This window comes from Kitasatospora aureofaciens (assembly GCF_019192735.1).
In the GTDB taxonomy this organism is placed as follows: domain Bacteria; phylum Actinomycetota; class Actinomycetes; order Streptomycetales; family Streptomycetaceae; genus Kitasatospora; species Kitasatospora aureofaciens_A.
Genome location: NZ_JAHTKP010000010.1, coordinates 1 through 56,365 on the forward strand (window position 1 = coordinate 1; position 56,365 = coordinate 56,365).

Below are 56,365 nucleotides of genomic sequence, written 5' to 3' on the forward strand. Positions count from 1 at the left end.
CGGACAGCAGCGGGTCCGAGGCACCGAAGCGGGGAACGTGCCGACGCTGGGTGAACCCCGTCTCGTCCGCGATCCGGAAGCTCACCACCCCGAGGCGCGGGTTCTGCTCGAAGGCCTCACGGATCAGGCGGAAGGTGTCGTTCCTGGGCAGAAGGCCGTCGTCGTCCAGGACCACCAGGACATCGACACCGCCGAGTTCGCGCAGTCGCTGCACACCGGCGTTCCGTCCGCCCGGGATGCCGAGGTTCTCCGGCAGCTCCATGGCATCCACCCACGCCGGAAGCTCCGGGAGCTTCACGCCCTGCCCGAGCACCACGGCTTTGACGCTGTCGCCTTCCTGGGCCGCCACCGACTCCAGGAGCGCATGCAGCTCCTTTTGCCGGTCGCCCATCGTCAGCACCACGACGCCCAGCGTGACGCCCATCGCACCCGACCCCATCGAGGAACCCTTCATGATCTCGCCGACACCGGAACCTACGGATGCGCCGTTGCACGTACTCGCCCGGACCGGGCGGCTCCCGGACCATCACTACCTGGACCAGCACACCCTGACCTGGATCGTCGGCAACCGGCCCACCCGTCCCTGTGTCCGGGCCACGATGCCACACCGCCCGGTCCTGCTGATGCCCACTGCGCTCGGCGACGAGCGCAGTGGGCCGGGCCGCCTGGTCTCGTGAGCGCCGAAAAGGCGTAGCGGCGCACGGGCGACCGGATCAGGATGTGGGCGTGACCACCATTCGCACCGCCACCCCCGACGACGCCGCCCTCCTCGCGCGCCTCAACGACCTCGTGCACGGGCTGCATGTCGAGCATCGCCCCGACCTCTTCGTCTGGTCCCCGAACCAGGATTCCCACTTCAGGGAGCGGATCGGGGATCCGGCGGTCACCGTCTTCATAGCCGAAGGGCCCGACGGCACACCCGTCGGCTACGCCATCGCCCGCATCGTCCACTGGCCGGGCAACACCTTCACCACCCCCGACGTCGTCGTCTCCCTCGACCAACTCGCCGTATCCCCCGAAGCCGCCCGGACGGGCGTCGGCTCGGCGCTGCTGGACGCCGTTCGGGAGGCGGGCCGGACCGCCGGCTGCCGCCGCCTGGTCACCACCGTCTGGGACTTCAACGAGCCCGCCCGCGCCCTCTACCAGGCCACCGGCTTCCGCCCGATGAACCACCAGTTGGACCAGTTGCTCTGAGGCCGGGCGTCCGGCCCGTCGAGCATCGCAGCTCGACGGGCCGACGGTCAGTGCCGGTGATGGTCTTCCGGCCGAGTGGGTTCCCCCGGGGACACTGTGCTGGGGTGGTCGGTGCGGGGGCCTCCCTATTAATTGCCTAGCTCTATGCCTTCGGTGGCTCTATCTCAAGCCGCATTCCCTCATACACATCCCGTAGATCTTTAGCATCCGAAATCCTACGGGTTTCTACTGCCTTGACGACTTCCAGTGCACGCCAGTGATTCGACGGCGCAACTCGACCGGAAAGCATGGCGCGTTGTGCAGCGTCACACGCTTCGTCCAGCCTGTCAGTAGCAACAAGCGAGAGAGCCAAGTCGATATTTGCTGACGCGACCCGGCGCGGCCATTTTGAGAGGTCATCTGGCTGGGCGAGTCGTGCGATAACCTCCCGTGCGTAGGTCTCCGCTGCGGGATCTCCGAGCCACGCGAGGGTTGTAGCCGTGTAGGCAACGGATTTCGCAGGGTCGTATCGAAAATGATGCTCGGGCTGATCGGGGAGACCGGCTGAGGAGCTGAGGGACTGAACCTGGCTTATCGCAGCGTAAGTCTCGGGAGAATTCCCAAGTCGGGCGAATGCTCGGCCTTGTTGGGCTGTAGCCTGGATCTCCACCGAGCTTCCTTTGGGCGCAAGGTACTGAGCCGCCTTGCTCAGTTCGACGGCTTTGGAATAATTGCCGTCTGTGAGCACTCGCCAGGCGTCGGTTTCGTAGCACCACGCTTGAATTTCTCGATGGTCAGCGTGCTGCGCCAATGTCATTGCCGTTCGCAGTCGCGCTGTCGCCGCGTCCTGCTGGTTGAGGTCGATATGAAGAGTCGCACCCAGCAGGGAGAACCATCCGCCTATAACTAGTAGTTGCCGGTGCTCGGCAAGTGTCTTCTTTGCGCCCATGAGATGGGCGACATAGCCCGAGTATTTCCGCACCTGCCCCAACAATTCGCGTGGAGGAACGGTCGGATATTTGATGGCCAGTTCATCAAATGCCAGCTCCAGGCGCGAAAGTGTCGCATCGCCAACGTCACTGGCCGAAATTCGGCGAACAAGCTCCAGGGCCTCAAGTTCGTCATCGTAGCCGGAATCAGCCAGCGTGGCCGGCACTGCTGGTGCAGCCGCCGAAGTGCTCGAAACATTGATGAGTGAATCGAGCTCATCAGCGGTAATGCGAAGAGTCCGCATAAGGGCAGGGCGGTGCCACGCCTGGGGATCGACCTCCCCATTTTCCCACCGGCCCACCGTGGAACGATCGACACCGACAGCTTGGGCCAATGATTCCTGAGTGAATCCAAGAGCCTTGCGTCGTTTGATGAAATTCTCGCGCCGCGCTGCCATCCCGCCTCCCAGTCCTCTGACTTGCCGTTCTACCAGGTCAGGGCCCCCGATGCGGCGACTCTGCGGCATCAATGCCACAAAGATGCGGCATGCGTGCGCTGTCCAAGGTCGAGAAACCTCCCTGTACTGGTGATTCATACAACGGCTGGCTCTGATCGGGAGGGACACATCATGGCTTCGACCACCGACGGTCGTCCGGAGTCCAGGAGGCCCCCCAGCAAGCGCGCCAGTGCGGCCCTGTTGGCTGCCTGCCGCGCCGACTACCAGCAGGGCCGGGGCGAAGAGGCCAGTAGGCCCCCGGACCCGTTCAAGTACACGCCCCTCCTGTGGGAGTGGCACCAGCGCAACGACACCGGGGGGTCCCGTGGCAGACGCTAAAACGCCCCCGGCGGTCCCCACGACGAAGTGCGCCGTGTGTTGGGCGTTCGACCGCATCACGAGCGTGCCCCGGTGGGCCCCCGCAAAGCAGTACGCAGCCCAGCTGCGGGACATTCAGGCGCTGCGCGAGAAGCACAACCTCACCTGTCGGGAGGTGGCCCGTGTCTCTGCGTGAGATCACGTTACAGACGCCGGACGCCCCTGCACCGGACGCCGATGAGTGCCCCGCGTGCGCCTACTTCGTGGCGGCTGCGGAGCGCTATCCGGCGGACGACTACCCCACGATCCGGCGGCACCTCGACAAGGCTCGACGGCAGCACGTTGCCGACGGGGAGTGCCTGGCGGTGCCGGATGGCGAGTGAGCCGGTGTACCTGTCGCCGGGCTGGACGCACTTCCTTGGCGGTCCCGTGCCGTACGACCATGACAGCGAACACGCAGAGCCGGTGGACCCGTTCACGTGGCTCAACGAACACGGATGGCCCCGTAAACGGCCCACCGGGCCCCGGCCGGCCCTCACCCCCGAGGAACACGCCGAAGCGCCCTTCCCGCCCGCGGAACGCCAGCGACGGGCGGTTCTGCTGGCCCGGCTGCGCGAAGTCAACCGCCCGTACCGCTGACGGAGAACTGGCCCTCTTGGGCCTCTCAAGACTCCCGCCTCGACCGTCCCCAAACCCCTGGCAGGTCGAGCCGGTCGGGGCGGGTCCCAATCATGCCGAAGACAAGGAGGGGTATAGCTGTGGAAGCCTCAGAGCGCGCACGGCTGGACACGTACTTCGGAAAGATCGCGCGGCAGTTCGTCCCGCCGGAGTTCCCGTCGGCGCTGCTGGTGACGCACCTGCTGCCGGAGCGCCCGGCGTTCGTGCGCGCCGTCGGCACCGTGACGAACCTCCGCGCGGTATTGCCCAAGCCCAAGTCGGTTGATCCGGCGGCACGTCGCGAGATCGAACAGACCGTCCCCTGCGACGAGTTGACGCGAGAGCTGTTCGCCAACCCCGACACCGCCGTGACCTACCTGGAGACTCGGGCGGCCGGTGAAGACGTGGTTCTGTTGGACGTAGGCGGCTACTTCGCCCCGGTCCTGGAGACCATGTGTGACCGATTCTCCGGTCGCGTCCTGGGCGTGGTCGAGGACACCGAGAACGGGCACAAGCGGTACGCCGACCGGGACAAACTGCCGTGCCCCGTCGTCTCGGTGGCCCGCTCGCCGCTCAAGGACCCCGAAGACTTCCTGGTCGGTCAGTCCGTCGTCTTCTCCACCGAAGCCCTGTTGCGCGGGCGAGGGGATATCCTGCACGGCCGTCCGGCGCTGGTGATCGGCTTCGGCAAGCTCGGTTCGAGCATCGCAAGGTTGTTGCACGCCAAGGGAGTTCACGTCACCGTGTACGACATCGACCCTGTGCGGCGCGCGCAAGCGCTGAGCCAGGGGTTCGGAGTCGCGCGGGACCGGGAACAGGCCATCGCTCGTGCCGGACTCGTCCTCTGCGCTACGGGCGCGCTCTCCCTGCGGGGTGAGGACTTCCCCAACCTGCGGAACGGCTCGTACGTCGCCACGGTCACCAGCAGCGAGGATGAGCTAGAGCTGGAGGGGTTGCCGGACGGCTACACCCGCAACAGCTCGGGTGAGAACGTCACCCGCTACAGCACGACCGGCCACTACTTCTACCTGCTCAACAACGGAAACGCCGTCAACTTCCTGCACGGGGCGTCCGTCGGGCCGTTCATCTTCCTCGTACAGGCTGAGATCCTGGCAGGGGTGCGCATGCTCGCGCGACGGGACCTCAACGCCACCATCCACGAGGTGCCCGCCGAGGATCGCGCCACCATCGCGGCTACCTGGCTCAACTACTACAACAGGTGATCCCATGACCATCACGGCCGACCACATCCGCGCCACCCTGGCGACCTACCTCGACGAGCACCCGGAGGACAAGGCGGACCTGTCGTTGCCGCTGTCGCTGCTGGACTCCGGGGCCGAGCTGGCCAACCGTAAGGAGTTCCGGGGCCACGTCACGGCCGGGGCCGTCCTGGTCAACGAGCACCGGCACGTGCTGTTCATCCATCACGTGGCGCTCGACAAGTGGCTGACGCCGGGCGGCCACCTGGAGGCCGAAGACGACACGCTCAGCGGTGCCGCACTGCGTGAGCTGACCGAAGAGGCAGGCATCCCCGCCGAAGCTGCCACGCTGGCCGGGAGCGGCCCGGTGCACATCGACGTGCACCCCATCCCGGAGAATCCCGCGAAGGGCGAACCAGACCACTTCCACGTGGACTTCCGGTTCGTCTTCCGAACGACCGGAAGCGAGCTGGTGACGCTCCAAGAGGAGGAGGTCAGCGGCTACACGTGGCGGCCGATCGGGAGCATCGCCGACGATCGGCTGAGGGCTCGTGTAGAAGCTCTCACTGCCTGACCCACAGACCTCCCGGCCGGACTCGTTCCCACCACAGCACGGCCGGGCAGCCAAACAGCCCGGTCGTTCGCGCTGACACCACGCGGACGGCCGGGCTTCGCGCTGTTCAGCTGAACGCCACTTCCCGCGTATCCCGGGGTGTATTGTCCGCGCCAATCCGCCCAGGTTCCGTACACCCTGGTCTCGTCCGCCAGGCACTCGCCGACATCGAACACCACCGCACGAATCATGTCCGCAGCCTAGGGAGGCGGTGGCGTCGATCGTGAGCTTGCCCGCCGCGCTCGGGGGCGAGCGCGGCGGGGGCGGTCAGTGGCGGTGGTGGTTGTCCGGTTGGGCGGGGTCGCCGGGGTGTTCCAGGCCCTCAACCAGGGTGAGGCGGTGGGCGCGTTCGCGGTCGAGCCAGCGGACGAAGGTGGCCCGGCGGGTGGCGTCCCTGATGTCGGGAGTGATGTCGTGGTCGGCGGTGATCGTGCGTTCGGAGAGGAGCGCCGCCGTCCATGCGCCAGCCGTGACCCACTCGCCCGGTCCAGCCTGGCGCAGGGCTCCGGCCAGGGCCTGCGGGAGGGTGTCCGGAGTTGCCTCGCACTCGCCATCGGGGAGAGCAAGCTGCCAGACCACGGCCGGCGGTCTGGTGGTCATGGTGCGGTAGTGGGCGACCTCCTCCGGTGACGCTTCGATTTCGGCTGTGACGGACTCGTAGACGGCGCGGACGGCCGGGCTGCCCTCGTACGCCGCCGCCGTGATGGAGCCGAGTTCGACAGCCGCCTGTTGGTCGAGGCGGGCGGGAGCCTCTGCTCCTACGGGGAGGTTGCGCTCAGCTGCCACGGCTTCGCACAGGGCCTCGGTCAGGAGCACCTGGGCGACCCACCTCGAAAGCTGCCGGTCCTCCGAACTGCCCGGCTGCGGCAAGGCGGTGGAGCGCGGGCCGGTGCGGAGGGCGGCGAGGCGGTGGTCGAGGGGAGTGCGCGGGAGGGGGCGGCCGTCGAGGAGGCCCAGTGTGGCCGTCATGCCTGCACCTCCAGGGCAACCGTCGGGGCGTACTGGCAGCGGCCGAACCACATGACCTTGACCAGCGCCCAGTAGGCGCCGGGGTCGGTGTCCTCGGGGGCGGTGATCTCGAAGTCGACCGTCGACGAGGATCCGGCCGGGGCCGTGAAGCCGCGCACGGGGGCGCCGATCGCGTCCCACGTGCCCCAGGGGGAGACGAGTTGCAGCTCGCCGCGGATTTCGCCTCGGGTGTGGTTGGTGAGGGTCAGGCCGAGCGTAGTCCGCCCACCGGGGGTGACGTGGAGGGCTGAGTGGGACACGATGACGTCCAGGCCGGTGTCCCGGCCGGCCGACGCCTTGGTGCCCTGCGCGGCCGTCCAGCCTTCGGGCGCCTCCCCGGGGACGGGCAGCAGGCCGGGCAGGTCACCGACGGCGATCGTCACCACGTCCTCGATCTCCTGGCCGTCGTACGCGAGGCGGACGGCGGCGAAGTAGAGACCGGGTTCGACTTCGGCGGGCGGCGTGAGCGTGACCGGGAAGCGCACGTGGCCGCCGGCCTCCAGCCGGTACGGGCGGCTGCCGAGGCTCGTCCGCCAGCCCTCGGGCGGCAGGACGACGGCCGTGCCCTCGACGGCCGTATCACGGAGGTGTGAGGAGAGTGCGACGGATAATTCGACCGGCTCGCCCACCGTCCGAAGCAGGCCCGGCGAAACGCCGACGGACACCGGCAGGTAGCCGAGCGGTGCCGGGCCGCGGTTGTGCAGCCAGTAGCGGGCGTGGACGGGCTGCGCGGGTTCGGCGACCGGGCCGAGGACCGGGCCGTCAGTTGCGCGCGAGAGCCCGGGGGCGGCCAGCAGCGTGGCGATCTGCGAGCCGGCGAGATCGAGCGGCCCTGCGATTGGGCCGAGCGGTCGTTCCAGCAGGTCGGCGCGCCGCAGCTCGCCCAGCCCCAGTGCCCCGCCGAGCACCGCCGTCCGTCCCAACCCCGTGGACTCGACCAGCCGAAGAGCGAGATCGGGGCCCGCCTCCCCCGCCGAGCCGTGCGCGATCGGGTTGCCGGCCGGCTTTAGAGCGCCCAACAGCACCTCGCGCTGCGGTTCAACGCGCAGCCAGGACAGCGTGGCTGGCAGCGGGCCGTCCTGGGGCGGCAGAACCCGAGCGTACAGCGGGTGGTTGAACTCCTGCCCCTGGGCGGGCAGGGTCTGGGCCCGCCAGTCGCCAGCTCCCCCGACCAGCGCGTAGCTGAACTCATGGGTCCAGTGCTGGAGTTGGAAGGAGGCGCTATCGGGCAGCGTGCGCCGGGGCGGGTCGATCCAGACGCCGGATGGCCAGCCGGTGCACGAGCGCATCAGGGACAGGTGCAGGGCGCCGGTGGCGTCGACGGCGAAGCCGGGCAGGCCGAAGCTGAGCAACGCCACGGTGTGGTCGACGAGTTGGTCGCTCACGGAGGAAGGGCAGACGGCGGCCACCCGGGCGTCCGCCAGGTCCGCCGCCAGCGCCGCAGGATCCGTGACCACCAGCGCCGGCAGCGCTCGCAGGTCCCGCAGGTCGGCGCCGGGCTGCCAGACCTGCGCGAGCGAGGCAGCCGCCGGCACCCACACCGCGCCGTACGCCTTGAGCACGCTCGCGTACTCCTCGCCCGCCCGCTCGATCAACTCCCGTGCAGCGTCATTCACTTCCGGCCCACCGAGGACGATCCGGAAGTCGGGCAGGTTGGAGTCGACGTCCAGCCAGCCGTACCTGGCCCAGTCGGCGCCGGAGGTCGTGGCGGTAACGCCCACCCGGGCGAGGGCGACGACCAGGTCGCGCGCGTCCGCGGCGGCGTCCAGCGTCGGCACGACCACCTCGGCCACGCCCAACGCCCGTGCCCCGAGCGGCGATCCGGCCGGATCGCGAAGCTCCACCCGCGCCGTGGCGCCGAGGCCGAACCAGGTGTTGGCCGGGTTGTCGAGGGTCCACGGCGCCTCGGCGGAGTCGACGTCCGGTAGCGCAAAGCCCCGCCCGACGACAGCTCCCGCGACCTCGCTGACGGGCAGCGCGCCGGGCAGGTCGACCGGGAAGCGCAGCCGCAGCAGCCGGTCGGCGCCGGAGTAATCGACCACCCGCGTCCGGCAGTCGACCCGGTCGAGCCCGCGCCACAACGTCACCGTCTGCTCGTAGCGGATCTCGTCGACCGTCCCGGTGATCACCAGCCGCTCCCCGAGCGGGCCGATCTCCCGCCGCACGACAGCAGCCCCCGCGCTGGAGCCGACCACCGGCCCCTTGGGCACGAGGTGCCACGGCCCCTCGCCGAAGTCGGGGTGCTGCGGGTACTCCTCGTAGACGCGCAGCTCGTTGCCGATCGCGCCGTCCCGGATCAACTCCCGGTCGTGCAGCAGGTCGTGGACGGAGGTGAGGCCCCCACCCCGAGCGGGGTCGGCGCTCACCCGGTACCGCCCGTTGAAGATCGTGCACCCCTCCGCCACCGTCCAGGCAGCACCCGGCGAGCCCTCCACCAGCCGCCAGGTGCGCCACCCGAGCGCCGGCACGTCGGCGGCGAGGAAGCGCAGCGTCCCCCGGTCGACGACGCTCGGCACCTCCGCGCCGCCGTCGTCCAGCACACGCACCGCCCGCGCACCCGCGGGCAGCCGGACGGCGACCAGGTCGGTCCGGTCGAAGGACAGCGTGTTGGTGACGACCACCGCCTCGCCCGCTGCGGAGATCCGCGCCGTGAGCGCGTCCAGCGACGAGTCCCGGACGGCGGCGGCCAGGTCGTACGCCTCCCGCCAGCCGCCGAGCAGGTCGAGGTACACCTGGTCGGACTCGGAGCCGGTGATCGCGTCGTGGTGGGCACCATAGGCGAGTTGGCGCCACACCTTGTCCAGCGCGGCGGACGGGTAGCGGCCGAACCCGTGCACACTCGCCAGCGTGGCGAGCTTCTCGGCGTCGACGGCGGCGACCTCGGCGGCGCGCTGGGCCTGCTTGGTGTCGATGTAGGAGACGTCCTTGCCGGTGTAGACCGGGTTCATGTCGCGGGTCTGCGGGCTGGGCCGGCGGCCCGTGGCGGCGAGTTCGGCCCGGACGGCGTCGAGGAAGTCGCGCGGGGTGGCGCAGACGAAGCGCGGCCACAGGTACTTGGTGGCCCAGGAGCGGTGGATCTCGGTGACCCACTTGTTCGGCGGGGTGTAGTCCGTCCCGACGGGCAGCAGCAGGTTCTTCGTCGCGCCGACCGGCTTGAGCTTGCGGTACAGCTCGTAGACGGCCTGTTCGGCGGTGGCGAGGTCCGGGGAGGAGTCCATCCACCAGCCGGCCGAGTAGTGGTGCGGCATGTAGTGGGTGAGCACACCATCCCCGGAAGGCGCGATCCACTCGAACTCGCTCGGGAACTGCATGACCCGGGCGTCGTCCTTGGCCTCGCGGAAGTTCTTCTGGATCGGGCCCCACTGGTGGAACGGGCCGCGCGCCCAGGCGCTGCCGGTGAGACCGGCGGCGGCGAGGTGGCCGGGGAACTGCGGGTCGTGCCCGAACACGTCGAGCTGCCAAGCGGTTTGGGGGTCTCCCCCGAGGATGTCGCGCTGGTAGCCGATGCCGTGGACGATGTTGCGGATGGTGGTCTCGGCGCCGGTGAGGTTGGTGTTGGGCTCGTTGTAGGTACCGCCGACGAGTTCGACCTGGCCGCGCTCCAGCAGCAGCCGCAAGGTCTCGCGACGCTCGGGGTGCTGGTCGAAGTACGGCTTCAGATAGTCGACTTCGGCGAGGACGAACTTGTAGACCGGATCGCGCAGCGCGAGGTCCATGTGCGCGTCCACGAGCGCGAACCCGTTGCGCTCCCACAGCGGCCGGGTGGTGGCGTCGGCGGAGAGCAGCTCCCAGGGGGAGGTGTAGGCGGCCTGGGTGTTCCACCAGACCGGGTCGTAGTGGAAGTGCGAGACGAGGAACATCGTCCAGCCGGGTTCGGCGACCTCGACAACGGCCTCCGCCTCAAAGCCGTCTGCCCGTACAGTGACCGGGAGTTGGGCACCGGGCGACGCACCGGTGATCTCCAGCGGGACTTCGACCAGCCCCGTGCCGGCCGCCTCGCCGCGCACGCCCGGGCCGCTGACGGTGATCCGGGCGGCCGGGCCGTCGAGGGTGACCCGCAGCAGCTGGCGCGGGGCGTCCTCGGGGCCGGTGAAGAGGTCCGTGCTCTCGACGGCGGTGATGGTGACCGGCACGGGGAGGGTCCTTTCGATAGCAGGGGAGGCTACTTGCCCCAGGCCTCGAACTCGTAGATGCGGGCGGCCGGATCGGTGGTCTGGGTGGGCTTGGTGATGACCAGCCGGACGTAGCGGGCCGTGGTGGTCACGGGGTGGGTCGTGGTGCCGGCGGTGTTGCCGGTGACGTTCGCGACCGTCGTCCACGGGTCGGTGGCCTTCGAGCGGACCTGGATCGAGAAGTCGCGGGTGTTGTACGACGCGCTCTCGCCGCCGGCGGAAGCGTGCTTGACCACGAAAGTCGACAGCTGCTTCGCCGAACCAAGGTCCACCTGGAGCCACTTGGCGGTGGTCAGGGTGCACCACTTGTCGCTCGTGCCGCCGCTCACGCTGCCGTTGACGGCCTTGGCCGGGCCCTCGTTGGCGTTGCACTGGCCGGACGCGGTGGCGGGGCGGTTCAGCGCGAGGTTGCTGCCCGAGGGCGCCGCGGTCCACGGGACAGTGGTGGACGCGGCAGCCGAGCGGCCGTACGTCGTGGAGACGGCCTCGACATCGAGCGTCGTGCTGTCCTCGATGCCCGCCCGGTCCAACCGGCCCACGAAGTAGGCGTCGTTCGGGGTCGCGCCGAGGAGGGTGCGGGTCCCGTCGGCGTTGCGCCGGTACACCTCGTAGTGGTGGACGTTGCCGCCGGGCGCGGCCGTCCAGGAGAGCCGCAGGGACTGACTGGAGCCGGCCACGACATCGCTCGCACCGAGGACGGTGAGCCCGCCGGGCGCGGACGGGGTCTCCACTGCGCCGTCGTACACGGCCAGTTGGCCGATCCGCACGTCGTAGGCGGGGTCGGAACCGTCGGCCTGGAGGGCGATCTGGGCGATCGTCCGGCCCGCGTAGGTCGACAGGTCGAGGGTGTGCTGTTCCCACCCGGTACCGGAGTTGTCCCCCAGGTCCATCGTCGTGAAGCTGCTCGGCGCGTCGGTGAAGGAGACGGCGGCCTTGAGCTTGGTCGGCCCGGCGGCCGGGGTCTTCACCACCATGGAGAGCTGGGTGTCGGCCGCGACCGGCAGGCTGGTCTGGTACAGCCGCACGGTGTTGGGCGCGTCCAGCGTGCCGGTGAGGCGCAGCGAGGAGCCGCCCTGGTAGGCGTCGGTGAAGTCGACGGACGGGGTGAGCTTGCTGCCGCTGGAGCTGACGATCCACCGATAGGTGGGCGGGACGTCCTGGAGGGAGAGGTTGTTCCAGCCGCCGGTGGCCACCCGGGTGCCGCCGGAGTTGTAGAAGTCCCCTTGCCCGGTACCGAAGTTGGTGACGAACGGCTTGGCCGTGACGGGCGAGGACTCGGCGACGTAGCTCGCCAGGCCGGGCCAGCTGTCGGAGGTGTTCGTGTTCGACGGGTCGCTGTTGGCGCCGACCCAGTAACGGGCGTCCTTGGCGTAGAAGTCGGCCCGGTCGGTGGCGGACTTCCAGGTCCACTCGGGCCGGTAGAGGCCGAGCGAGGTGGTGTGCGGCTGCCCGGCCGGGAACAGCGTGTTCCAGTCCACGCTGGTGTTGTAGCCGTTGGCCTCGGTGTCGATGCCGGAGTACAGCTCGTACTCGCTGCGGCCGAGCTGCCGGGCCAGCGTGCGGGACGAATCCAGGCCGGACGGGCTCCAGTTGAAGTTCAGGAACATCGAGTCCGAGGTGCGCTTCGAACCGTCCTGCAGGAACGGCGAGTTGGCCGAGGTGAGGGCGTTCTGCCAGTTCACCGCACCGTCGGTGGTCATGGCGTCGTACCACATGAACTCGGTGCCGCTCTGCGCCTTGGTGTACTGCATGAGGTTGCGCAGCTCGGTGGCGAGGGACGAATCGCCGCCGCCCGTCTCTTGGTTGATGAACCAGCCGTCGAAGCCGTAGTACTGGGCGGCCTGGACGAGCTTGTCGGCGACGGGGTAGCTGGTGCCGGACTTCTGGACGAAGTCGCGCACCCACTGGATCTGGCCGCCGTAGGCGGCGGGCGGGAAGAAGACGGTGCCGTAGACCTTGACGCCGTTGCGGTGGGCGGCGTCGATGACGGTCGGGTTGGGGGCGAGGATCAGGCCCTCGCCGGCCGAACCGCCCCAGAACACGAGCTTGTCGACGTACTGCCAGTAGCCGAAGGCGTAGTAGTTGGGGTCGGCGGAGCCCTGGGAGGGGTTGTTGGAGGTGGGGCCGAAGGAGACCAGCGAGGCGATCTTCCCTTCACCGGCACGGGCGTTGGGGTTGGCCGTGAGCGACGGGTCGCTGGTGCGCGGCTGGAGCGGGACGCGCGAGCGGTTGAAGCGGGCGTCGGGGTCGGTGCCCGGGTTCCAGTTGAGGATGGTGTTCGGGTACCAGTACGAGGCGTAGGGCTGGTTTCCGGCGGCCGTGACGGCGGGGGCGGCAGCGGGAGCGGCAGGCACCTGCGGCGAGGCATGGGCGGCGGGCACGACACCCAGCGCGGCGGTCGCGAGCGCGGCACTGAGCAGCAGGGGGAGACGTCGTGACATGCGGTGGCTCCGATCGAACGGAGGAGGGTGGGGGCGGGCCCGCCGAGTACGGGCGGGCCCGGATGCATGCGGGCGCGGCGGAGCTCGTCGAGGGGCGTTCGTGGCGCTGCTCATCGAAGGGCGTTCATCGACGGTATTCGTGGCGGTGCTCATCGAGGGCCGTTCATCGAGGGGCCACATCAGGTGCGCAGCGCGGGTCCCCCTCGGCGCAGCGAGGCTAAACCGGTTCAGGACGAGTGTCAACGACTCGCGCAGCAACCACCCCGGCGGGTGAGCCGAGCCCGGGCGGCGCCGTCGACTCCCGTACGGTCAGCCGCGGCGTCGGCATCTGCAGGTCCCGCCCCGGCCCGGCCTCGTCCACCACCTCCAGCAGGCTGCGCGCCACCTGCTCGCCGAGCGCGAAGGTGTCCCGGCTGAGCGCCGTCAGCGGCGGGTGGACGATCCGGGCGAGCACCGAGTCGTCGAAGGAGACGATCGACAGCTCGCCGGGCACCGCGACGCCCATCTCCCCCGCCACGCCCAGCCCGGCGACCGCCATCACGTCGCTGTCGTAGACGATCGCGGTGGGCCGTCTGGCGCGCGAGAGCAGGGTGCGGGTAGCGGCGGCCCCCTCGGCGTCGCTGAAGTCGGTGGGCACCGAGACGGCCTCCTCCAGCCCGAGCCGGCGCGAGGCGTCGCGCAGCGCGCGGATCCGCCGCTGGGTGTGCTGGAAGTGCGGCAGCCCGGCCAGGTGGGCGATCCGACGGTGCCCGATGGCGGCCAGGTAGTCGACGATCGAGAGCATCGCCTCCCGGTCGTCGGCCCAGATCCGCAGCGGTCCGCCGCCCTTGCCCGGTCCGCCCAGGACGACCGCGGGCAGCCCGAGTTCGTCCAGCACCGGCAGCCTCGGGTCGCGGGTCTGCAGGTCGACCACGATGAAGCCGTCGACCCGGTGCTCGGAGGCCCAGCGCCGGTAGACCTCGATCTCGGCGGCGGTGTCCTCGACGACCATCAGGTGCAGCGCGACGGAGCTGGCCGAGAGCACCGCCTGGAGGCCGGAGAGCAGCTGGCTGAAGAACGGCTCGACCCCGATGGTGCGCGCCGGGCGGGCGATCACCAGGCCGACGGCGTCCGCCCGGGCGCCGCCGAGGGCGCGGGCGGCGCTGTGCGGGCGCCAGTTCATCTCCTCGGCGACCCGCAGGATCCGGGCCCTGGTCGCCTCGCTCACCCCGGGGCGGCCGTTGAGCGCGAAGGACACCGCGCCCTTGGAGACACCGGCCCGGCGGGCGATGTCGGCGATCGTCGGTCTGCCCACAGAACCCGACTCCTCTCTTGACATCCAAGTTTAGGCGGGAGCATAGTCCCTGGCATAGCTAGACCGGTTTAGTAGGTCAGGTTCTGAAACTCGCCACAATCCCCGCGTCGGCGCAACTCCCTGACGCGATCCGCGACACGATCCACGACGCGACCCACCCGACTGAGCACCGACTGAGCACTCATCCCCCACCCACCCCAGGACCGGGAGACCTCATGCGAAGAATCTGGGCGGCACTGACGACGACGGCGGTCACGGCCGCCGCACTCACCGGCTGCGGACTCGGCTCCGGCGACAGCAAGAACGGCGACAGCGTGGCGAGCGCGGCCGCCACCGGCGAGGTCAAGGGCAAGGTCTCGCTCCAGACCTGGGCGCTCAAGCCGAAGTTCACCGACTACGTGCAGGGCGTGATCGACGGCTTCAAGAAGAAGTACCCCGGCGTCGAGGTCGAGTGGCTCGACCAGCCCGGCGAGGGCTACTCCAACAAGGTCCTCAGCCAGGCCGCCGCCGGCAGCCTCCCCGACGTGGTCAACCTCCCGCCGGACTTCGCCCTCCCGCTGGCGAAGAAGGACCTCCTGCTCGACGTCGCCAAGGCGGATCCGAAGCTCGCCGACGAGTACGTCGCGGGCGGCGTCGACGCCTACCGCTTCGCCGGCCAGGACGGCACCTACGGCTACCCCTGGTACCTCAACACCGATGTGAACTATTGGAGTTCGGAACTCCTCGGCACCAACGGCCTGGATCCGAAGAAGCTCCCCACCACCCTGGACGAACTCATCGCCCAGGCCCGGGTGATGAAGGAGAAGTCCGGCGGCAGGACCTACCTGATGAGCCGCAAGCCGGGCATCGGCGACCTCTACAACGCCGGCGTGAAGATCATGGCCGACGACGGCAAGTCCTTCACCTTCAACACCCCCGAGGCCGCCGCACTGCTCGACAAGTACCGCGACGCCTTCAAGGAGGGCCTGCTGCCGAACGACGTCCTGACCAACACCTACGCCGGCAACACCAAGCTCTTCAACTCCGGCACCGCGGCCTGGACCACCGCCGGCGCCAACTACATCACCGCCCTCGCCACCGACAACCCCACGCTCGCCCCGAAGGTCGTCCCCTCCCCCGCGATGAACACCCCGCCGCTGTATGTCCAGGGCCTGTCCATCCCGAAGAGCACCAAGAACCCGGCCGCCGCCGTCGCCCTCGCCCGCTGGGTCACCGACGCCGAGAACCAGGCCTCGCTGGCCCACCTGACCAGCGTCTTCCCGTCCACCAAGGCCTCCGCGAACGACCCGTTCTTCAGCCGGAGCGACGGCACCAACGCGGGCGACGCCAAGGTGATCGCGTTCACCTCGCTGGCCAAGGCGAAGATCATCCAGCCCGTCCAGATCGACGACGCGATGAGCACCGTCATCAACCAGCAGATCGCCCTGGCCATCAGCGGCGACGCGACCTCCAAGCAGGCGCTGGACTCCGCAGTCGAGCAGTGCAACAAGCTGCTCAAGGGCTGATCCCCGAGCACCACACACCGAGCACCGAGCACCGAGCACCGAGCACCGTACCGGCCCGGCGGCGGGCGCCCCCGCCCCGCCGCCCCGGGAATGACCCGCACCACCCCCAGGCCCCAGGAAGGCAACGGCATGACCCACCGGCGATGGTTCACCCCCTGGCTGCTCGCCGGGCCCGCGATCATCTGGCTGGCCGTCTTCAACCTCTGGCCGGCCGTCAACACGGTGATCCTGTCCTTCACCAACGCCAAGCCCCTGGGCGGCGGGCAGTTCACCGGCCTGGAGAACTACGGGCGCATCCTCGACGACGCACAGCTCGCCGACGCCCTGCTCAACAGCATCGTCTTCATGCTGGTCTGCCTGCCCCTGCTGACCGTCCTGCCGCTGCTGCTCGCCCTGCTCGTCCAGCGGAAGATCCCCGGCATCACCTTCTTCCGGACCGCCTTCTACACCCCGGTCATCGCCTCCGCCGTCGTGGTGGCGCTGATCTGGGGCTGGGTGCTGGACGACCGCGGCCTGGTCAACGGCCTGCTCCAGCAGAGCGGTCTGGCCGACTCCCCGGTCTCGTTCCTCACCGACCGCTGGCTCCTCCTCTTCAGCGCGATCGCCCTGACCGCCTGGAAGGGCCTCGGCTATTACATGGTCATCTACCTGTCCGCCCTCGCCAACGTGCCGGGCGAGCTGCACGAGGCCGCCGCCGTCGACGGCGCAAGCCCGTTCCGCCGCTTCTGGCACGTCACCCTCCCGGGGGTGCGGCCGACCATGATGCTGATCTCCGTCCTCATCTCGGTCAACGCCCTGCGCGTCTTCTCCGAGCTGTACGTGCTCTCCAACGGCCAGGGCGGCCCCGGCGGCCGGGACATGTCGGTGGTGATGCTGATCCAGATGTACAGCCGCGGCTTCACCGGCCACCTCGGCTACGCCTCCGCGCTCAGCCTGATGCTGTTCGTGATCACCCTCGGCCCGATGCTGCTCCTGATGCGCCTGAACCGGAAGGCGGCCTGAACCCGTGACCTCCCGCCGTTCACGCCGTCCCGGGGGTTTCAACACCCCCTCCCCTGCTCAGACCGCGGCCCGCTACCTGCTCCTGTTGGTCGTCCTCCTGCTGGTCATCGGCCCGTTCCTGTGGCAGCTCTCGACCTCCCTCAAGGGCCCCACCGAGGACATCTACACCCGCACCCCGAGCTTCCTCCCAGAGGACCTCACCTTCTCCAACTACGCGAAGGTCGCCGACACCATCCCGGTGTGGACCTACGCCCTCAACTCCCTGATCGTCGCGGCCATTTGCATCGCTGGCAACGTGATCGGCTGCACCCTGGCCGGCTACGCCCTCGCCCGGCTGCGCTTCCGCGGCGCCAGGCTGGTGTTCGGCCTCTTCCTCGCCACCCTCGTGCTCCCCGGCGAGGTCACCATCGTCTCCCAGTACGTGCTCGTGCGCAGCCTCGGCCTCGCCGACACCCTGGCCGGCGTCGCCCTGCCCGGCGCGCTCGCGATGCTCAACGTCCTTCTGATGCGCACCGCTTTCGCCGCCGTCCCCGTCGAACTCGACCAGGCCGCCCTGGTGGACGGCGCCAACGTCTGGCAGCGGCTGTGGCACGTCGGCCTGCCGAACGTGCGCGGCATGCTCAGCGTGATCGTCATCTTCACCTTCATCGGCGCCTGGGACGACTTCCTCTGGCCGCTGATCGTGCTCAACGACCCGCAGAAGTACACGCTCACCGTCGGACTCCAGTACCTCAACGGCACGTTCTCCGCGAACCCCCGGCTGATCGCGGCCGGCACCATGATCGCCTTCCTGCCGATCGTCGTGGTGTTCGCCGTCTGCCAGCGCTTCTTCTTCAAGGGCGTCGAGGAGGGAGCCGTCAAGGGCTAGTCCCGGGCCCACCATCCGTTCGCCCCAACCCTGTTGAGGAAGCCAGCAGTCATGACCACCGCCGCACCGAAGGCCCCCCGCTTCGGCGTCAACTACACGCCCACCGCCGGCTGGTTCCACCACTGGCTCGACTTCGACCTCGACGCCGTCCGCGCCGACCTCGACTCCATCGCCGCGCTCGGCCTGGACCACGTCCGGGTCTTCCCGCTCTGGCCGCTGTTCCAGCCCAACCGCACCCTGATCCGCCCGCGCGCCGTCGACCAGCTCGCCGCGCTCGTGGACGCGGCCGGCGAGCGCGGGCTCGACGTCGCTGTGGACGGCCTCCAGGGCCACCTGTCGAGCTTCGACTTCCAGCCCTCGTGGACCCAGACCTGGCACCGGCGCAACCTCTTCACCGACCCCGACGTCATCGACGGCCAGGCCGCCTACCTGCGCACCCTCGCCGAGGCGCTGCGCGAGCGGCCCAACTTCCTCGGCATGACGGTGGGCAACGAGATCGACCAGTTCTCCGGCGACCCGCACCCCGACCCCGACCGGATCACCTCCGACCAGGCCGACGCCTGGCTGCGCCGGATGCTCGCCGCCTGCACGGAGGGCGCGCCCGACCGGCTCCACCTGCACGCCTCCTACGACGCCGCCTGGTACGTCGACGATCACCCGTTCACCCCCTGGCACTCGGCCCGGATCGGCGCCGTCACGGCCGTGCACTCCTGGGTCTTCAACGGCACCGCCCAGCGGTACGGCGCCGCATCCACCGCGACCGCGCAGCACGCCGCCTATCTGGTCGAGCTCTCCAAGGCCTGGGCGGACGACCCGGCCCGCCCGGTCTGGCTCCAGGAGGTCGGCGCCCCCGCGCCGCACATCACCGCCGAGGACGCCGCCCGCTTCACCGGCGCCACCGTCGCGGCCGTCCTGGACTGCCCCGACCTGTGGGGTGTCACCTGGTGGTGCTCGCACGACGTCGACCGCTCGCTCGCCGACTTCCCCGAACTCGAGTACAGCCTGGGCCTGTTGAGCACCGACCGGACGGTCAAGCCGGCCGGCGCCCGGCTCGCCGAGGCCGCCGCCGAGGCGCGTCGCGGCTGGCAGCTGCCCGAGCCGCGCACGACGGCGGTGGTCGTGGCCACCGGCGACGAGGTGACAGCCCCGAAGCGGTCGGCCTGCGGCCCGGGCGGCGCCGTCTTCGAGGCGTTCATGCGACTCGCCGAGGCCGGCGCGCGCCCGACCACCGTCCTCGCCGAACGCGCCGAGGACCGGGCGCACCTCGCCGCGCGCGGAATCACCGAGGTGGTCCACCCGGACGACGTACGTTCTCTCTGACCCTGCTGTTCCGCCCTCAGCCACGCACCCCTCAGCCACGCACCCCTCAGCCACGCAACGGAGCCTGCTGACATGCACGATGACCGCACCCTGGTCGAGTCCCGCCTCAAGCGCGTCCTCGACGAGCGCATCCGCCCTGCCGTCTACCCCCAGTCCGTCCCACTGGGGGTCGGCATCTGGACGGCGCCCGGCGAACCCGTCCCGGTCGCCGAGGGCCTGGCCGCGCCGCGCACCCCGATCGCGGTCGGCGACGCGTGGGGCGCGCCCTGGGGCACCAGCTGGATCACCGTCACCGGCACCGTTCCCGAGGCGTGGGCCGGGCGGACGGTCGAGGCGCTGATCGACCTCGGCTTCGACGCCAACATGCCCGGCTTCCAGTGCGAGGGCCTGGTCTACCGCCCCGACGGCACCCCGGTAAAGGGCCTCAACCCGCAGAACCAGTGGGTGCGGATCGCCGCCCCCGCGGCCGGCGGCGAGCAGGTGCTGCTGCACGTCGAGGCCGCGTCCAACCCGGTCATCCTGGACTACCACCCGTTCCTGCCAACCGAGTTGGGTGACAAGGAGACGGCCGGGGACCAGCCCCAGTACAAGCTCGCCCGGATGGACCTCGCCGTCTTCGACGAGACCGTCTGGCAGCTCGTGATCGACCTGGAGGTGCTCGGCGAGCTGATGGCCGAGCTGCCGGTCGAGAGCGCCCGCCGCTGGGAGATCCTCCGCGCCGTCGAGCGGGCGCTCGACTCCGTCGACCTCCAGGACGTCAACGGGACGGCGACGCAGGCACGTTCGGAGCTCGCCGGGGCCCTGGCCGCGCCCGCCGTGCCGTCCGCACACCGGATCAGCGCGATCGGCCACGCGCACATCGACTCCGCCTGGCTCTGGCCGCTGCGCGAGACCGTCCGCAAGGTGGCCCGCACCACCGCCAACATGACCGCGCTGCTGGAGGACGAACCGGAGTTCCTCTACACCATGTCCCAGGCGCAGCAGTTCGCCTGGATCAAGGAGCACCGCCCCGAGGTGTACGCGCGGGTGCGGAAGGCGGTGGCCGACGGGCGGTTCGTGCCGGCCGGCGGCATGTGGGTCGAGTCGGACACCAACATGCCGAGCTCGGAGGCAATGGCCCGTCAGTTCGTCCACGGCAAGCGGTTCTTCCTCGACGAGTTCGGGATCGAGAACCACGAGGCCTGGCTCCCGGACACCTTCGGCTTCACCGGCGGCCTGCCGCAGATCATCCGCAACGCCGGCTCCAAGTGGCTGCTCACGCAGAAGATCTCGTGGAGCCAGGTCAACAAGTTCCCGCACCACACCTTCCTCTGGGAGGGCATCGACGGGACCCGCATCTTCACCCACTTCCCGCCCGTCGACACCTACAACTGCTCGATGAAGGGCAGCGAAATCGCCCACGCCGCACGGAACTTCAAGGACAAGGGAGTCGCCAGGCACTCGCTCGCCCCGACCGGCTGGGGCGACGGCGGCGGCGGCACCACCCGCGAGATGGTCGCCAAGGCCGCCCGGCTGAAGAACCTGGAGGGCTCGGCGACGGTCCGGTGGGAGCGCCCGGCCGAGTTCTTCGCGAAGGCCGAGGCCGAGTACCCGAACCCGCCGGTCTGGGTCGGCGAGCTGTACCTGGAGCTGCACCGGGCCACCCTCACCAGCCAGGCCAGGACCAAGCAGGGCAACCGGCGCAGCGAGAACCTGCTGCGTGAAGCCGAACTCTGGTGTGCCACCGCGGCGTTGTGCGCCGGCCTGGCGTACCCGTACGAGGAGCTGGACCGGATCTGGAAGACGGTGCTGCTGCACCAGTTCCACGACATCCTGCCCGGCTCGTCCATCGCCTGGGTGCACCGCGAGGCCGAGGCGACGTACGCGGCGCTGGCGGAGGAGCTGGAGACGCTCATCGGGCGCGCCCAGCAGGCCCTCGCGGGCGACGCGGACGGCGGACGCGAGCTGGTGTTCAACGCGGCGCCGCACGCGCGGTCGGCCGTTGCGGCGGGTGGGGCTTCGGCTCCCACCTCCATGGCCGGTGACTGCTCGGTGACGGCGCGGGCGAAGGGCGGGTTCGTCCTGCGCAACGGGCTGCTGGACGTGGTGGTGGACGGCGACGGGCTGGTCGCCTCGGTGGTCGACGTGGCGAGCGGGCGGGAGACCGTCGCTCCGGGCACGCGCGCCAACCTTCTGCAGCTGCACCCCGACTTCCCCAACATGTGGGACGCGTGGGACGTCGACCAGTTCTACCGGAACACGGTGACGGACCTGACAGCTCTCGACTCGCTCACCGTCGTCGCCTCCGACACCGACCGGGTCGAGGTGCGGGTGGCGCGCTCGTTCGGCTCGTCCGCCGTCGTCCAGACGCTCACACTGCGCGCGGGCGAGCAGCGGCTCGACATCGACACCGAGGTCGACTGGCACGAGACCGAGAAGTTCCTCAAGGCCGCTTTCCCGCTCGACATCCACACCGAACGCTACGCCGCCGAGACCCAGTTCGGCCACCTCCACCGCCCCACCCACACCAACACCAGCTGGGAGGCCGCCAAGTTCGAGGCCTGCAACCACCGCTTCGTCCACCTCGACGAACCCGGCTGGGGCGTCGCGCTCGTCACCGCTTCCACGTACGGCCACGACGTCACCCGCACCGTGCGCGACACCGACGGCGGCACGACCACCACCGTCCGCTTCTCCCTGCTGCGCGCACCCCGCTTCCCCGACCCGCAGACCGACCAGGGCCTGCACCGCTTCCACCACGCCCTCGTCCCCGGCGCGGGCATCGGCGACGCCGTCCGCGAGGGCTACCGCATCGGCCTGCCCGAGCGCCGGGTCACCGGGAGCGTGGGAAAGGTGGCACCGCTGGTGGCGCTGGACAACGACGCGCTGGTGGTGAGTGCGGTCAAGCTCGCCGACGACCGGAGCGGCGACCTCATCGTCCGCGTCTACGAGGCGAACGGCGGGCGGGCGCGGGGCCGGCTGTCAACGTTCTTCCCGCTGGACGGGGCGGTGCCGTGCGACCTGCTGGAGCGGCCGTGGGACGGCACGCGCGGGGAGGTGACCGTGGTCGACGGCGGGGTGCGGCTGGCGCTCCGGCCGTTCGAGCTGGTCACGCTGCGGCTCACCGCGGCGGGCTGACCGGGCCCGTGGCGCCTTGCTCTCTCCGCAAGGCGCCACGGCCACTCGCAGCCCCCTACTACGCTGATCGGCGCCCCGCCACCCCGGCCGGGGCCGTCACCGTCCGTCCCCCGCCCCGCCTGGAGCCGTCCGCGATGTCCCTCACCTCCGCGTCCGCCGCCGCACCGCTGTTCGCCGCCGTCGACATCGGCGGGACGAAGATCGCCGGGGCACTCGTCGACAAGCGCGGCAGCCTCCGGGACCGGATCCAACTCCCCACTCCCGCCCGGGAGTCGGGCGAGGCCGTGTTCGCCGTCGTGCGCAAGGTCCTCGACGGGCTGGCCGGCTCCCCCGATTGGGCCGCCGTGTCCGCCGTCGGCATCGGCAGCGCCGGCCCGGTGGACCTCGCCCACGGCACCGTGAGCCCGGTCAACATCCCCGGCTGGCGCGGCTTCCCGCTCGTCGCCGAGGTCGCCGCGCACCCGGCGGTGGCTGCCCGCCACCTGCCCGTGCACCTCGCCGGGGACGGTGTCGCGATGGCCGCCGCCGAGCACTGGCGGGGAGCCGCGCGGGGAGCCGCGAACGCGCTGTGCCTGGTGGTGTCGACGGGCGTCGGCGCCGGGCTCGTCCTGGACGGCGCCGTCCGCCCCGGCCTGAGCGGCAACGCCGGACACCTCGGCCACATCACCGTCGACCTGGACGGCGAACCCTGCCCCTGCGGTTCGCGCGGCTGCCTGGAGGGCATCGCAAGCGGCACCGCGATCGCGCGCCGCGCCCTGGCCGACGGCTGGCGCCCGGCCGGGGACGACCGTTCGGCCCGCGCGGTCGCCGCCGACGCCGAGGCGGGCGACCCGATCGCCCTCGCCTCCTTCGACCGCGCCGCGCAGGCCCTGGCGGCCGGCATCGCCGCCACCGCCGCGCTGGTCGACCTCGACCGCGTGGTGATCGGCGGCGGCGTCGCCACCGCCGGCGACCTGCTGTTCGCCCCGCTCGCCCGCCACCTCGACCGGTACGCCGCACTGCCGTACATCCGCGGCCTCGACGTCCGCCGCGCCGAACTCGGCACCGACGCGGGCCTGATCGGCGCCGCCGCCCTCTGCCGCTGACCCCGGCGCCGACCCCGCAACTCGCCCCGCAACTCGCCCCGCCGCAGAACGCACCGGACGGAAGAGCCGCCATGCCCCCTCCACTACGTCCGCCCAGGCGCCGGGCCGGTCGAACTGACCGGCCCGGTCGCCGAGTTGTTCCGCGCAACCACCTGCAGGCCTGCTCAGGTCGGCAGCGGGTGACCGAACAGCAGGTCGTAGCCGTCCGGAAGCTGGTCGAGCACACGGTCGATCAGCCCGTCCGGGGCCAGGTCGGCCACGGTGCTGAGGACCGCCCCGATGTCCCACTGCGCGGTGGCCGGGGTGGCCCCGTCGATCCAGCCGACGACGGCCTCGACGAAGCGCTCGGCGGTCAGCGGTTCGCCGGTGGGGCGGGCGTCGCGCAGCAGCGAGGCGTAGGTGTCGGGGAGGGCGTCGGCCAGTTCGGCCGGTTCGCCGCCGACCAGGTGCTCGCCGAGCAGCCCGAGCACCACGCGGGCGGCGTGGCCGGCCTCCGCCTCATCGCGGTACTCCCCGCGCTCGACGACGCGGGCGAGAAAGTCCTCCCAGGAAACGGTCATCGCGTCCTCCTTCCGCTCGGTGGGAACCGGCGGGGTCCGCGACGGGCTGCGGCGGCTCAGGAGAGGGGGTGCGGACGAGGAGGAGCCTTCGCAGCCGGTGACCGGCGCGGAACGTACCGGCGCCCGTGCTGCTCAGCGTACTGCGGCCGGCCGGGCGGATCGACGCCGTTGTCGATCACACCCCGGGTCCGGCACGACGCGGCCCGCGGTCGGCCCGCTCTCAGGCCAGGGTCAGCGCGCGCTCAGGCCCGCCCTCAGGCCGCCGCGGCACGACACCGCCTGCGCGTGCGACGCGCCGGAATCGGCCCGCCGGCCCGGGCCGGCGCCCGCTGCGGCAGCGACGAGGTCGGCGCCGAGGTCGGCGCATCGCCCCGCACGGACTCCGCCATAAACCGCGCGAGAAAACGCCGCTCGTTCTGGCTGAGTTTGCGCGAACGGCCGGATTCGCGGTCCCGGGCCACCACCACGGTGCGCGCCCGCATATAAATGAGCGGTTCCCGGCAGACATTCACCACCACGTGCGCGGAACTTCGCCCGAGCCGTTCCACGCTCAGCCGTACCGACAATGGCTCGGGCCGGTGGTGCAACTGCTCCAGGTAATCGATCTCGTGCCGCGCGATGAGGAATCCGGACGGGAAGAGCGATTCCCGGACGGCGGTCGCGTGGTGGCAGAACAGGTCGTAAATCCCCTCCTGGACGTAGCCGACCAGGCGGGCGTTGTTGATGTGTCCGTTCTCGTCGACGGCGCTCCACCGGGTGGGGCAGGTCAGCACGTGCGCGCCCAACTGCGGCGCGCTCACTGCTGCGTCAGCCCGGCGCCGACCGAGGCGGGGAGCAGCGCCCGCTGCAACCTGGCGTAGTAGGCGGCCTGTTCGGTCGCCATCCGGGCGGCCGTCCAGCCCTCCTCGGCGGCCTCGGCGGCGGCCTGGACGACCAGGCTGTCCAGTACCGCGTCGACCGAGCGGCAGAGTTCGGCGACGGCGGCCAGGCGCTCGGTGACGGCGGCGCCGCCGGCGGCATTGCGGGCCGGGAAGGCGGCCAGCGAGTGGACCGCGAGGCGCAGATCGTCGACCGCGTCGGGCTGGTTTTCGGAAAGACAATCGCGCACGTTATTCTCCCGAATTTGGGCACGGCAGGGCTCGACCGTGTTCGAATACACCGGATTACGCCGCAGGGAACGGTGGGATCACCCCCCGGGGCGGAACGGACGCTATCCCAGCCCGGGCGGCCCGCGACAGGTTTGCGGACGGTGACGGGAAACTCACTTCCATTGGAGTAGTTTGCCGGGGCACAAAATATGCCGCATCAGCCGAATGCCCCTACGGTTCGGATCAATTCGCCACCCTCCGCCACCCCTGCGCGCCAGCCCGACGCTCACCAACCACCGCCCCACCAGCGCGCCTTGTAGAGCTGGGTGCCGCGCAGCACGCGGGTGCCCTCCGGCCGGTGCAGGGTGAGGACGGAGGCGCACCAGTCGCAGGGCCCGGTGTGGTCGGGGGCGACGGTGAGTAGCCGTCCGGTGCCGGGCTCGTCGCCGATGCTCTTCACGTCCCGTTCGTCGGCGGGGTCGGCGAGCCGGACGGGGGCGAAGCGGTCGGCGGCCGGGTCGTACCGCCAGAGCCCGGTCGCGGTGCTCACCCAGAACCGTCCGGGTGCTGCGAGCACCGGCGCAAGGTCGTGCCCGCCGGGCTCGGGCAGCCGCCTGCTCCGGACGGTGGTGAGCGTGGGGGCGGCCGGCGTGCCGCCGATCCGGAGAGCGATGAGCCTGTCATCGCCGAGCGCCCAGAGAAGGCCGGTCCGCCGGTCCCAGTGCACGCCGTGCGCGCCGGGGAGCAGGTGGGTGGCGTGCGTCGTGGCGCGCGGGCCCTGCGAGGCGGCGTACAGGCGGACCCACCCGCCGGTGCTGGCGACGACGGCGACGTTGCCGTCGGGGAGCAGCTCGATGCTGTGCGGGTTGGCCGAGCCGCCGACGTCGGTCGCCCAGCGGGTCGCGCCGGTGGCGGTGTCAACGACGACGGCGAGGCCGCCGGAGGCGGTGGCGAGCAGGTAGCGACGCCCTTCCCGGATGCGGCTCTTCGCCTCGTCCGGGTCGGTCCAGCTGCGCGCGGGCCGGAGGTCGGCGAGGTCGGCCGCCCGGTCGGCGCTCCACTCCCAGACGACGGGCAGCCGCGTCGGGCCCTGGTACGCCATCAGCTCCTCGGCGCTCTGCAGGAGCAGCACCCGGCGGGACGCCTGGTCGACGACGGCCACCGCCCACCCGGGCGGCCGGGCATCGGCAGTGGCGGGCGCGCAGAGCAGCAGGCAGCACAGGCCCACCACCGTTGTTCTCGGCACGCCCTCACCGTGCGGGGCCCGGGCCCGCGCCGCCAGCGCGGGGCGGCCGAACGGCCACCGGGATCCCCCGCGCGTACGACTCGCCGAGATCCCCCCGTCAAAGCTTGGTAAAGTCCGGTCAGTTCCCTGGCAGTGCCATTGCACATATCACATTATGCTCCCCATGAGAAAAGTCATCGCCCTGCTCTCGGCCGCCGCGGCCGTCGCCGCCCTCGGCGGAGTCGCCTCCGCCGCCGAACCCGACGCCACCACCCCGGAGGACACCGGACAGGGGAAGCTCGTCTGGAGCTCCTGCAACGACGCCACCACGCCCGCACTGCAGTGCGCGATGCTCGACGTGCCGGTGAACTACGCCGACCCGCACGGCCGCACGATCAAGATCAAGGTGAACCGGCTCCCCGCCACCGCCCCCAAGGACAAGCAGCAGGGCCCGATCCTGCTCAACCCCGGCGGCCCCGGCGACTCCGGACTCTGGATGCCCGCCTACATCTCCGGGCAGATCCCGAAGGACGTCGCCTCCACCTACGACTGGATCGGCTTCGACCCGCGCGGCACGAACGGCAGCGACCCCCATGTCGTCTGCGACGCCCACTACTTCGACGGCGAGCGGCCCGACTACCAGGTGGGCCAAGGGACTTCGAAGGCCTGGCTGAAGAAGGCGGCCGGGTACGCCGCCGACTGCGCGGCCGACTGGTCGTGGCTGCTGCCGCACATGACCACGGTCGACAACGCACGCGACATGGACAGCATCCGACGCGCACTCGGCGTCCCGAAGATCAACTTCTACGGTGGTTCGTGGGGCACCTCGCTGGGCTCGACGTACGGCCAGCTCTTCCCGAAGCACGTCCGCCGGATGGTCCTGGACAGCATCGTCGGCCCGACCATCAGCTGGTACGACCACAACATCCTGCAGGACAAGGAACACCAGCGCCGCTTCGACGCCTTCGCCGCCTGGACCGCCAAGGCCGACTCGGTCTACCACCTGGGCACCGACGCGGCCGCGGTCGAGAAGGCGTACTACCAGGTCGAGGACGCCCTGCGGAAGGACCCGGCCGACGCCGCCCCGGCCCCCGGCAAGATCGGCCCGGCCGAGTTCGAGGACACCTTCTACGGCGGCGGCTACAACTTCCTCCGCTGGCCCCGGATGGCGACCGTGCTCTCGGCCTACCTCACCCAGCACGACACCCGGCCGCTGAACATCGCCTACAACAAGTACGCGGCGCCCGGCGCCGACGACGGCACCTTCCCGGCCTACAACGCGGCCCAGTGCACAGAGAACGCCTGGCCGCGCGACTGGGAGTTCTGGAAGAAGGACCAGGCCAAGGTCAACGCCGAGGCACCCTTCTACACCTATAACAACATGTGGTACAACGCCGCCTGCATGTTCTGGCCCTACCAGGGCAACCCGGCCGGCCGCCTGAAGATCACCGGCAAGGGCGGCCTGCCCCCCGTCCTCCTCTTCCAGGCCACCGAGGACGCCGCCACCCCGTACGAGGGCGGCCTCGCCATGCACGACGCCCTGCCCGGCAGCAAGCTGGTCGTCCAGAACGGCGGCAGCTTCCACGAGATCCTGTTCCACGGCAACGCCTGCCTCGACGACACCTTCACCGCCTACCTCCGCGACGGCAGCCTCCCCCAGGGCACCGGCCGCATCGCCAAGACCTGCGCCCCCGAGGCCGACCCCACCCCCGTCCTCGTGACCCCGCCGCCGACCCTGACCGCCAAGACCGCGGCTCCTGCGGCCCCGCTTTCACCCACCGACCCCGAAGCCATCCACGGCGTCCTGCGGTAGCCGCCCCCGGTGCGCCATCACCCGGCACCGGGTGATGGCGCACTCAGTCCACCCTCGCCCGCCTCCACGCCAGCCACGGCGACCTGGATGCCGCAGTCGCCGTCGGCACCCAACTTCTGGCCACGAGCCCCACCCTCGGATCCGTTCGCGTCCTCCGCCAGCTGGACGGCCTGGGCGAACTCCTCCGTGGGCACCTCGGGTACGGGCCGGTCCGTGAGTACCTGGCACGATTCGACGAAGCGAGCAGAGTCCGGCTCCTGTTGCTCGCCGACATCATCCCGTCGCCTCGGGGAGGTTCATCGTGAGGCCCACACCCACCGACACCGAAGCCTGGAACGCCTACCTCGCCGAGGGCAACGCCCGGCAGGCCCGCAAGCGCGTCTCCGCCGACGTCATCCTTCGCGACGAGGCCGGCCACATTCTGACCGTCAACCCGACCTACAAGGAAGGGTGGGACCTGCCGGGCGGAATGGCCGAGGCCAACGAGCCACCCGACCGGGCGGCCGTGCGGGAACTGCGCGAGGAGCTGGGTCTGGACATCACCATCCGCCAACTCCTGGTCGTGGACTGGGTAGCGCCGCACGGTCCCTGGGACGACCAGATCGCGTTCATCTTCGGCGCCGGTATCCTCGCGTCCGATCTGGCAACCAATCTGCGACCCCACGACGACGAGCTGTCGGAGGCCTTGTTCCTCCCAGCACCCGAAGTCGCCGAGCGCCTGCGTGAACGCCAGCGCAACCGTTTGCTCGCTGCCACGCGGGCACTGGCCGACGGCAGTACCCGCTACCTGCGCGACGGCATGGAACTGTAGGAACTGCGGCGGGTTCGGCTCGGGGAAGCCGAACCCGCCGCTTCCGTCGTGGGCGGACTCAGCCGATGAAGTTCTTGTCGATCAGCAGCCTCAGCACCTCGGGGTACTGGTCGGGGAAGTCCATCGGGACGATGCCGAAGCGGGCCTTCTGGGTCTTCCGCGCGTCGAGGTACTTGAGGACCTCGGGCATGATGAAACGGGCGTTGTGGCGTGGGAAGTTGAAGCCGCCGGCGAAGCTGGTGAAGTTGGTGAACATCTGCTTCGCGGCCGGATTCAGGAACGCCTTGTCGAACTGGGCGGTCACCAGCCGCGCCTTCTGGAAGTTCTCCATGCCGTCCCACCGGTCCTGCGTGTCGAACCAGGTGTTCGCGCCGCTCGACCACTGGATGACCGTCCACGGGTTGTCGAAGTCGGCCACCAGCACGATCTTTCCGCGGGCCTCTCCGAGGGTGGGCCACCAGGGGTTGGTCCAGAACCAGCGCCGGAAGCCGAAGTCGTCCATGTAGAAGTTGAACCGGCGCTGGAACTCCGCCGAGTCGAGCTTGTTGCCGCCCGCGTACTCGTTCCTCAGCCGCATGACCAGGCCCTCGCTCGGATGGGCGCTCAGGAAGGAGGCGCACTGGTTGAGCACGTCCTGGAGCCGGATGTACTGGTAGTTGTCGCTGTGGTAGATCCCCAACTCGCTCGCTGTACCGGCCAGTCCGTTGCAGCGGATGTCCAGGAAGCGGATCCCGCGCCGAAGTTGGTCGGGGATGCCCCAGTTCTGGGTGTGCGACCACTCCGTCCCGTGCATGGGGTCGGTGCAACAAGTGTCGTGGCTGCCCGGGATGGTGAGGCCGGTCAGGGGCACGTGGTCGTTGAGGTGGCGCATCCACTCGTCGTCGTTGACGCCGTTCGCGCGCGGGACGCTCTCGGCGGCAACGGCAGGGACCGCCAGCGCGCCACTGGCCAGGGCGGCGGCTCCGGCCTTCAGAACGGTGCGGCGGGGGGTGAGACTCATCCGTACTCCCATCCTCGGGGTGGTGTCCTCACTTCTTTCCAACGGCCCTTGCCCGCAAGCTGGTTCACCCCCAAACCGGCCCGCCCCCGAACGCGAGCAGGGGGCGGGCAGCAAGCTCAGCTGCCACGCTGATGCGGCCGAACGGGCGAAGATACGTGACCGCACCACCACCCCCGGCGTTGACAGGCCACCACCCCACCCCTCCGGGAGGCTCGTCACCATGCGCACCGCACTGCTCAGCGCCCTGCTCCTCGGCGCCGTCCTGCTCCCCGCCGCCACCGCCGCCGAGGCCGCGCCGGACACCCGCGAGGTGAACCAGGGCTACAGCATCCCCGTCGGCGGCATCACCGACCTCGGCGCCCTGCCCGTCGTCGGCAGCCTCGGGCTGGACTTCGCGCGCCTGCTCGGGCAGTGAGGTCGTCCGCCAAACCCCGTCGCCGTAGCCCCCAGCCCCGCACTATCCTCACCGTGTGACCGTGACTTATGTGATCGATGGCACCCGCGTCGGCACGCTGGAGGACTTCTGGAAGGTCGTCGGGGAGTCCATCGGCTGCGGCGGCTACTTCGGCCGGAACCTCGACGCCTTCGCCGACTGTCTGCGCGGCGGCTTCGGCACACCCGAGGACGGCGACTACGCGATCGAGTGGCGGGACCATGAGGTGTCCCGGCGGAATCTCGGCTACCCGGAGACGGTCCGCCAGCTGGAGGACCGCCTCACCCGCTGCCACCCCACCAACCGCGAGCACGTCGGCGCCGACCTCGCCGCCGCCCGGGCCGGCCAGGGCCCGACCGTCTTCGACTGGCTGGTGAGGATCATCGAGGAGGAGCTCCCGGGCGGCCTCCGCCTGCTCTGACCCCACTCCCTCCGGGGCGCCTCAGAGCGCAGCCGAGCGCCTCAGCTCATCACGTCCGACAGCCGGACGAACCGCCGCCCCGCTGCCAGCAGCGCCGGCACCGCCGCCGCGAAGCCGGGGGCGGTGCCGCCGCCCGGGTGGTTCATGTGGGCGATGACGATCGAGCCCGGCGGGGCCGCCGCCACCTCCTGCCGTACCTCGGAGGCAGTGAGGGTGGCCCCGCCGTCGCCGTTGACGGTGAAGCCCGCGACGCGTTCCCCCAGGTCGGCGACCACCCGGGTGGCGACGTCGTCGTAGTGGGCGGTGCCGGAGCGGAAGAAGCGGGGCGAGTGCCCGAGCAGGCCGGTGAGCTTCTCCGCGTTGCCCGTCACCTCGTCGTACACCTCTCCGGCGTCGCGGGTGCCGGCGATGCCGTAGGCGGAGCGGCCGGTGACGGAGAGGGGGCGGTGGACGGTGCCGTGATTGCCGATCTCGAAGAGCGGGTCGGCGGCGAGGCGGTCGAACTCGGCCCGGTTGGCATCGATCCAGCGGGCGTTGAGGAAGAGCGTGGCGGGCACGGCGTGCGCGCGCAGGAAGTCGATCAGGTCGACGTCGTACCCGTTGCCGCCGGGGCCGCCGCAGGCGTCGAAGGTGAGCGCGGTGGCCCGTTCGCCGCCGGGCAGCTCGGTGATCACCCCGGCCACCTCCAGGCCCCACTCGGTGGGCGCCGCCCCGCCGTACCGCGCGACCACGTCCGCCCTGGTCAGCGCCCGGGGCGCAGCAGGCACGGGCGGCGCTGACGGAGAAGAAGACGCCGACGGAGACACCGAGGCGGACGCCGTAACCGACGGCGCCGCCGAGGCCGTCACCGCCGGAGCCCCCGCTGAACCCCCCACCGCCCCGCCGCCCCTTCCCTCCCCCGCCAACCGGCACCCCGCCAGCGCGCTCCCGGCCACCGCCGCCAGCAGGGCCCGCCGACTGAGTGACACTCCATCCTCCACGATGATCCGACCGACCGACTTTCTGCTTCTGTGAACCGGTCGATCCTCGCCCGCCGCAACCCGCCCCCGCCGTAGCGACACGGACCGGCGCCGACCCCCGACGGCCCTTTCACGGACCCGCCCCGCCCCCGTGGGCCCCGGCTCACCCCGGGTTCACCGCCGCGGGTATGGACGCGAGCGGACCCGCCCCGCCCGAGCCCGGAGGCCATCGATGCCCGCCACCCCCGAGAACCCATCCCCCGAGAACACCCCCAAAACCCCCACCCCCGACAGCACCACCCCGGTCACCCCCGTCCGCCCGCTCTTCGACCGCCGCGACCTGCTCCGCACCGGCCTCGCCACCACCGCCGCAACCGCCTTGGGCCTCGCGGCCGCAGACACCACAGCAGCAGCCGAGCCCACCCCCGACCAGACCCTCACCCTCACCGGCCACCTCTCCACCGGCGCCCCCGACTTCGTCTACCTCCCCGTCGAAGTCCCGGACGGTGTACGGGAGATCGCCGTCTCCTACACGTACGACAAGCCGCCCGTCCCGCCCGGCACCCCGGGCAACTCCTGCGACATCGGCATCTTCGACGAGCGCGGCACCGACCTCGGCGGCCCCGGCTTCCGCGGCTGGTCCGGCGGCTTCCGCACCGAGTTCCGCATCGCCCGCGACTCCGCGACCCCCGGCTACCTCCCCGGCCCGGTCAACCAAGGCACCTGGCACGTCGTCCTGGGCCCGTACCAGGTCGCGCCGCAGGGCCTCGACTACCACGTCCAGGTCACCCTCCGCTTCGGCCCGCCCGGGCCGGAGTTCACCCCGGACTACCCGCCCGAGCAGGCCCGCGGCCGCGGCCGGGCCTGGTACCGCGGCGACTGCCACCTCCACACCGTGCACTCCGACGGCCGGCGGCTGCCCGAAGAGGTCGCAGCCGGTGCCCGGGCGGCCGGCCTGGACTTCATCGTCTCCACCGATCACAACACCAGTTCCTCGCACGCCGTCTGGGGCCCACTGGCCGGCCCCGACCTCCTGATCGTCCCGGGCGAGGAGATCACCACCCGCAACGGCCACTGGCTGGCCCTCGGCCTCCGGCCGGGCGAGTTCGTCGACTGGCGCTACCGCTCCCGCGACGAGTCCTACCCGCGCTTCGTCCGCCAGGTGCACCGCTCCGGCGGCCTGGTGGTGCCCGCACACCCGTACTGCCCGTACGTCGCGTGCCAGTGGAAGTTCGGCTACGAGCAGGCGGACGCGGTGGAGGTGTGGAACGGGCCCTGGACGTACGACGACGAGTCGGCCGTGGACACCTGGGACGCGCAGCTCGCGGTCGCCGTCCGGGACGGCCGGTCGTGGCTGCCCGCCATGGGCAACAGCGACGCGCACAGCGTCCCGCAGGTGATCGGCTCCCCGCACAACGTGGTGCTGGCCGACGACCTCACCCGGGACGCGGTCCTCGACGGGATGCGCGCCGGGCGCAGCTGGCTCGCCGAGTCCGCCGCCGTCCAGCTGGACCTCACCGTGACCGGGCACGGGCGCCAGGCCGGGATCGGCGAGGAGCTGACCGTCCCGGCTGACGCCCCGCTCGACGTCCGGCTCGACGTCGCCGGCGTTCCCGGCGGCACGGTCCGCCTCCTCACCGACGAGGGCCAGATGCACCAGGAGTCGCTGCCCGCGGGCGGCGCGGGCACGGTGGTCTGGCGGACGACGGCCTCGCTCGCCGCGTACGTCCGGGCCGAGGTGCGCCGCCCGAGGGCGGACGGGTCGCCCGGAAAGGGCAATTCGATGGGCGAGGACCTGCCCTGGGGCCCGATGGCGGCCCTGACCAATCCGATCATCATCCGTGCGGAGGACCGCTAGCCGCTTGCCCAATCGACCGCCCAGCCACCCGCCGAAGCAGGTCCGTGACCAGGCGGGGGACGACTCGGGGCACCCGTGTGGACTAGGTTGATCCCCGAAAGCATCAGTCGTAGGGACGAGGCGGTCGGCTGTCCGCATCCGGGTCCGACCGGCCCTTTCGTACTCCGACCGCCTCGCCCCGGCTACCCGTCCGTCCCCGGCCCGCGAAGGGATCAGCAGCTGTGAACCGTACGACCGTAGGTGGGCCGGAGCTCGGGGGCGGCCGGGGCGCCGGCGGCGTCGTGGTCCTCGTCGACCCCTCCGGGGCCGGGCAGAGCCCGGTCGCGGCGCTGCTCGCGGAGGGGCTGCACCCGAGCGTCCACCTGCGGGCCGACGACTTCCTGCGGGTCATCCGCCGCGGCCAGCTCCCGCCGCACCTCCCCGAGGCCGACCGCCAGAACACCACCGCCCTCGCCGCCGCGGCGCAGGCCGCCTTCGCGTACGCCACCGGCGGCTACCAGGTCGTCGTCGAGTGCTCGACCGCCCCGCCCGCCCTCGACACCTTCCGCCGCGAGAGCCGCACCACCGGCGCCGCCCTCCACTACGTCGTCCTCGACCCCGCCGACCCCCACACCCCCGAAACCGCCACCAGAACCATCCTCACCGCCCTCACCGAGGGCACCCACCTGCTCGGCTGGTAGCCCCCCACGCCAAGACGCCCCGACCGCGGCATCGCGGTCGGGGCCTCGGGTCACTCAGGCTCAGCTCAGCGTGCCCAGCGCCGCCGGGTCGTACGGCTTCAGCTCGTCGAGGCGGCCGGCCAGGACCTTGGCGGCCCAGTCCGGGTCCTGGAGCAGGGCGCGGCCGACCGCGACCATGTCGAACTCGTCGCGCTCCAGGCGGTCGAGGAGGTTGTCGATGCCCTGGACGGCGGAGCCCTCGCCCATGAAGGCGCGGATGAAGTCGCCGTCGAGGCCGACCGAGCCGACGGTGATGGCGGGCTTGCCGGTGAGCTTCCTGGTCCAGCCGGCCAGGTTGAGGTCGGCGCCGTCGAACTCGGGCACCCAGTAGCGGCGGGTGGAGGCGTGGAAGGCGTCGACGCCCGCGTCGGCGAGCGGGGTCAGGATCGCGGCCAGCTCGTCGGGGGTCTCGGCGAGGCGGGCGTCGTAGGCCTCCGACTTCCACTGCGAGTAGCGGAAGATCACGGGGAAGTCGGGCGACACGGCGTCGCGGACGGCGGCCACGATCTCGGCCGCGAACTTCGTCCGGGCCACCGGGTCGCCGCCGTAGGCGTCGGTGCGCCGGTTGGTCCGCTCCCAGAGGAACTGGTCGAGGAGGTAGCCGTGGGCGCCGTGCAGTTCGACGCCGTCGAAGCCGATGCGCTCGGCGGCCGCGGCGGCTTCGGCGAAGGCGCCGATCACGTCGTCCAGGTCGCCCCGGGTCATCGCCCGGCCGGTGCCTTCGGTGCCGTCCAGGCGGATGCCGGAGGGGCCGACGGCGGGGGCGTCGGCGTAGGGCGGGTCGCCCTGCTTGCGCACCATGCCGATGTGCCACAGCTGCGGCACGATCGCGCCGCCCGCCGCGTGCACGGCCTCGGCGACCCGGGCCCACCCGGCCAGCTGCTCCTCGCCGTGGAACCGCGGGATGTCGTCGCTCTGGCCGGCCGACTCGTGGCCGACGTACGTCCCCTCGGTGACGATCAGGCCGACACCGGCGGCGGCACGACGGGCGTAGTACGACTGCACGTCCTCGCCCGGGACGCCGCCCGGGGAGAACTTGCGCGTCATCGGCGCCATCGCGATGCGGTTGGGGACGGTGAGGCCGTTGAGGGCGACGGGCCGGGACAGGATCTCGGCCGCGCGGGAGGCGGCGGACTCAGCGGACGCGGTGACGGTCATGGATGTTCCTCATGGGTGCCGACGATGTTCATGCACAGGGACGAAACGTGTGCCCCTGTCAACCACGTGAGCGGCCCCTGCATTTCACCCGCCTCGCGCGCCACGGTGTGATCCCGGCCACTACTCGCCGACGATCACGCCAACGCCCCGCCCGCTACGCCCCGACCGTGCCGTCGATGGCCTCGCGCAGGAAGTCGGCGTGCCCGTTGTGGCGGGCGTACTCGTGGATGAGGTGGAGCATCACCAGGCGCAGCGAGACGTCGGCCTGCCACCGCGCCTGGTACCCGGTCACGTCGAGCGAGGTGGCTTCCCGCTCGATGCGGCGGGCGTGTTCGACCTCGGCCTGCCAGGCGGTGAAGGCCTCGGCGCGGGTGGAGCCGGCGGGGTCGTACGCGGCCTGGTAGTCGCCCTCCTCGGACCAGACGAACGGGATGTCCTCGCCGTTGATGACGCGCCGGAACCAGGCGCGCTCGACCTCGGCCATGTGCCGCACCAGCCCGAGCAGGCTCAGGGTGGAGGGCGGACTGGAGCGCAGGCGCAGCTGTTCGTCGGTCAGGCCTTCGCACTTCATGGCGAGGGTGGCACGGTGGAAGTCCAGGAAGCCGCGCAGCATCTCGCGTTCGCCGCCGGTCAACGGCGGGGCGGGGCGTTCGTCGGTGTTCATGTCGCTCCTTCTCCGGGGCACGTTCTCCGGGGCACGTTCTCCGGGACACGTCCGAGCCCCCGAGCACCTCTCCATATGATCACCGCGGACTGTAGCGGACCGCCGTCCCACCGGACACTGCATTTCCCCGACGCCACACCGTAATCACGCGACTCCACCGCGTTCGCGGCCGATCCGGTTTGGGTACGTACAGCGGCGCGCCCGGCAGGCGGCGCGCCCGAGGAGACCCACGAAGGCAGGACGACCCATGAACCAGAACCACATCCCACCCACCGTGCACCGGACGTACGGCGCGGACGACTTGTCCCAGGCGGCCAGCTTCGCGGGCGGCTTCATCAACTTCGGTGACTGGCGCGGGATCGACCTCACCGCGCCGACGCCGGAGGACCGGGTGCGCAGCCAGGAGCAGCTGTACCGGCGGGTGTTGCGGGAGTTCCCGGAGCCGCGCGAGCAGCTGCGGCTGGCGGAGGTCGGCTGCGGGCGCGGACTGGGCGCGGCGCTCGCCCTGCGGGAGTTCCGTTTCGCGGCGGTGACGGGCGTGGACATCCACCCGGACCAGATCGAGCGCGCCCGCGCGGTGAACGCCCGGGCACTCGCGACGTACCCGGACCGGCTCGCCTACACCCTCGGCGCGGCCGACGAACTTCCCTTCCCCGAAGGCTCGTTGGACGGCATCTACTCGGTGGAGGCGGCCCAGCACTTCCGCGAGCTGACGAGCTTCGCCGACGAGACGGCCCGGGTCCTGCGCCCCGGCGGGCGGCTGGTGGTGACCACCTTCTTCACCTCCACGGGCCAGGACGTCGCCGAGCGGCTGAGCATCCTGCTCGGCAGCTTCGCCGACGGGCTCGACGTCGCCCACCCCGTCGACGGCTTCACCGCCGACCTCACGAAGGTCGGGTTCACCACCGTCGCCGCCGAGTCCATCGGCGCGGACGTCTGGCCGGGCCTGGACCGTTACCTGGAGAATGCCGTCCCGTCCGACCACTGGTCCCGCAACTTCCTCACCGCCTGGCGCGACGGCCTCCTCGACTACTACGTGGTCACCGCCGAGCGAGCCTGAAGCCGTCCACCACCGGCTGCCCGCCCTGTTCGCGACGCCCGATCGCCGCCACCAGACGCCCGATCGCCGCCACCAGCAGGACGGGCGAAGCTCACCCGCCGGTGGCGGCCATCCACCGCACGAGGTGCACGATGCCGGGAATCGGGAAGAGCAGCAGGAACAGGTTCGGCAGCCACCAGCCCACCGAGAAGTCCCCGCGCAGCGCCCAGAACGCCACCGCCTGCAGCCCGGCCGTGCTGGTCAGCGCGAGCGAGACCAGCATCAGCGGCCGGGCGCCGGTCGCCGCGCCGCAGCGGCTCAGCCGCAGCGCGGTGAGCCCGGTGACGCTCGCCAGCACGTCCAGCAGGACGAACGAGTAGTTCCAGTCACTCAGGACCGGATTGTCGTAGTCCTTGTACGCGTACTCGGCCGGAATGAGGGCCAGCAGCGTGGCCGCCCAGTAGACCAGGAAGCCGATGTCGGTGACGACCATCGACGCCTTGGTGAAGCGCAGGACCCGGCTCCGGGCGGGCGTGGCATGCATGCTGACTCCTCTACTGCGGGTCATTCCGTCATTCGTGACTCATTCCCCCGCCGAGGTACATCACCGCGACGCCGGCCACGACCAGCACCGCTCCGGCCACCGAGGCCGGCTTGACCGGTTCGCCGAACGCGACCACCCCGCCCACCAGCGCGCCGACCGTGCCCAGCCCGGACCAGACCGCGTACACCGGGCCCACGTTCAGCGACTTGAGCGCCTGCGCGAGCAGCACGAACGCGGCGATGTAGCCGATCGCGACCACCACGCTGGGCATCAGCCGGGTGAGGCCGTGCGAGGCGCGCAGCGCCAGGGTCGCCGTCACCTCGGCGCAGATCGCCGCTCCCACCAGAAGGTATGCCGTCATGCCGTCCGTCCCCCGTCGTCGTGACTCGGCCGGGCAGGGTGGTCCCGCCCGGGTCGCGCGGCCGGGCCGACCGCCCTGGCCGACCGGCTTCCGTGCTGTCCGTACCACCCGTGCTGTCCGCACCACCCGTACCGTCCGTACTGTCCGTACTGTCCGTACCGCCCGTACTGGGTGCGCTCAGGTTTCCGCCTGCCGACGACCGCGCCAACTAGCTCCCGCGCTGCGTGAGTTCGACGAGCAGCGCACGGAGCCGCAGGTGCAGGTCGTCGTGCGGCGGGGAGAGGTCGAGCAGCCTGGACGTCCACCAGCCGTCGACCGCCATCCGGACGAGCGTGGCGACGGCCGGATCCAGCCCGTTGTCGACGAGGCGCTTCTGCCAGCCGTCGTACCGGGCGCACAGCACGTCCAGCACCGCCGGTCCGCCGGCGGCGGCGAGCAGCGCGACCGGCACCTGGTCGGCGCCGCTGGTGTCCCCGGCGGGCGACTCCGCGGGGATGCTGGCGTCCAGCCAGGCGAGCGCGAACGCGCCGGCCGGCGCGTCCGGGCCGGGCAGGACGGCCTCGAACCGGTCCGCCAGGCGCTCGACGACCCCCTGGATCAGCGCCCGCTTGCTGGGGAAGTGGTGCAGCAGCCCGCCCTTGCTCACGCCGGCCTCGACGGCGACGGCGTCCAGGCGCACCGCGTCGACACCTCCTCGCACCAGAAGCCGCTCGACGGCGTCGAGCAGTTGATCACGCACCGGTGGTTCCCTCTCTCCGTGTTACAAACCGTCCAGACGGTCGGACGCAGCCTAGCAGACCGCCGACTATCCCCCGGAAACACCAACGCGCAAACCCTGGCCGGTTGTTGACAGCCTCCATCGCGCATGCTTTCGTTTCCTCGGCCCACGACGGAGAAATGGCGGAAGCTCCATCGGTTCAGCGGCCTCCTGCTTGATGTGCACGATGATCGAAATAGCGGCCCGGGAATTCCCCCGGGCCCGGGGGAACGCTCTTCGACATCCACGGGGGATCATTGCGAGACATGCGGATTCGGCGATGTCCGCGCGGGTCCGACCAGGGTCGGCACGGCCGCGTGCGACCCTCCTCACGCTGACTGGCGAGCAGCCAAGCAGTCTTCCCATGCTGGACGTTGACGCCACGTACCGTCCTCCTTCGGCCATCTGCCGAGCCCCCGCACCCCTGGGGTGTGCGATGCCCGGGTACGGCGCAACGGCGCGCCGCCCCACCCTTGGCGACACTCCCGCACCCTCGGCGCTTTCACCCTGCCCGCCCGCGGTCGGGTGTCCATGTCATTTCGTGTTCGGCGCGCCCAGCAATCCCGGCGCCCGAACCCGCCGGGGCACCTCCTAAAGAAATTCGAGGGAAATATGGTGGACATATTCTCGAAAGTCTCCGGTTACACAGCGGCCCGGGATGCCATGGCAGCCGGGATCTACCCGTATTTCCTGCCGCTCACCGGCAACGAGGCCACGACGGTCACCCTCGGTGACCGCGAGCTGGTCATGTGCGGGTCGAACAACTACCTCGGCCTCACCGCCGACCCCCGGGTCAAGGAGGCCGCGGCCCAGGCCGTGGAGCAGTTCGGCACCTCCTGCACCGGCTCCCGGTTCCTCAACGGCAACCTGGCCCTGCACGACCGGCTGGAGGCCGAGCTCGCCGACTTCTACGGCAAGCCCGCCGCCGCCGTCATCTCCACCGGCTACCAGGCCAACCTCGGCACCATCAGCGCCCTGGCCGGCCGCGGCGACGTCATCTTCGCCGACCGCGACGCGCACGCCTCCGTCGTCGACGGGTGCCGGCTCAGCGGTGCCAAGCTCAGGCGCTTCCGGCACAACGACGCCTCGGCGCTGGACCGCGCGATGGCGGCCGTGCCCGACAGCGCCGGCAAGCTGGTCGTCGTCGACGGCGTGTACTCGATGGAGGGCGACCTCTGCGCCCTGCCCGAGATCGTCGAGGTCTGCGAGCGGCGCGGCGCGCGCCTGATCGTGGACGACGCCCACGGCCTGGGCGTACTCGACAAGGGGCGCGGCACCTGCTCCTACTTCGGCCTCACCGACCGGGTCGACCTCATCACCGTCACCTTCAGCAAGTCGCTCGCCTCGCTCGGCGGCGCGGTGGTCGGCGACGACGACGTCATCCACTACCTCAAGCACCACGCCCGCAGCCTGATCTTCAGCGCCTCGGCCACCCCGGCGAGCGCCGCCTCCGCCCTCGCCGCCCTGCGCATCCTGCGCGAGGAGCCGTGGCGGGCCGAACGTGCCCAGCAGAACGCCGAGTACATGCGCGCCGGCCTCGCCCAGCGGGGCATCAGCCCCGGGGAGAGCGCCACCCCGGTCATCCCGTTGCGCACCCGCGGCACCATCGAGACGCTCCTGCTGTGGCGGGAGCTCGTCGACGCGGGCGTCTACACCAACCCGGTGCTGCCGCCCGCCGCCTCTCCCCGGCTGCGGCTCAGCTTCATGGCCACCCACACCACCGAGCACCTCGACCGGGTGCTGGACGCGCTCGGCTCGCGGGCCGAGCACTTCCTCGCCGACGACGAGCCGGACGCGGACGACGGGTACGCGGTGGAGGCGCTCGCCGAACTCGCCGACTCCGGCGCCCCCGGCCGGCCATGAGCACCACGAGCGCGGGGCCGACCGACGCGGACACCACCGGCGCGGGACCAACCGGCACGGGACCCACCAGCAGCACCAAACCGGCCCCCGGTCCGACCGCTGCTGCTGTCCGGACGGCCGCCCTCCCCGCCGTCGCGTCCCTGGCCGGCGCCTCGGCCGGGGCCGTCCTCGGCGCGGGCCTGGCCCCCGGCGGCGGGCGGACGCCCGACCTGCCGTGGTGCGTCGCCGCCCTGGCCGGGGCCGCGCTCGCGATCCTGGCCGCCCTGCTCCACCGCCGCGCCCGGCGGCACCGCCCCGGCTGGGCCCCGGCCGCCGGGCTGCTGCTGGTCGGCGGCACGCTACCGGCCGCCGCCACCTCCGACAGCCCGTGGTGCGCGGGCCTGGCGGCCACGGCGGCGGTCCTCACCGTCGCCGCCACCGCACCACGGGCGGCGGTCGTCGCGGGGGCCGCCGCCGCCCTGGCCGTGGGCGCCGGCCTCGGGGCCTCGGCCCCTTCGGCCACGGCTGCCGCGTTCGGCACCCTCAGCGGCATCGGCGGGCTGCTGCTGGTCGCCGACCTTCGTGTCCCCGTCGGCAGGCCCCAACTCGCCGACCTGCCCCACCTCGTAGCCCCACCACGCACCTCGCCCGGCCCCGAGTGACCGGCCCAGGAGTGACCGTCCCAGGAGTGACCGGCCCAAGAGTGACCGTCCCGCACCGACACCCACCACGAGGAACGGAGCCACCCCGTGCACAGACCCGACCGCACCCCCACCGACCCGACCCCAAGGAGCCAGCCATGAGCCGCCTCGGACTCGCCGCCCGCGCCCTGCGTCTGACCCTGAGCCGGACCCACGCCGACACCACACCCGACTACGACGCCGCGAGTCCCAGCTACGACACCTACTTCAGCCCGGTGATGGGCGTCCACTCGGTCGCCGCCCTGGGCGAGGTGACCATCACCCCGGGCGACAATGTCCTCGAACTCGCCTGCGGCACCGGTCACCTGACCCACGAGATCCTCCGCAAGCTGGAGGGCCGCGGCTCGGTCCACGCCGTCGACAAGTCCCCCGGCATGCTGTCGGTCGCCAAAGCCAAGGTCATGCCGGAGGCGCTGCGCTCGCCCGGCCTCGAAGTGTCCCTGGAGGAAGGGGACATGGAGGAGTTCCTGCGCACCCGGCCGAACGACAGCGCGGACCTCGTGGTGGTCGGCTGGGCGATCTGCTACAGCAAGCCGGTCAAGCTGCTGGAGCAGATCAAGCGCGTGCTGCGCCCCGGCGGCCGGGTCGTGGTGATCGAGACCCGCGGCGACGCCCTCAAGACGCTGATCGAGCAGCTGGAGAAGGTGTTCACCGCCGACCCGTCCCTGCTGACCGGCATGATCCGGGTCAACCTGCCCAAGGACGCGGCCACCGTGGCCCGTTGGTTCACCAAGGCCGGCCTCACCGTGGACGTCCAGCGCGACGGCCACCAGGTGCTGCCCGCGGACACCCCGGACGCGGCCCTGGAGTGGGTCCAGCGCTCGGGCGCGGCGGCCGGCTTCAAGGACGCCGTCGACCAGACCCGCGAGGAGCACGCCCTGGAGCTGATCCGGGCCGGCCTCGCCGAGCACGTCGCCCGGCACGGCGCGCTGGAGCTGCGCCACACCTTCGTCGTGGTCACCGGGACCAACCCGGGCGCCACCACCGGAACCGGGCCGGGCGGCCGGCACCGCGAGGGAGTCCGCACCGCATGACCACCACCGCCACACCCGCACCAGCGGCGGAGACCACCCACGGCGCGGTGCAGCACCGGCTGCTGCGCCTCGCCGAGGGTCTCACCGCCCGCCCGAAGACCGTGCTCGTGATCTGGACGCTGGTCATCGCGGCGTGCTTCCCGTTCGCCTCCCAGCTCAACGACGTCCTCACCAAGCAGGGGGCGTCGAAGGTCGTGCCGGGCACCAGCAGTGCCCGCGCGGACCAGCTGGTCGAGCAGTCCTTCCCGGCCCGCTCGCAGCGCGAGTCGATCGTCGCGATCGGCGCTCCGGACGTCCGCAGCGATCAACTGCGGTCGATGCTGGCCGAGTTGGACGCCAGGATCGCCGAACGGGTGCGCACCGGGGAGGTGCAGCAGTCCGCCTCGGCGTACACGCTGTACCGGGGCTCGACCGCCGAGTACCTGAGGCGTCTGCGCACCCAGGTCGACCAACAGCTCGCCGCCGCGCAGACGCCCGCGACCCCGGAGACCCGCCGGCAGGCGGTGGACGCGGCCGTCGCGGCGGGCCAGGTCCCGGCCGCACTGGCCGACCCGGCCCGCCAGGCGGTGGCCTCGGACGAATCGCAACTCCCACTCCTGGCAGCCGCGTTCACCAAGGCCACGGACTGGCACTCCTTCCCGGTGCCGGTCCCCGCCGAGGCCGTCGACCGGCTGCTCGCCAAGGACGGCAGGGCCACCCTGGTGTCGGTCAGCTTCGCCAAACAGGCCGGACACGACCCGGACGTGGACTGGCTGCGCTCCGCGATCGCCGCCGCCCGGCAGGCCGCCGGGGCAGGACCGGACGTCGAGGCCCATGTCACCGGCGAGTTGGCGCTGATCAAGGACACGTACAAGAAGGCCGAGGACGACAACGCGCTGATGGAGACGGTCGCGTACGCGATCATCTTCGTCGTCCTGCTGCTGTTCTTCCGGGCCGTCGTCCCGGCCGTGCTCACCGTGGCGGCGATCGGCCTCGCGATGACGGTCAGCCAGGCCGCGCTCTTCGCACTCGGGCACAGTGTGACGCTCACTCAGTTCACGATCACCATCATGAACTTCGTGATGCTGGGCGCGGGCGTCGACTACAGCATGCTGCTGTCCTCCCGCTACCGGCAGGAGCGGCTGGCCGGGCGCTCGCCCAAGGAGGCCGCGGTGCACGCCACCGCGCACGCGGGCGAGTCGATGCTGCTCGCGGCGGTGGCCGTGGTGCTCGCCTTCGGCGCCACGCTCTTCTCGCCGGTGGACTGGATCCCGCCGCTCGGCTACGGCGGCCTGATCGGCATCCCGATCGTGCTGCTCGCCGCGCTGACCCTCACCCCCGCCCTGCTGGTGCTGCTGGGCGACCGCTTCTTCTGGCTCGGCCGCAACCCGCTGGCCGACCTGGAGCACGGCAGCGCGCTCGGCCGCCACCTGCGCCGGGCCGCCGACCTCGCCCGTCGCCGCAAGGTGGCGATCGTGCTGCTGTTCGCCGTGATCACCGTGCCGTTCGCGGTGATCACCGCCCAGCACCGCTCGACCGCCGACCCGGTGGCGCTGAGCCCGGCCACCGACTCCCGGACGGGCTTCGAACTGGTGGCGAAGGAGTGGGGCGACGCCGCCGTGCTGCCCACCCTCGTGGTGGGCCGGCCCAACTCCGGTGTGGTGAACGCCCAGCACCGGCTGACCGACAGCGGACGGCAGGCGGTCACCGCGCTCACCGACAAGCTGGCCGCCGTCCCCGGCGTGGCCCGGGTGTCCGCGGTGACCCGGCCGTTCGGCCTCCCGGTGACCGCCGCCGAACTCGACGCGCTCGGCCCGGACGTCCGCCGCGACTACCTGTCCGACGACGGCGCCCTGCGGGTCGTCGTCGAGCTCGCCGACAAGCCGTACACCGGGGCCGCGGTGAGCACCGTGGACCGGATCCAGGAGATCACCGCCGCGGCCGGCGACGTCGGCCCGCTCTCGGTCGGCGGCGCCACCCAGGTCGACCGCCAGTACGGCAACGCGCTCAACTCCAGCTTCTGGCAGATGATCGGGCTGGTCTCGGTCGGCGTCTTCGTGATGCTGGTGTTCGCGCTGCGCTCGCTGCTGATCCCGATCCGGCTGATCCTCACGATCATGATGAGCAACGTGTGGGCGATCGGCCTCACCGTGCTGATCTTCCACTTCTGGCTGGACAAGGCGATCATCGACGACCTGCCGATCTTCCTCACCGTGCTGATGATGGGCCTGGGCATGGACTACGAGATCTTCCTGGTCACCCGCGTCCGCGACCTGGTCCGCGGCGGGGCCGACCAGGAGGCCGCCACCGTCGGGGCGGTGGTCGACACCGGCCGGGTGATCAACGCGGCCGGCCTGGTGATGGCCGGCAGCCTCGGCACCATGGCGCTCTCCTCGACGATCATGCTCCAGGAGTACGGCGCCGGCCTCGGCCTCGCCGTCCTGCTGGACGCCACGCTGATCCGGATGCTGTTCGTCCCGGCGACGCTGCTGCTGTTCCGCCGCTACAACTGGTGGCTGCCCAGCCTGCGCCGCACCCCCGCCCCGGTCCCCGCGAAGGCGGGGTGAGCCGGCCATGACCGCGGACCGCCCGGTGGTGGCGCCTGCCACCCCCGCGCCCGCCACCACCGGGCGGGCTCGCACCAAGGCTCGCACCAAGCACCGCCTGCACCGAATTCGCCAGTACCACCGCGGCGCACCGCTGTCCTCCGCGACCCGGGTGTTCACCGTGCTCGCCGCGGTCCGGATCGCCGGGGCGGTGTCCCTGCCCCTGATGGTGCTCTCGGTCGGCCTGAGCGCCGCAGTGGTCGCCGTCCTGGACCGGGCCGAGTGGGCGGCGGCCGGCCTGCGCCGCTTCCGCCTCCTCCCGGCCCTGGCCGGGACGGGCCTGGTGGTACTCGCCTACGCCAACACGGTGTTCGCGACCCGGGCCGCGTTCGGCCGGGGCCACGACAACTGGACCTCCCTGATCCCCGAGCTGTTCCGGCAGATGGCGCCCGGGCAGCCGGTGGTCGCGGGGATCGCCATGGTGCTCTGCATGGGCATCCTGGTCCCGCTGGTCGAGGAGATCTGCTACCGCGGCGTGCTGTACCACGCGGTCGAGCGCAGCCGCGGCCCGCTCGCGGCGATCGCCGCCACCTCGGCCGGCTGGGCCCTGGTCCACCTCGGGGACTACGGGCTCAACCCGCTCAACGGCTGGGTGATCTGCGGGGTGCTGCCGTCCGTCTTCGCGATGGGCGTCGCCCTCGGCGTCTGCCGCGCCTGGACGGGCTCCGCGCTCGCGAGCGCCGTCGCCCAGGGCACCGCCAACCTGCTCCTGCTGGCCTGGGTCCTCTGGGCCCTCTAGCCCGGCCGGGCCCTGTAGTCCAACTGGGCCCTGTGCCCGACCAGTTCGCATCCCCGGCGCACGTCCGTATGTTCGCAGGTCCCACCGTCCCCTCCCAGGAGAGGCAGGTATCCCATGAGAATCGCGGTCACCGGCCCGATCGTCATCGACAACCTGATGACCTTCCCCGGCCGTTTCACCAGCCAGCTGCTGCCCGCCCAACTCCAGCACCTGTCCCTGTCGTTCCTCGTCGACGACCTGGAGGTGCGCTACGGCGGCGTGGCCGCCAACGTCGCGTACGGCCTCGGCCGGCTCGGCCGCCGCCCGCTGCTGCTCGGCGCGGCCGGCCGGGACTTCGGCGACTACCGGGCCCGGCTGGAGGAGGTCGGCGTGGACACCTCCCGGGTCCGGGTCTCGGCCGGGCTGGCCACCGCCCGCTACACCCGCACCACCGACGCCGACGACAACCGCATCGTCTCCTACCACCCCGGAGCCCTGACCGAGGACGACGCCCCCGGTCCCGAGGGCTGGCCCGAGGACGTCGGGCTGGTCTTCCTCGGGCCCGCCGAGCCGGAGGTGCTGGCCGCCCGGGCCGCCGAGTGCCGCCGCCGCGGCCTGCCGTACCTGGTCGACGTGGCCGGCCGCACCCGGGAGTTGGGCCGCTCCGGCGCGGAGGCCGTCCTGGCCGGGGCCGCCTACCTGGTCACCAACCGCCGCGAGCGCGCCACCCTGATGGAGCACACCGGCTGGTCCGCGGCGGACGTGCTCGGCCGGGTCGGCGCGTGGATCACCACCCTCGGTCCGGAGGGCGTCTGGATCGACTACGCCGCGCAGCCGTCCGTCGCCGTCCCCGCCGCACCGATCTCCCGGCTCCCGGACGGCGCCGGTGGCGGCGGGGCGTTCCGGGCGGGCTTCCTCGCCGCGAAGGCCGACGGCCGGGACGACGAGGACGCGGCCCGGATCGGCTGCGTGCTGGCCGCCTACGCCCTGGAGTCGGCGGGCAGCCAGGACTACCTGTTCACCCCGGCCGCCTTCGAGGCCCGCCTCACCGACGTCTACGCACCGCTCGCGGAGGCCCCGCTCATCGCCTGAGACGCCTGAACTCCGTGAAGGCGTCTGAACTCCTCGATGCCCCAAGGCTCTCGACGCCCAGTCACCGGTACGCCACACTCTCCCCGAACGGCCCACGCGCTCCCACCGCACCAGCCACGACGTACCGATCCACCCCACGTCGGAGAGCCTGTACGGCATCGAGGAGTTGATCCTCACCGATTCCCGCGTGCCGGTCGACGGTTGAATCTAACACCGATGTCAGGTTCTACCGTGCGGGCATGACCTCCACAGCCACCACCAGCCCGCTCCTCACCCCCTACCGCCTCGGCGCGCTCGACCTGCCGAACCGCGTCGTCATGGCCCCGATGACGCGCTACCGGGCCGCCGAGGACGGCACCCCGCTGCCCGTCGTCGCCGAGCACTACGCCCAGCGCGCGAGCGCCGGCCTGATCATCACCGAGGGCATCTGGCCCAGCCGGCGCGGCCAGTCCGGCTGGCGCCTGCCCGGACTGGAGACGCCCGCGCACGTCGCCGGCTGGCGCGCCGCCACCGAGGCCGTGCACGCGGCCGGCGGGCGGATCGTCGCCCAGCTGATGCACGGCGGCCGGCAGGGCCACCCGCTCAACCGGCTGCTCGGCGACCTCCCGGCCGGCCCGTCCGCCGTCCCCGCCCCCGGCCCGGTGCACGTCCGCGACGGCGGCAAGGCCGACGCCGTCACCCCGCGCGAGATGACCCGCGACGAGATCCGCCAGGCCGTCACCGACCACGTCGACGCCGCCCGCAACGCGCTCGCCGCCGGCTTCGATGCCGTCGAACTGCACGGCGCCAACTCCTACTTGATCCACCAGTTCCTCGCCGACAACACCAACCTCCGCACCGACGAGTACGGCCCGCGCACCCTCGCCGACCGGCTGCGCTTCCCGATCGAGCTGGTGACCGCCGTCGCCGAGGCCGTCGGCCCCGACCGCCTCGGCCTGCGGCTCTCCCCCGGCAACCCGCAGTTCGGCATGGCCGAGGCCGACCCGGCCCCGGTCTACCGGGCCCTGCTCGCCGAACTCGACGGCCTCGGCCTGGCCTACCTCCACCTCACCGACAACGACGACTACCCCGCCCTCGTCGACCTGCGCCCCCGCTGGAGCGGCCCGGTGATCGCCAACGTCGGCGAGAACCGCGCCGCCACCGACCGCTCCCGCGGCGAGGCCCCGCTCACCGCCGCCCTCGCCGACCTGGTCTCCTACGGCCGCGCCTTCATCGCCAACCCCGACCTGCCCGAACGCCTCGCCGTGGACGCCCCGCTCGCCACCGTCGACCCCACCCACCTCTACGGCCACGGCGCCGTCGGCTACACCGACTACCCGCGACTCCCGGAATCCCGCTGACCGCCCGCAGTAGGCTTCGGCACCATGCGGATCCTCGTCCTCGGCGGCACCTCCTTCGTCGGCCGCGCCATCGCCGACGACGCCCTGCGCAGCGGCGCCGAAGTGTCCCTCTTCACCCGCGGCCGGACCAACCCCGGCCTCTTCCCCACCGCCACCCGCCTCACCGGCGACCGCGACACCGGCGACTACACCGCGCTGCACGGCGGCGCGTGGGATGCAGTGGTGGACGTCAGCGGCTACCGCCCGCGCCACGTCGCCGAAGCGATGGACGCGCTGGGCGACCGCGTCGGCCGGTACCTGTTCATCTCCAGCCACGCGGTCTACGAGCGCGCCGGACTCGCCCCGGGCTCGGACGAGAGCACCCCGCGCCGCGCGCCGCTGCGCGAGGCCGAGGAGCTGACCGAGGAGACGTACGGCCGGCTCAAGGTGGCCTGCGAGGACGAGGTCACCGCCCACTACGGCGAGCGGGCGACGATCGTGCGGCCCGGCAAGGTGGCCGGGCCGCACGACGAGCAGCGCGGGCTCACCTACTGGGCGCGCCGAGCGGCGCGCGGCGGCCGGATCGCGCTCCCGGGGCGGCCCGAGCAGCCCGTCCAGGTGGTGGACTCGCGAGACCTCGCCCGGCTCGTGGTCCAGCTCCTCCAGGACGACCGCCCGGGCGCCTTCCACGCCGTCGGCCCGGCCGAACCCACCACCCTGGGCGGGCTGATCACCACCTGCGCCGAGGTCGCGGGCAGCGAGATCGAGCTCGTCCCGGTGCCGCCGGAGAGCGCGCCGCCGCCCTTCTTCCCGCTGGTCCGCACCGAACCGCTCTGGCCCGGCCAGCAGCGTGACCCCGCCCGCGCCCGCGCGGCCGGCCTGCCCGCCACCCCGCTCGCGGTCACCGCCGCCGACGTCCTCGCCTGGGACCGCGCCCGCGGCGAGCCGCCCCTCGGCCACGGCTTCACCCCCGAGGGCGAGGCCCGCGTCCTCGCCGAGACCGACCGGAGCGCCCGATGACCACCGCCCTGCGCATCACCGCCATGCGCCCCGACCACGCCGAGGCCGTACTCACCGTCTACCAGGCAGGCATCGACACCGGGGAGGCCACCTTCGAGACCGCCGCGCCCGACTGGGCCGCCTTCGACGCCTCCCGCCTCCCCGACCACCGCCTGGTCGCCCTCGACGACCACGGCACTCTCCTCGGCTGGGCCGCCGTCTCCCCCGTCTCCACCCGCTGCGCCTACGCGGGCGTCGTCGAGCACTCCGTCTACGTCGACCCCGCAGCCCACGGCCGCGGCGTCGGGCTCACCCTGCTGACCGCGCTGCTCGACTCCACCGACGCCGCCGGCATCTGGACCGTGCAGTCCGGCATCTTCCCGGAGAACACCGCCAGCCTCGCCCTGCACCGACGCGCGGGCTTCCGGACCGTCGGCACCCGCGAACGGGTCGGCCGCCTGCACGGCCACTGGCGCGACGTCATCCTCGTCGAACGCCGCAGCCCGGGGGTCAACTGACCGATTGTCAGAGGTGTGCGCTAGCGTCGCCCCGAACCACAGAACGAACGGGGGCACCATGGGCACACACGACTCGACTCCACTCACCACCGATCAGCTCACCACCGCCCGGCTCACCGAGGCCTGGCGCGCGATGGGCGTCCACGAGGGCATGGCACTCATGGTGCACTCCTCGCTCTCCAGCCTCGGCCCGGTCGAGGGCGGCGCCGCCGCGGTCGTTGCGAGCCTGCGCGCGGCCGTCGGGCCCACCGGCACCGTCGCCGTCCCGGCCTTCACCACCTCGATCGTCTGCGATCCGCACCCGGAGCACACCGGCGTGCCGACTCCCGGGGTCGCCGAACGGCGGGCCGCCGTCCCGCTGTTCCATCCCGGCATGCCGTCCCCCATGGGCGCCATAGCGGAGGCGCTGCGCACGCTCCCGGAGAGTCGGCGCAGCCCGCACCCGCAGGCGTCGGTCGCCGCCGTCGGGGCGCAGGCCGAGCGGATCACCGCCCGGCAGTCGCTCGGTGACGCGGTCGGCCGCGAGTCTCCGTTCGGGGTGCTGCACGACCTCGACGCGTCCGTCCTGCTGATCGGCGTCGGCCACAACCGGAACACCTTCCTGCACTACGCGGAGTCCCTCACCCCCGATCCCCGCCTCAAGCTGCGCCGTTTCCCGATGGCCGTCGCGGGCGAGCGCGTCTGGATCGAGACGACCGACGTGGGCAACGACAACGACACCCACTTCCCGCCCGTGGGCCGGGAGTTCGAGGAGCAGGCGAGCATCCGCGAGGTGCTGGTCGGCAGCGCGCCCTGTCGGCTGCTCCCGGTGCGCGCGCTCATACCCTTCGCCGTCCGCCGCTTCACGGAGCTGCTGGCGGCGGACGGCGCGGGGGTGTGACGCGGCGCCGGGGTCAGCGCTCGCCGGCGTGCGCGGAGTTGGCCTCCTGGATCTTCTTCCAGGACTTCGGCTCGACGACCGCGCGCGGCTCGTCGGCGCCGGCCGCGTCCGAGCGCGCGGCGAGCGAGGCCGCCTCGCCGGCGCCGGCGTGCGGCACCGGTCCGACGGCCGGCTTCGCGGGCGTGAACAGCCAGGTGGTGAAGAGGTCCCCGAGCGACTGCCCGGAGACCTTCTCCGCGTACGCCTGGAAGTCCTTGACGGTGGCGTTGCCGTAGCGGCGCTCGGCGGGCCAGCCCTTCAGGATCCGGAAGAAGGCGTCGTCCCCGACGGTGTTGCGCAGCGCCTGGATCGCCACCGCGCCCCGGTCGTAGACGGCGGCGTCGAACTGGTTGTCCGCGCCCGGGTCGCCCGGCTTGACGGTCCAGAACTTGTCGCCGGCCGGGTGCGAGGCGTAGACGTAGTCGGCGAGCTCCTGCGCGGTGCCCTCGTTCTGGTGCTCGGACCACAGGAACTGCGCGTACGTCGCGAAGCCCTCGTTGAGCCAGATGTCGCTCCAGCGCGAGACCGAGACGCTGTCCCCGTACCACTGGTGGGCCAGCTCGTGCACGACCACCGAGGCGTTGGAGCCCTTGGCGAACTGCTTGGGCCCGTAGAACACCCGGGTCTGGTTCTCCAGCGCGTACCCGGCCTTGACGTTGGGCACGTAGCCGCCGACCGAGCTGAACGGGTAGTCGCCGAAGTAGCCGCTGAGCCAGTCGACGATCTCGCCGGTGCGCTCGACGCTGGCGCGCGCGGCGTCGGCGTTCTCGCCGAGGTCCTTGCTGTAGGCGTTGTAGACGGGGATCCCGCTCGCCGTGGTGTCCTGGGTGACGTCGAACTTGCCGACCGCGAGGGTGGCCAGGTAGGTCGCCTGTGGCTTGTTCTCGCGCCAGCTGAAGCGGGTCCACCCGGCCTGGGAGCTCTTGCCGACGAGGATGCCGTTGCTGATCACCTCGTTGCCGTCGGGCACCTGGACGGAGATGTCGTACGTGGCCTTGTCGCTCGGGTGGTCGTTGCTCGGGAACCACCACCACGCCGCCTCGGGCTCGTCGGCCGCCACCGCGCCGTCCGGGGTCCGCTGCCAGGCGGTGAAGCCGTACTTCTTCACGGTCGACGGCACGCCCTTGTAGCGCACGACCACAGTGGTCAGGCTGCCCTTGGCGAGCGGCCGGGCCGGCGTGATCTCCAGCTTCTGCTCCCCGCTGGTGGCGAAGGTGGCCGGCCGCCCGTTGACCCGCACCTCCTGGACGTTCAGCGCGAAGTCGAGGTCGAACCGCGAGAGGTCCTGGGTCGCGGTGGCGAGGATCGTGGTGGTCCCCTCCAGCTCGTCGGTCGCGGGCTGGTACTTCAGCCTGATGTCGTAGTGGGAGATGTTGTACCCGCCGTTGCCATAGGTCGGGTAGTACGGATCTCCGGCACTGGCCGTGCCGGGCTGGAAGTCGGTGGCCGATGCGGGGACGGCCAGGAACAGGGTCATGGCACTCGCGGCAGAGACGATCAGCCTCTTGTGCAACGGGTCCTCCAGGGTCACTGGGACGAAGGGTCGGATCGATCCTTGTCCCGGCAGCCCCGGCTCCACTCCCTGATTGTGAGATGTTCATGCAAAGAAACAAGCCGAAATAATGCAACCGGCCGAAGCAGCCCCCGTCCCGGCCGGCCTCACGCCCCCAGCGCCACCGGTGCCCGCACCAGCGAGCCGTACTCCGTCCACGAGCCGTCGTAGTTCTTCACGTGCGGGTACCCCAGCAGCTCGGTCAGCGCGAACCAGGTGTGCGCGGACCGCTCGCCGATCCGGCAGTACGCGATCACCTCGCGCTCCGGCTCCACGCCCCTGCCCCCGTACAGCGCCCGCAGCTCCTCCGCCGACCGGAAGGACCCGTCGTCGTTGGCCGCCTGCGACCAGGGGATGTTGACCGCGCCCGGGATGTGCCCGGGCACCTGCGCCTGCTCCTGCGGCAGGTGCGGCGGCGCGATCAGCTCGCCCCGGAACTCGGCGGGCGAGCGGACGTCGACCAGCACGGCGTCCGCGCCGGGCTTGGCGAAAACCTCGGCCCTGCCGAGCACTTCGTCCCGCAGTGCGCGCAGCTCCGGATGCTCCGGGCCGGTCAGCCGGAAGGTGCTGTGCTGATAGTCCATGACCTCCTGGGTGAGCTCGCGCCCCTCCAGCTCCCACTTCTTCCGCCCGCCGTCCAGCAGCCGGACGGGCTCGAAGCCACGCAGCCGCAGCAGCCAGAAGGCGTATGTGGCGAACCAGTTGTTGTTGCCGCCGTACAGCACCACAGTGGTGTCGTTCTCCACGCCGGCCGCGCGCAGCAGGTGCTGGAGGCCCTCCCGGTCGACGTAGTCGCGGCCGACCCGGCTGTGCAGGTCGGTGATCCAGTTCCAGCCGACCGCACCGGGGATGTGGCCCTGGTCGTACGCGGTGGTGTCCTCGTCCACCTCGACGATCCGGATGGTCCCGTCGTCCAGGTGGTGGGCCAGCCACTCGGTGTGGACCAGCCTCTCGGGATGTGCATAGCCGTTGCCGGTCATCCCAGGCCCTCCTTCACTCTGCCCAGGGCTCAGGCGCCCGATCAAGGGCACGGCGATGCGCCGGCGACCGGGCCGGACAGTTCGAACCTACGCCGACCGTCCGACCCCGGCCACCCCACCGGTCCTCGCTGTTCCGGAGCTGCTCAGGAGCTCTTCAGGAGAACACGACCGAGCGCAGCTTCAGCCGGTCGCCGAGCTTCTTGCCCGGGTTCATGACGTAGAAGACGTCGCCGTCGCAGTGAGCGTCGAGGAACACCGTGGCCGTGGACGAGGTGAGGTTCCAGGGCGCGAAGCCCGGCGTCTCCTCCGTCGTCCCGGGAAGGTCGATGCACCGGCCGCTCTGCGGGTCGGCCAGGCCGGTCTCGACCCCGGGTCCGACCTTGTAGAGGAAGTCGCCGGTCGCGGCATTCGCCGAGACGGGAACGGCGAGGACGAGGGCGATGGCGCTGGCGGCGGCGAGCACGGTGTTGCGGAGACGCATGATTGATGGCCTTTCAGGTGGCACCCGGCGGTACCTGGTTCATTGGTGCGAGATCACCCTAGAGGCCGAAAATCCGCAGAAACGGTTCTCCCAATCCACACTTTCGGGTGGTTTAAGGCGGAAAGCCGCTACCTTGAACGCCCCCTCGCGTCCTCAGTTCGGCGGGGCCGTGAAGAAGTACCCCGAGTCGATCAGCGCCGGCAGGTACGTCTTCATCGCCGCCACCGTCTGCGACCGGTCGCCGCCGCCGTCGTGGTTGAGCACGATCGAACCGGGCCGAACGTCCTTGAGGATCCGGTCGATGATCACCGACGTCCCGGGCCGGGCCCAGTCCCGCGGGTCCACCGACCAGCTCATGTTCCGCAGCCCGAGGTCGGCGGTCACCTTGAGCGAGACCTCCGACCAGTCCCCGCCGGGCGCGCGGAACCAGGTCGGCAGGCGGCCGGTGGTCCGGAGAAGCAGGTCCGAGGTGCGCTCCAGCTCGTCCCGGACCTGGCTCTCGGACAGGTGCCGCAGGTCCGGGTGGGTCCAGGTGTGGTTGGCGATGTGGTGGCCACGGTCCGCGATATCCCGCACCAGCGCGGGGTGTTCGACGGCGTTCTCCCCGATCAGGAAGAAGGTCGCCCGGATGCCGTACTGCTGGAGCAACGCCAGCACGGTCGGGGTGTACCGCGGGTCCGGGCCGTCGTCGATGGTGAGCGCCACCACCCGCTGTGCGGGGTCCAGCTCGTACACCGGCTTGTTCTCCGCCACCGTGAGCGCCTTGTACACGGGCTGCACGGGCTGCACACTCGCCGTGCTCGACGCGGTGGGCGAGGCCGCCGGCCAGGGCACCGCGGACGGGGTGGTCGGCGCGGCACCCGGCGACCCGCCCGCCGAGGCCCACAGCGAGGGGGACCCGACCGGTTCGGCCCCGGAGGCGCCCGCCTCCGCGGCGGCGGCGGTGGGCGACGGGGCGGCCTCCCCACCGCCGAACGGGCTCCGGCAGCCGCCGGCCGCCCCGAGCAGCGACATCCCGGCGGCGACCAGCAGCAGTCTGCGCGACGTGATCTTCGAGATGATTTGCGAGGTAATCTGACGATCTGACAGCATCCTGAATGCTTGCCCCGCCCGCCGGTCCCGCTCCCCGACGGCAACTCCGACAGACCGGATCACCACTCCGACGGCCCAAGCCCGCCGGGCCTTCCCCACCGCATGCCCAGCTTCCTCACCGGACCGCTTCGCTGACCCCCTCCAGTGTGATGATCTGCCATCAGAGGACGTGGCCATGACGACAAGTCAGGACTTCCCGGACCGGACCCGGCGCGAGGACGAGCCCGCCGAGCCGAGCCAGTGGGAACGTTTCGGCGTCGACACCGCCACCCCGCATTCGGCGCGCGTCTACGACTACGGGCTGGGCGGCAGGCCGCGTACTACTGGGGCGGCGTCGCGATCAAGCGCTGAGCCCGTCCGACCGTTGTTGAAGTGAGGCGAGCCCGCCTCTCAACAACGCTCACTTCAACAGCCGGGACAGCCGCCGGTCGGCCAGCGGTTTCCCACCCGTCTGGCAGGTCGGGCAGTACTGCAGCGACGAGTCCGCGAACGACACCTCGCGCACGGTGTCCCCGCACACCGGGCACGGCTGCCCGGTGCGGCCGTGCACCCGCAGCCCGAGCTTCTTTTCCGCCTTCAGCTCCCCCGCCGCGAGTCCGTGCGAACGCTCCACCGCGTCACGCAGCGTGCTACCGAGCGCCTCGAACAGGCGCGCCGTCTCCTCCTCGGTCAGGCTCGACGCCAGCTTGAACGGGGACATCCGGGCCGCGTGAAGCACCTCGTCCGAGTAGGCGTTGCCGACGCCCGCCAGCACGCTCTGGTCCCGCAGGACCCCCTTGAGCCGGCGCCGCTCGCCGTGCAACAGCGCGGCGAAGTCGTCCAGGGTGAAGCCCGGGTCCAGCGGGTCCGGACCGAGCCGGGCCACCCCGGGCACCTCGGCCGGGTCCTTCACCACGTAGACGGCGAGCCCCTTCTTCGTCCCCGCCTCGGTGAGGTCGAAGCCGTCACCGGCCTCGCCCTCCAGGCGCAGCCGCAGCGCGAGCGGGTTCTTCGGGCTGGGCCGCGGCGGCTCGGCGGGCAGGCTGTCCTTCCAGCGGAGCCACCCGGCCCGGGCCAGATGGATCACCAGGTGCAGCCCGCCGGCCTCGATGTCCAGGAACTTGCCGTGCCGCGCCACCGGTCCGACCGTCCGCCCCTCCAGCGCGGTGACCGGGGGGTCGTACGTCTTCAGCGCACTGATCGCCACCGGCTGCACGCGGGCGATGACGCGCCCGGTCAACCGCTCGGACAGAAAGGTGCTCAACGCCTCGACCTCGGGCAGCTCCGGCATGCGCCCAGTCTCCCCCACCCACCCCGGCCCCGCCCACACGTCAGCCCCCCACTTCGGCCCCCACGCCACCTCCCACGCGCCCCGCGCGCACCCCGCGCCATTGGCTCACGCCCTCGCGCGGGCGCAGGCTGGAACTGCCCGCGATCCGCCGAGGAGGTCCGGTTCACTCATGAACACCCTTGAGGAACAGATCGACATCACCGCCCCCGTGCTCGCCGCCTGGGAGCAGCTGCACCGGGTGCACGACTACCCGCAGTTCGTCGACGGGGTGCGCAGCGCCTCGCCGCACGGGCAGAACCTGGCGCACCTCGGGGTGGAGATCGGAGGCGCCGCGCGGGACGTCGAGACGGAGATCACCGACCGCGGCCGGGGCCGGGTGATGGCCTGGCGGACCCTGGACGGGCTCCAGCTGCACGGCGCGTTCGCCCTGCTGCCGCTCGACCCGGGGCACACCCGGCTGCAGATCCGGGTGGAGTACGACCCGGAGGAGGTCCACGAGGCCTTCGGCGGGCCACGTGGCTTTGCCCTGGCCGGGGCGATCGAGCGGACCGTCCGCGGCGACCTCGAACACTTCCGGGACCTGGTCGAAGCGCGGGTGGCCGCCGCTGCCCGGTGAACCCGCAGGCGTACCCGTAAGCGCGACATAAGCCCAGCT

At 71.6% G+C, this 56,365-nt stretch carries 53 protein-coding genes and 1 pseudogene; 31 read left to right on the forward strand and 23 right to left on the reverse strand.

Going from position 1 to position 56,365, the window contains the following annotated elements:
* The coding region (locus KV557_RS12895; RefSeq protein WP_374106619.1) for a glycosyltransferase family 2 protein at window positions 1-454 on the reverse strand (454 nt) is incomplete at its 3' end.
* A gap of 34 nt (window positions 455-488) precedes the next feature.
* On the opposite strand from KV557_RS12895, the gene KV557_RS12900 reads away from it, so the two are divergent.
* Together KV557_RS12900 and KV557_RS12905 are read left to right on the forward strand one after the other, a co-directional pair.
* On the forward strand, window positions 489-677 hold the full coding sequence (locus tag KV557_RS12900; protein WP_218200014.1) for a hypothetical protein: 189 nt from the start codon (window positions 489-491) through the stop codon (window positions 675-677).
* A gap of 49 nt (window positions 678-726) precedes the next feature.
* A complete protein-coding gene (locus tag KV557_RS12905) occupies window positions 727-1,194 on the forward strand; it encodes a GNAT family N-acetyltransferase (RefSeq protein WP_218200015.1) in 468 nt (155 codons plus the stop codon).
* Between the two features lie 142 nt (window positions 1,195-1,336).
* On the opposite strand, the gene KV557_RS12910 is transcribed toward KV557_RS12905, so the two are convergent.
* A complete protein-coding gene (locus KV557_RS12910) occupies window positions 1,337-2,560 on the reverse strand; it encodes a helix-turn-helix transcriptional regulator (protein WP_218200016.1) in 1,224 nt (407 codons plus the stop codon).
* Window positions 2,561-3,099: 539 nt separating this feature from the next.
* Between KV557_RS12910 and KV557_RS12915 the strand changes: the two genes are divergently transcribed.
* From KV557_RS12915 to KV557_RS12925, 3 genes are all read left to right on the forward strand, one after another.
* Window positions 3,100-3,300, forward strand: coding sequence for a hypothetical protein (locus KV557_RS12915; protein WP_218200017.1), 201 nt, complete (start codon window positions 3,100-3,102; stop codon window positions 3,298-3,300).
* A gap of 375 nt (window positions 3,301-3,675) precedes the next feature.
* On the forward strand, window positions 3,676-4,797 hold the full coding sequence (locus KV557_RS12920; RefSeq protein ID WP_218200018.1) for an adenosylhomocysteinase: 1,122 nt from the start codon (window positions 3,676-3,678) through the stop codon (window positions 4,795-4,797).
* Window positions 4,798-4,801: 4 nt separating this feature from the next.
* Window positions 4,802-5,347 (forward strand): NUDIX hydrolase, encoded by a 546-nt coding sequence (locus KV557_RS12925; protein WP_218200019.1) that lies wholly within the window; start codon window positions 4,802-4,804, stop codon window positions 5,345-5,347.
* 146 nt (window positions 5,348-5,493) lie between these two features.
* Here the strand turns inward: KV557_RS12925 and KV557_RS42550 are convergent.
* The 5 genes and pseudogenes from KV557_RS42550 to KV557_RS12945 form a co-directional block, all read right to left on the reverse strand.
* Window positions 5,494-5,577: pseudogene (locus tag KV557_RS42550) on the reverse strand (haloacid dehalogenase); the annotation flags it as partial.
* 76 nt (window positions 5,578-5,653) lie between these two features.
* Entirely contained in the window at window positions 5,654-6,355 is a 702-nt protein-coding gene (locus KV557_RS12930) for a DUF7158 domain-containing protein (RefSeq protein WP_218200020.1), read from the reverse strand.
* The gene (locus KV557_RS12935) at window positions 6,352-10,527 is read right to left on the reverse strand and encodes a glycoside hydrolase family 38 N-terminal domain-containing protein (RefSeq protein WP_218200021.1); all 4,176 of its coding nucleotides are present in this window, start codon (window positions 10,525-10,527) and stop codon (window positions 6,352-6,354) included. The genes KV557_RS12930 and KV557_RS12935 overlap by 4 nt, the downstream gene beginning before the upstream one ends.
* A 29-nt stretch (window positions 10,528-10,556) precedes the next feature.
* Window positions 10,557-13,007 carry an endo-beta-N-acetylglucosaminidase gene (locus KV557_RS12940; RefSeq protein ID WP_218200022.1) on the reverse strand — a complete coding sequence of 817 codons (2,451 nt, stop codon included), beginning with the start codon at window positions 13,005-13,007 and terminating at the stop codon, window positions 10,557-10,559.
* 217 nt (window positions 13,008-13,224) lie between these two features.
* Window positions 13,225-14,301, reverse strand: a complete 1,077-nt coding sequence (locus tag KV557_RS12945) for a LacI family DNA-binding transcriptional regulator (protein ID WP_308129877.1) — start codon at window positions 14,299-14,301, stop codon at window positions 13,225-13,227.
* Between the two features lie 215 nt (window positions 14,302-14,516).
* Between KV557_RS12945 and KV557_RS12950 the strand changes: the two genes are divergently transcribed.
* The 6 genes from KV557_RS12950 to KV557_RS12975 all read left to right on the forward strand — a co-directional run bounded on the left by KV557_RS12950 (window position 14,517) and on the right by KV557_RS12975 (window position 23,198).
* Window positions 14,517-15,806 (forward strand): ABC transporter substrate-binding protein, encoded by a 1,290-nt coding sequence (locus KV557_RS12950; protein ID WP_218200024.1) that lies wholly within the window; start codon window positions 14,517-14,519, stop codon window positions 15,804-15,806.
* A gap of 129 nt (window positions 15,807-15,935) precedes the next feature.
* Window positions 15,936-16,808 carry a carbohydrate ABC transporter permease gene (locus KV557_RS12955; RefSeq protein WP_218200025.1) on the forward strand — a complete coding sequence of 291 codons (873 nt, stop codon included), beginning with the start codon at window positions 15,936-15,938 and terminating at the stop codon, window positions 16,806-16,808.
* 4 nt (window positions 16,809-16,812) lie between these two features.
* Complete coding sequence (locus KV557_RS12960; RefSeq protein ID WP_218200026.1) at window positions 16,813-17,676, forward strand: carbohydrate ABC transporter permease; 864 nt, start codon at window positions 16,813-16,815, stop codon at window positions 17,674-17,676.
* Between the two features lie 51 nt (window positions 17,677-17,727).
* Window positions 17,728-18,996 (forward strand): glycoside hydrolase 5 family protein, encoded by a 1,269-nt coding sequence (locus KV557_RS12965; protein ID WP_218200027.1) that lies wholly within the window; start codon window positions 17,728-17,730, stop codon window positions 18,994-18,996.
* Window positions 18,997-19,068: 72 nt separating this feature from the next.
* Window positions 19,069-22,113: an alpha-mannosidase gene (locus tag KV557_RS12970; RefSeq protein ID WP_218200028.1), complete on the forward strand. Its 3,045-nt coding sequence runs from the start codon at window positions 19,069-19,071 to the stop codon at window positions 22,111-22,113.
* A 134-nt stretch (window positions 22,114-22,247) separates the two neighbouring features.
* Window positions 22,248-23,198, forward strand: a complete 951-nt coding sequence (locus KV557_RS12975) for an ROK family protein (protein ID WP_218200029.1) — start codon at window positions 22,248-22,250, stop codon at window positions 23,196-23,198.
* 164 nt (window positions 23,199-23,362) lie between these two features.
* Here KV557_RS12975 and KV557_RS12980 read toward each other — a convergent pair whose 3' ends face one another.
* The 4 genes from KV557_RS12980 to KV557_RS12995 form a co-directional block, all read right to left on the reverse strand.
* Window positions 23,363-23,758 carry a DUF2267 domain-containing protein gene (locus KV557_RS12980; protein ID WP_218200030.1) on the reverse strand — a complete coding sequence of 132 codons (396 nt, stop codon included), beginning with the start codon at window positions 23,756-23,758 and terminating at the stop codon, window positions 23,363-23,365.
* Between the two features lie 254 nt (window positions 23,759-24,012).
* Window positions 24,013-24,558 carry an acyl-CoA thioesterase gene (locus KV557_RS12985; RefSeq protein ID WP_218200031.1) on the reverse strand — a complete coding sequence of 182 codons (546 nt, stop codon included), beginning with the start codon at window positions 24,556-24,558 and terminating at the stop codon, window positions 24,013-24,015.
* Complete coding sequence (locus tag KV557_RS12990; protein ID WP_218200032.1) at window positions 24,555-24,866, reverse strand: hypothetical protein; 312 nt, start codon at window positions 24,864-24,866, stop codon at window positions 24,555-24,557. The genes KV557_RS12985 and KV557_RS12990 overlap by 4 nt, the downstream gene beginning before the upstream one ends.
* Before the next feature lie 266 nt (window positions 24,867-25,132).
* Window positions 25,133-26,092: a DUF6528 family protein gene (locus KV557_RS12995; protein WP_218200033.1), complete on the reverse strand. Its 960-nt coding sequence runs from the start codon at window positions 26,090-26,092 to the stop codon at window positions 25,133-25,135.
* Window positions 26,093-26,255: 163 nt separating this feature from the next.
* Between KV557_RS12995 and KV557_RS13000 the strand changes: the two genes are divergently transcribed.
* Complete coding sequence (locus tag KV557_RS13000) at window positions 26,256-27,884, forward strand: alpha/beta hydrolase (RefSeq protein WP_256177348.1); 1,629 nt, start codon at window positions 26,256-26,258, stop codon at window positions 27,882-27,884.
* Window positions 27,885-28,185: 301 nt separating this feature from the next.
* Window positions 28,186-28,695 (forward strand): NUDIX domain-containing protein, encoded by a 510-nt coding sequence (locus KV557_RS13005; RefSeq protein ID WP_218200034.1) that lies wholly within the window; start codon window positions 28,186-28,188, stop codon window positions 28,693-28,695.
* Between the two features lie 58 nt (window positions 28,696-28,753).
* On the opposite strand, the gene KV557_RS13010 is transcribed toward KV557_RS13005, so the two are convergent.
* The gene (locus KV557_RS13010; protein ID WP_256177349.1) at window positions 28,754-29,695 is read right to left on the reverse strand and encodes a phosphatidylinositol-specific phospholipase C; all 942 of its coding nucleotides are present in this window, start codon (window positions 29,693-29,695) and stop codon (window positions 28,754-28,756) included.
* 220 nt (window positions 29,696-29,915) lie between these two features.
* Here KV557_RS13010 and KV557_RS13015 point away from each other — a divergent pair, with 220 nt between their 5' ends.
* Complete coding sequence (locus KV557_RS13015) at window positions 29,916-30,110, forward strand: hypothetical protein (RefSeq protein ID WP_218200036.1); 195 nt, start codon at window positions 29,916-29,918, stop codon at window positions 30,108-30,110.
* Between the two features lie 55 nt (window positions 30,111-30,165).
* The gene (locus tag KV557_RS13020; protein ID WP_218200037.1) at window positions 30,166-30,549 is read left to right on the forward strand and encodes a barstar family protein; all 384 of its coding nucleotides are present in this window, start codon (window positions 30,166-30,168) and stop codon (window positions 30,547-30,549) included.
* A 41-nt stretch (window positions 30,550-30,590) separates the two neighbouring features.
* On the opposite strand, the gene KV557_RS13025 is transcribed toward KV557_RS13020, so the two are convergent.
* Entirely contained in the window at window positions 30,591-31,316 is a 726-nt protein-coding gene (locus KV557_RS13025) for a polysaccharide deacetylase family protein (RefSeq protein ID WP_308129878.1), read from the reverse strand.
* A gap of 424 nt (window positions 31,317-31,740) precedes the next feature.
* On the opposite strand from KV557_RS13025, the gene KV557_RS13030 reads away from it, so the two are divergent.
* Together KV557_RS13030 and KV557_RS13035 are read left to right on the forward strand one after the other, a co-directional pair.
* On the forward strand, window positions 31,741-33,366 hold the full coding sequence (locus tag KV557_RS13030) for a CehA/McbA family metallohydrolase (RefSeq protein WP_218200039.1): 1,626 nt from the start codon (window positions 31,741-31,743) through the stop codon (window positions 33,364-33,366).
* 221 nt (window positions 33,367-33,587) lie between these two features.
* Window positions 33,588-34,046, forward strand: a complete 459-nt coding sequence (locus KV557_RS13035) for an ATP-binding protein (RefSeq protein ID WP_218200040.1) — start codon at window positions 33,588-33,590, stop codon at window positions 34,044-34,046.
* A 60-nt stretch (window positions 34,047-34,106) separates the two neighbouring features.
* Here the strand turns inward: KV557_RS13035 and KV557_RS13040 are convergent, their stop codons facing one another.
* A complete protein-coding gene (locus tag KV557_RS13040) occupies window positions 34,107-35,243 on the reverse strand; it encodes an NADH:flavin oxidoreductase (protein ID WP_218200041.1) in 1,137 nt (378 codons plus the stop codon).
* 154 nt (window positions 35,244-35,397) lie between these two features.
* On the reverse strand, window positions 35,398-35,907 hold the full coding sequence (locus KV557_RS13045; protein ID WP_218200042.1) for a DinB family protein: 510 nt from the start codon (window positions 35,905-35,907) through the stop codon (window positions 35,398-35,400).
* Between the two features lie 247 nt (window positions 35,908-36,154).
* Between KV557_RS13045 and KV557_RS13050 the strand changes: the two genes are divergently transcribed.
* Entirely contained in the window at window positions 36,155-36,967 is an 813-nt protein-coding gene (locus tag KV557_RS13050) for a class I SAM-dependent methyltransferase (RefSeq protein ID WP_218200043.1), read from the forward strand.
* A 91-nt stretch (window positions 36,968-37,058) separates the two neighbouring features.
* Here the strand turns inward: KV557_RS13050 and KV557_RS13055 are convergent, their stop codons facing one another.
* From KV557_RS13055 to KV557_RS13065, 3 genes are all read right to left on the reverse strand, one after another.
* A complete protein-coding gene (locus tag KV557_RS13055; RefSeq protein ID WP_218200044.1) occupies window positions 37,059-37,490 on the reverse strand; it encodes a DUF5360 family protein in 432 nt (143 codons plus the stop codon).
* A gap of 28 nt (window positions 37,491-37,518) precedes the next feature.
* Window positions 37,519-37,851, reverse strand: coding sequence for a DMT family transporter (locus KV557_RS13060; RefSeq protein WP_218200045.1), 333 nt, complete (start codon window positions 37,849-37,851; stop codon window positions 37,519-37,521).
* A 208-nt stretch (window positions 37,852-38,059) separates the two neighbouring features.
* Window positions 38,060-38,590, reverse strand: a complete 531-nt coding sequence (locus KV557_RS13065; RefSeq protein WP_218200046.1) for a TetR/AcrR family transcriptional regulator — start codon at window positions 38,588-38,590, stop codon at window positions 38,060-38,062.
* A 681-nt stretch (window positions 38,591-39,271) separates the two neighbouring features.
* Between KV557_RS13065 and KV557_RS13070 the strand changes: the two genes are divergently transcribed.
* The 10 genes from KV557_RS13070 to KV557_RS13115 all read left to right on the forward strand — a co-directional run bounded on the left by KV557_RS13070 (window position 39,272) and on the right by KV557_RS13115 (window position 50,296).
* Window positions 39,272-40,471, forward strand: coding sequence for an aminotransferase class I/II-fold pyridoxal phosphate-dependent enzyme (locus KV557_RS13070; RefSeq protein ID WP_256177350.1), 1,200 nt, complete (start codon window positions 39,272-39,274; stop codon window positions 40,469-40,471).
* Window positions 40,468-41,112: a hypothetical protein gene (locus KV557_RS13075; RefSeq protein WP_218200047.1), complete on the forward strand. Its 645-nt coding sequence runs from the start codon at window positions 40,468-40,470 to the stop codon at window positions 41,110-41,112. Before KV557_RS13070 ends, KV557_RS13075 begins: the two co-directional genes overlap by 4 nt.
* 137 nt (window positions 41,113-41,249) lie before the next feature.
* Entirely contained in the window at window positions 41,250-42,185 is a 936-nt protein-coding gene (locus KV557_RS13080; protein ID WP_218200048.1) for a class I SAM-dependent methyltransferase, read from the forward strand.
* A complete protein-coding gene (locus KV557_RS13085; protein ID WP_218200049.1) occupies window positions 42,182-44,731 on the forward strand; it encodes an MMPL family transporter in 2,550 nt (849 codons plus the stop codon). The genes KV557_RS13080 and KV557_RS13085 overlap by 4 nt, the downstream gene beginning before the upstream one ends.
* A gap of 7 nt (window positions 44,732-44,738) precedes the next feature.
* On the forward strand, window positions 44,739-45,509 hold the full coding sequence (locus KV557_RS13090; RefSeq protein ID WP_218200050.1) for a CPBP family intramembrane glutamic endopeptidase: 771 nt from the start codon (window positions 44,739-44,741) through the stop codon (window positions 45,507-45,509).
* A 114-nt stretch (window positions 45,510-45,623) separates the two neighbouring features.
* Window positions 45,624-46,580, forward strand: a complete 957-nt coding sequence (locus tag KV557_RS13095; protein WP_218200051.1) for a PfkB family carbohydrate kinase — start codon at window positions 45,624-45,626, stop codon at window positions 46,578-46,580.
* Between the two features lie 239 nt (window positions 46,581-46,819).
* Window positions 46,820-47,920, forward strand: a complete 1,101-nt coding sequence (locus KV557_RS13100) for an alkene reductase (RefSeq protein WP_218200052.1) — start codon at window positions 46,820-46,822, stop codon at window positions 47,918-47,920.
* 24 nt (window positions 47,921-47,944) lie between these two features.
* Window positions 47,945-48,919: an NAD-dependent epimerase/dehydratase family protein gene (locus tag KV557_RS13105; RefSeq protein WP_218200053.1), complete on the forward strand. Its 975-nt coding sequence runs from the start codon at window positions 47,945-47,947 to the stop codon at window positions 48,917-48,919.
* Window positions 48,916-49,416, forward strand: a complete 501-nt coding sequence (locus KV557_RS13110; protein ID WP_218200054.1) for a GNAT family N-acetyltransferase — start codon at window positions 48,916-48,918, stop codon at window positions 49,414-49,416. Before KV557_RS13105 ends, KV557_RS13110 begins: the two co-directional genes overlap by 4 nt.
* A 58-nt stretch (window positions 49,417-49,474) precedes the next feature.
* Window positions 49,475-50,296 carry an aminoglycoside N(3)-acetyltransferase gene (locus KV557_RS13115; protein ID WP_218200055.1) on the forward strand — a complete coding sequence of 274 codons (822 nt, stop codon included), beginning with the start codon at window positions 49,475-49,477 and terminating at the stop codon, window positions 50,294-50,296.
* A 13-nt stretch (window positions 50,297-50,309) separates the two neighbouring features.
* Here KV557_RS13115 and KV557_RS13120 read toward each other — a convergent pair whose 3' ends face one another.
* The 4 genes from KV557_RS13120 to KV557_RS13135 form a co-directional block, all read right to left on the reverse strand.
* Complete coding sequence (locus KV557_RS13120; protein WP_218200056.1) at window positions 50,310-51,812, reverse strand: M1 family metallopeptidase; 1,503 nt, start codon at window positions 51,810-51,812, stop codon at window positions 50,310-50,312.
* Window positions 51,813-51,994: 182 nt separating this feature from the next.
* Window positions 51,995-52,867, reverse strand: coding sequence for a sulfurtransferase (locus KV557_RS13125; RefSeq protein ID WP_218200057.1), 873 nt, complete (start codon window positions 52,865-52,867; stop codon window positions 51,995-51,997).
* Window positions 52,868-53,021: 154 nt separating this feature from the next.
* A complete protein-coding gene (locus tag KV557_RS13130; RefSeq protein WP_218200058.1) occupies window positions 53,022-53,348 on the reverse strand; it encodes a hypothetical protein in 327 nt (108 codons plus the stop codon).
* A gap of 153 nt (window positions 53,349-53,501) precedes the next feature.
* Window positions 53,502-54,128 carry a polysaccharide deacetylase family protein gene (locus KV557_RS13135; RefSeq protein WP_218200059.1) on the reverse strand — a complete coding sequence of 209 codons (627 nt, stop codon included), beginning with the start codon at window positions 54,126-54,128 and terminating at the stop codon, window positions 53,502-53,504.
* On the opposite strand from KV557_RS13135, the gene KV557_RS13140 reads away from it, so the two are divergent.
* Both KV557_RS13140 and KV557_RS13145 read left to right on the forward strand, forming a co-directional pair.
* Window positions 54,112-54,426, forward strand: coding sequence for a hypothetical protein (locus KV557_RS13140; protein ID WP_218200060.1), 315 nt, complete (start codon window positions 54,112-54,114; stop codon window positions 54,424-54,426). The two genes, KV557_RS13135 and KV557_RS13140, sit on opposite strands and share 17 nt — an antisense overlap.
* 189 nt (window positions 54,427-54,615) lie before the next feature.
* Window positions 54,616-54,816, forward strand: a complete 201-nt coding sequence (locus KV557_RS13145) for an SAM-dependent methyltransferase (RefSeq protein ID WP_218200061.1) — start codon at window positions 54,616-54,618, stop codon at window positions 54,814-54,816.
* 24 nt (window positions 54,817-54,840) lie between these two features.
* Here the strand turns inward: KV557_RS13145 and KV557_RS13150 are convergent, their stop codons facing one another.
* Complete coding sequence (locus tag KV557_RS13150) at window positions 54,841-55,710, reverse strand: Fpg/Nei family DNA glycosylase (RefSeq protein WP_218200062.1); 870 nt, start codon at window positions 55,708-55,710, stop codon at window positions 54,841-54,843.
* Between the two features lie 169 nt (window positions 55,711-55,879).
* Between KV557_RS13150 and KV557_RS13155 the strand changes: the two genes are divergently transcribed.
* Window positions 55,880-56,326: an SRPBCC family protein gene (locus KV557_RS13155; protein ID WP_218200063.1), complete on the forward strand. Its 447-nt coding sequence runs from the start codon at window positions 55,880-55,882 to the stop codon at window positions 56,324-56,326.
* Window positions 56,327-56,365 lie beyond the last annotated feature (39 nt).

What these genes read in the sequence shown, in the direction of transcription:
- KV557_RS13145 (WP_218200061.1), top strand. Translation starts at nt 54,616, where the DNA reads ATGACGACAAGTCAGGACTTCCCGGACCGGACCCGGCGCGAGGACGAG.
- KV557_RS12910 (WP_218200016.1), bottom strand. Translation starts at nt 2,560, where the DNA reads ATGGCAGCGCGGCGCGAGAATTTCATCAAACGACGCAAGGCTCTTGGA.
- KV557_RS13010 (WP_256177349.1), bottom strand. Translation starts at nt 29,695, where the DNA reads ATGAGTCTCACCCCCCGCCGCACCGTTCTGAAGGCCGGAGCCGCCGCC.
- KV557_RS13080 (WP_218200048.1), top strand. Translation starts at nt 41,250, where the DNA reads ATGAGCCGCCTCGGACTCGCCGCCCGCGCCCTGCGTCTGACCCTGAGC.
- KV557_RS13100 (WP_218200052.1), top strand. Translation starts at nt 46,820, where the DNA reads ATGACCTCCACAGCCACCACCAGCCCGCTCCTCACCCCCTACCGCCTC.
- KV557_RS12955 (WP_218200025.1), top strand. Translation starts at nt 15,936, where the DNA reads ATGACCCACCGGCGATGGTTCACCCCCTGGCTGCTCGCCGGGCCCGCG.
- KV557_RS13120 (WP_218200056.1), bottom strand. Translation starts at nt 51,812, where the DNA reads ATGACCCTGTTCCTGGCCGTCCCCGCATCGGCCACCGACTTCCAGCCC.
- KV557_RS13060 (WP_218200045.1), bottom strand. Translation starts at nt 37,851, where the DNA reads ATGACGGCATACCTTCTGGTGGGAGCGGCGATCTGCGCCGAGGTGACG.
- KV557_RS13030 (WP_218200039.1), top strand. Translation starts at nt 31,741, where the DNA reads ATGCCCGCCACCCCCGAGAACCCATCCCCCGAGAACACCCCCAAAACC.
- KV557_RS13045 (WP_218200042.1), bottom strand. Translation starts at nt 35,907, where the DNA reads ATGAACACCGACGAACGCCCCGCCCCGCCGTTGACCGGCGGCGAACGC.
- KV557_RS13110 (WP_218200054.1), top strand. Translation starts at nt 48,916, where the DNA reads ATGACCACCGCCCTGCGCATCACCGCCATGCGCCCCGACCACGCCGAG.
- KV557_RS13085 (WP_218200049.1), top strand. Translation starts at nt 42,182, where the DNA reads ATGACCACCACCGCCACACCCGCACCAGCGGCGGAGACCACCCACGGC.
- KV557_RS13015 (WP_218200036.1), top strand. Translation starts at nt 29,916, where the DNA reads ATGCGCACCGCACTGCTCAGCGCCCTGCTCCTCGGCGCCGTCCTGCTC.
- KV557_RS12950 (WP_218200024.1), top strand. Translation starts at nt 14,517, where the DNA reads ATGCGAAGAATCTGGGCGGCACTGACGACGACGGCGGTCACGGCCGCC.
- KV557_RS13090 (WP_218200050.1), top strand. Translation starts at nt 44,739, where the DNA reads ATGACCGCGGACCGCCCGGTGGTGGCGCCTGCCACCCCCGCGCCCGCC.
- KV557_RS13105 (WP_218200053.1), top strand. Translation starts at nt 47,945, where the DNA reads ATGCGGATCCTCGTCCTCGGCGGCACCTCCTTCGTCGGCCGCGCCATC.
- KV557_RS13075 (WP_218200047.1), top strand. Translation starts at nt 40,468, where the DNA reads ATGAGCACCACGAGCGCGGGGCCGACCGACGCGGACACCACCGGCGCG.
- KV557_RS12975 (WP_218200029.1), top strand. Translation starts at nt 22,248, where the DNA reads ATGTCCCTCACCTCCGCGTCCGCCGCCGCACCGCTGTTCGCCGCCGTC.
- KV557_RS13040 (WP_218200041.1), bottom strand. Translation starts at nt 35,243, where the DNA reads ATGACCGTCACCGCGTCCGCTGAGTCCGCCGCCTCCCGCGCGGCCGAG.
- KV557_RS12970 (WP_218200028.1), top strand. Translation starts at nt 19,069, where the DNA reads ATGCACGATGACCGCACCCTGGTCGAGTCCCGCCTCAAGCGCGTCCTC.
- KV557_RS13150 (WP_218200062.1), bottom strand. Translation starts at nt 55,710, where the DNA reads ATGCCGGAGCTGCCCGAGGTCGAGGCGTTGAGCACCTTTCTGTCCGAG.
- KV557_RS12930 (WP_218200020.1), bottom strand. Translation starts at nt 6,355, where the DNA reads ATGACGGCCACACTGGGCCTCCTCGACGGCCGCCCCCTCCCGCGCACT.
- KV557_RS13070 (WP_256177350.1), top strand. Translation starts at nt 39,272, where the DNA reads ATGGCAGCCGGGATCTACCCGTATTTCCTGCCGCTCACCGGCAACGAG.
- KV557_RS13115 (WP_218200055.1), top strand. Translation starts at nt 49,475, where the DNA reads ATGGGCACACACGACTCGACTCCACTCACCACCGATCAGCTCACCACC.
- KV557_RS13095 (WP_218200051.1), top strand. Translation starts at nt 45,624, where the DNA reads ATGAGAATCGCGGTCACCGGCCCGATCGTCATCGACAACCTGATGACC.
- KV557_RS13055 (WP_218200044.1), bottom strand. Translation starts at nt 37,490, where the DNA reads ATGCATGCCACGCCCGCCCGGAGCCGGGTCCTGCGCTTCACCAAGGCG.
- KV557_RS13050 (WP_218200043.1), top strand. Translation starts at nt 36,155, where the DNA reads ATGAACCAGAACCACATCCCACCCACCGTGCACCGGACGTACGGCGCG.
- KV557_RS12965 (WP_218200027.1), top strand. Translation starts at nt 17,728, where the DNA reads ATGACCACCGCCGCACCGAAGGCCCCCCGCTTCGGCGTCAACTACACG.
- KV557_RS12925 (WP_218200019.1), top strand. Translation starts at nt 4,802, where the DNA reads ATGACCATCACGGCCGACCACATCCGCGCCACCCTGGCGACCTACCTC.
- KV557_RS13000 (WP_256177348.1), top strand. Translation starts at nt 26,256, where the DNA reads ATGAGAAAAGTCATCGCCCTGCTCTCGGCCGCCGCGGCCGTCGCCGCC.
- KV557_RS13155 (WP_218200063.1), top strand. Translation starts at nt 55,880, where the DNA reads ATGAACACCCTTGAGGAACAGATCGACATCACCGCCCCCGTGCTCGCC.
- KV557_RS13130 (WP_218200058.1), bottom strand. Translation starts at nt 53,348, where the DNA reads ATGCGTCTCCGCAACACCGTGCTCGCCGCCGCCAGCGCCATCGCCCTC.
- KV557_RS12940 (WP_218200022.1), bottom strand. Translation starts at nt 13,007, where the DNA reads ATGTCACGACGTCTCCCCCTGCTGCTCAGTGCCGCGCTCGCGACCGCC.
- KV557_RS12980 (WP_218200030.1), bottom strand. Translation starts at nt 23,758, where the DNA reads ATGACCGTTTCCTGGGAGGACTTTCTCGCCCGCGTCGTCGAGCGCGGG.
- KV557_RS13125 (WP_218200057.1), bottom strand. Translation starts at nt 52,867, where the DNA reads ATGACCGGCAACGGCTATGCACATCCCGAGAGGCTGGTCCACACCGAG.